The sequence below is a fragment of the Sphingopyxis sp. LC81 genome (assembly GCF_000756375.1).
Classification (GTDB): Bacteria; Pseudomonadota; Alphaproteobacteria; order Sphingomonadales; family Sphingomonadaceae; genus Sphingopyxis.
Map to the genome: position 1 here is coordinate 1 of NZ_JNFD01000023.1, position 48,682 is coordinate 48,682.

General features: G+C 63.7%; 52 protein-coding genes and 1 pseudogene. 31 read left to right on the top strand and 22 right to left on the bottom strand.

The annotated features are described in order from the left end of the window. The first annotated feature begins 235 nt into the window (after positions 1–235). Positions 236–1,504 (top strand): site-specific integrase, encoded by a 1,269-nt coding sequence (locus tag FG91_RS12780; protein ID WP_037515527.1) that lies wholly within the window; start codon positions 236–238, stop codon positions 1,502–1,504. A gap of 45 nt (positions 1,505–1,549) precedes the next feature. Here FG91_RS12780 and FG91_RS22040 read toward each other — a convergent pair whose 3' ends face one another. Beyond that, a complete protein-coding gene (locus tag FG91_RS22040; protein ID WP_161785659.1) occupies positions 1,550–1,717 on the bottom strand; it encodes a hypothetical protein in 168 nt (55 codons plus the stop codon). 119 nt (positions 1,718–1,836) lie between these two features. On the opposite strand from FG91_RS22040, the gene FG91_RS12785 reads away from it, so the two are divergent. The 10 genes from FG91_RS12785 to FG91_RS12830 all read left to right on the top strand — a co-directional run bounded on the left by FG91_RS12785 (position 1,837) and on the right by FG91_RS12830 (position 8,277). Further along, positions 1,837–2,133 (top strand): BufA1 family periplasmic bufferin-type metallophore, encoded by a 297-nt coding sequence (locus FG91_RS12785; RefSeq protein ID WP_037515529.1) that lies wholly within the window; start codon positions 1,837–1,839, stop codon positions 2,131–2,133. Positions 2,134–2,187: 54 nt separating this feature from the next. Beyond that, on the top strand, positions 2,188–2,523 hold the full coding sequence (locus tag FG91_RS12790; protein ID WP_081940580.1) for a BufA1 family periplasmic bufferin-type metallophore: 336 nt from the start codon (positions 2,188–2,190) through the stop codon (positions 2,521–2,523). Then, a complete protein-coding gene (bufB, locus tag FG91_RS12795; RefSeq protein WP_235212032.1) occupies positions 2,495–3,457 on the top strand; it encodes an MNIO family bufferin maturase in 963 nt (320 codons plus the stop codon). Before FG91_RS12790 ends, bufB begins: the two co-directional genes overlap by 29 nt. Next, positions 3,444–4,190 (top strand): HvfC/BufC family peptide modification chaperone, encoded by a 747-nt coding sequence (locus FG91_RS12800; RefSeq protein ID WP_052187560.1) that lies wholly within the window; start codon positions 3,444–3,446, stop codon positions 4,188–4,190. The genes bufB and FG91_RS12800 overlap by 14 nt, the downstream gene beginning before the upstream one ends. A 3-nt stretch (positions 4,191–4,193) precedes the next feature. Next, positions 4,194–4,661, top strand: a complete 468-nt coding sequence (locus FG91_RS12805) for a DoxX family protein (RefSeq protein ID WP_037515531.1) — start codon at positions 4,194–4,196, stop codon at positions 4,659–4,661. Beyond that, the gene (locus FG91_RS12810) at positions 4,658–5,182 is read left to right on the top strand and encodes a sigma-70 family RNA polymerase sigma factor (RefSeq protein WP_037515533.1); all 525 of its coding nucleotides are present in this window, start codon (positions 4,658–4,660) and stop codon (positions 5,180–5,182) included. The genes FG91_RS12805 and FG91_RS12810 overlap by 4 nt, the downstream gene beginning before the upstream one ends. 5 nt (positions 5,183–5,187) lie before the next feature. After that, positions 5,188–5,832 carry an NrsF family protein gene (locus FG91_RS12815; RefSeq protein WP_037515581.1) on the top strand — a complete coding sequence of 215 codons (645 nt, stop codon included), beginning with the start codon at positions 5,188–5,190 and terminating at the stop codon, positions 5,830–5,832. 261 nt (positions 5,833–6,093) lie between these two features. Further along, entirely contained in the window at positions 6,094–6,552 is a 459-nt protein-coding gene (locus FG91_RS12820) for a DUF6789 family protein (RefSeq protein WP_037515535.1), read from the top strand. After that, positions 6,536–7,879 (top strand): bifunctional alpha/beta hydrolase/OsmC family protein, encoded by a 1,344-nt coding sequence (locus FG91_RS12825; protein ID WP_235212033.1) that lies wholly within the window; start codon positions 6,536–6,538, stop codon positions 7,877–7,879. Before FG91_RS12820 ends, FG91_RS12825 begins: the two co-directional genes overlap by 17 nt. Continuing rightward, positions 7,879–8,277: a hypothetical protein gene (locus FG91_RS12830; RefSeq protein WP_037515539.1), complete on the top strand. Its 399-nt coding sequence runs from the start codon at positions 7,879–7,881 to the stop codon at positions 8,275–8,277. The genes FG91_RS12825 and FG91_RS12830 overlap by 1 nt, the downstream gene beginning before the upstream one ends. Positions 8,278–8,476: 199 nt before the next feature. On the opposite strand, the gene FG91_RS12835 is transcribed toward FG91_RS12830, so the two are convergent. The 3 genes from FG91_RS12835 to FG91_RS12845 all read right to left on the bottom strand — a co-directional run bounded on the left by FG91_RS12835 (position 8,477) and on the right by FG91_RS12845 (position 10,491). Continuing rightward, positions 8,477–9,232: a YiiX/YebB-like N1pC/P60 family cysteine hydrolase gene (locus FG91_RS12835; RefSeq protein ID WP_037515541.1), complete on the bottom strand. Its 756-nt coding sequence runs from the start codon at positions 9,230–9,232 to the stop codon at positions 8,477–8,479. A gap of 3 nt (positions 9,233–9,235) precedes the next feature. Further along, positions 9,236–9,691 (bottom strand): CBS domain-containing protein, encoded by a 456-nt coding sequence (locus tag FG91_RS12840; protein ID WP_052187561.1) that lies wholly within the window; start codon positions 9,689–9,691, stop codon positions 9,236–9,238. A gap of 149 nt (positions 9,692–9,840) precedes the next feature. Then, positions 9,841–10,491, bottom strand: a complete 651-nt coding sequence (locus FG91_RS12845) for a DUF6969 family protein (protein ID WP_037515583.1) — start codon at positions 10,489–10,491, stop codon at positions 9,841–9,843. A 229-nt stretch (positions 10,492–10,720) separates the two neighbouring features. Here FG91_RS12845 and FG91_RS22045 point away from each other — a divergent pair, with 229 nt between their 5' ends. The 6 genes from FG91_RS22045 (at position 10,721) to FG91_RS12875 (ending at position 15,791) form a co-directional block, all read left to right on the top strand. After that, positions 10,721–11,263: a hypothetical protein gene (locus FG91_RS22045; protein WP_161785660.1), complete on the top strand. Its 543-nt coding sequence runs from the start codon at positions 10,721–10,723 to the stop codon at positions 11,261–11,263. Between the two features lie 262 nt (positions 11,264–11,525). Next, the gene (locus FG91_RS12855; RefSeq protein WP_037515545.1) at positions 11,526–12,230 is read left to right on the top strand and encodes a flavodoxin family protein; all 705 of its coding nucleotides are present in this window, start codon (positions 11,526–11,528) and stop codon (positions 12,228–12,230) included. Positions 12,231–12,759: 529 nt separating this feature from the next. Next, positions 12,760–13,341, top strand: coding sequence for a TetR/AcrR family transcriptional regulator (locus FG91_RS12860; RefSeq protein WP_037515546.1), 582 nt, complete (start codon positions 12,760–12,762; stop codon positions 13,339–13,341). Positions 13,342–13,477: 136 nt separating this feature from the next. Further along, positions 13,478–14,053 carry a carboxymuconolactone decarboxylase family protein gene (locus tag FG91_RS12865; RefSeq protein WP_037515548.1) on the top strand — a complete coding sequence of 192 codons (576 nt, stop codon included), beginning with the start codon at positions 13,478–13,480 and terminating at the stop codon, positions 14,051–14,053. A gap of 359 nt (positions 14,054–14,412) precedes the next feature. Further along, on the top strand, positions 14,413–14,805 hold the full coding sequence (locus FG91_RS12870; protein WP_037515549.1) for a hypothetical protein: 393 nt from the start codon (positions 14,413–14,415) through the stop codon (positions 14,803–14,805). Positions 14,806–14,807: 2 nt separating this feature from the next. Beyond that, positions 14,808–15,791 carry an MlaA family lipoprotein gene (locus tag FG91_RS12875; protein WP_161785661.1) on the top strand — a complete coding sequence of 328 codons (984 nt, stop codon included), beginning with the start codon at positions 14,808–14,810 and terminating at the stop codon, positions 15,789–15,791. A gap of 14 nt (positions 15,792–15,805) precedes the next feature. On the opposite strand, the gene FG91_RS12880 is transcribed toward FG91_RS12875, so the two are convergent. Genes FG91_RS12880 through FG91_RS12895 form a run of 4 tightly spaced genes read right to left on the bottom strand, consistent with a single transcriptional unit; the run spans position 15,806 to position 21,354 of the window. Beyond that, on the bottom strand, positions 15,806–16,411 hold the full coding sequence (locus tag FG91_RS12880; protein WP_037515551.1) for a carboxymuconolactone decarboxylase family protein: 606 nt from the start codon (positions 16,409–16,411) through the stop codon (positions 15,806–15,808). A gap of 1 nt (position 16,412) precedes the next feature. Next, positions 16,413–17,033: a CDP-alcohol phosphatidyltransferase family protein gene (locus tag FG91_RS12885; protein WP_037515553.1), complete on the bottom strand. Its 621-nt coding sequence runs from the start codon at positions 17,031–17,033 to the stop codon at positions 16,413–16,415. A 4-nt stretch (positions 17,034–17,037) separates the two neighbouring features. Beyond that, positions 17,038–18,303: a NupC/NupG family nucleoside CNT transporter gene (locus FG91_RS12890; protein WP_037515555.1), complete on the bottom strand. Its 1,266-nt coding sequence runs from the start codon at positions 18,301–18,303 to the stop codon at positions 17,038–17,040. Between the two features lie 15 nt (positions 18,304–18,318). After that, positions 18,319–21,354, bottom strand: a complete 3,036-nt coding sequence (locus FG91_RS12895; RefSeq protein ID WP_052187563.1) for a TonB-dependent receptor — start codon at positions 21,352–21,354, stop codon at positions 18,319–18,321. Between the two features lie 162 nt (positions 21,355–21,516). On the opposite strand from FG91_RS12895, the gene FG91_RS21030 reads away from it, so the two are divergent. After that, positions 21,517–21,903: a TlpA family protein disulfide reductase gene (locus FG91_RS21030; RefSeq protein WP_052187564.1), complete on the top strand. Its 387-nt coding sequence runs from the start codon at positions 21,517–21,519 to the stop codon at positions 21,901–21,903. On the opposite strand, the gene FG91_RS12905 is transcribed toward FG91_RS21030, so the two are convergent. The 6 genes from FG91_RS12905 to FG91_RS12930 form a co-directional block, all read right to left on the bottom strand. Continuing rightward, positions 21,900–22,325 (bottom strand): hypothetical protein, encoded by a 426-nt coding sequence (locus FG91_RS12905; RefSeq protein ID WP_037515557.1) that lies wholly within the window; start codon positions 22,323–22,325, stop codon positions 21,900–21,902. The genes FG91_RS21030 and FG91_RS12905 overlap by 4 nt on opposite strands. Before the next feature lie 614 nt (positions 22,326–22,939). Beyond that, positions 22,940–25,093: an FAD-dependent oxidoreductase gene (locus tag FG91_RS12910; protein WP_037515558.1), complete on the bottom strand. Its 2,154-nt coding sequence runs from the start codon at positions 25,091–25,093 to the stop codon at positions 22,940–22,942. A 57-nt stretch (positions 25,094–25,150) separates the two neighbouring features. Then, a complete protein-coding gene (locus tag FG91_RS12915; RefSeq protein ID WP_052187565.1) occupies positions 25,151–25,345 on the bottom strand; it encodes a hypothetical protein in 195 nt (64 codons plus the stop codon). Beyond that, positions 25,342–25,947 carry a sigma-70 family RNA polymerase sigma factor gene (locus FG91_RS12920; protein WP_037515559.1) on the bottom strand — a complete coding sequence of 202 codons (606 nt, stop codon included), beginning with the start codon at positions 25,945–25,947 and terminating at the stop codon, positions 25,342–25,344. Before FG91_RS12920 ends, FG91_RS12915 begins: the two co-directional genes overlap by 4 nt. Then, a complete protein-coding gene (nrtS, locus tag FG91_RS12925; protein WP_200878446.1) occupies positions 25,948–26,145 on the bottom strand; it encodes a nitrate/nitrite transporter NrtS in 198 nt (65 codons plus the stop codon). 26 nt (positions 26,146–26,171) lie between these two features. Further along, positions 26,172–27,296, bottom strand: a complete 1,125-nt coding sequence (locus FG91_RS12930) for an FAD-dependent oxidoreductase (RefSeq protein ID WP_037515561.1) — start codon at positions 27,294–27,296, stop codon at positions 26,172–26,174. A 596-nt stretch (positions 27,297–27,892) separates the two neighbouring features. Here FG91_RS12930 and FG91_RS12935 point away from each other — a divergent pair. Further along, complete coding sequence (locus FG91_RS12935) at positions 27,893–28,513, top strand: DUF1499 domain-containing protein (protein WP_081940583.1); 621 nt, start codon at positions 27,893–27,895, stop codon at positions 28,511–28,513. On the opposite strand, the gene FG91_RS12940 is transcribed toward FG91_RS12935, so the two are convergent. Further along, a complete protein-coding gene (locus tag FG91_RS12940) occupies positions 28,510–29,085 on the bottom strand; it encodes a TetR/AcrR family transcriptional regulator (RefSeq protein WP_037515562.1) in 576 nt (191 codons plus the stop codon). The genes FG91_RS12935 and FG91_RS12940 overlap by 4 nt on opposite strands. Positions 29,086–29,284: 199 nt before the next feature. On the opposite strand from FG91_RS12940, the gene FG91_RS12945 reads away from it, so the two are divergent. The 5 genes from FG91_RS12945 (at position 29,285) to FG91_RS12965 (ending at position 32,831) form a co-directional block, all read left to right on the top strand. Further along, positions 29,285–30,061, top strand: a complete 777-nt coding sequence (locus FG91_RS12945) for a cysteine hydrolase (RefSeq protein WP_052187567.1) — start codon at positions 29,285–29,287, stop codon at positions 30,059–30,061. Positions 30,062–30,123: 62 nt separating this feature from the next. After that, the gene (locus FG91_RS12950) at positions 30,124–30,588 is read left to right on the top strand and encodes a nuclear transport factor 2 family protein (RefSeq protein WP_037515592.1); all 465 of its coding nucleotides are present in this window, start codon (positions 30,124–30,126) and stop codon (positions 30,586–30,588) included. Positions 30,589–30,615: 27 nt separating this feature from the next. Next, positions 30,616–31,326 carry a crotonase/enoyl-CoA hydratase family protein gene (locus FG91_RS12955; protein ID WP_037515563.1) on the top strand — a complete coding sequence of 237 codons (711 nt, stop codon included), beginning with the start codon at positions 30,616–30,618 and terminating at the stop codon, positions 31,324–31,326. 57 nt (positions 31,327–31,383) lie between these two features. Beyond that, entirely contained in the window at positions 31,384–32,151 is a 768-nt protein-coding gene (locus FG91_RS12960; RefSeq protein ID WP_037515564.1) for an SDR family NAD(P)-dependent oxidoreductase, read from the top strand. A 5-nt stretch (positions 32,152–32,156) separates the two neighbouring features. Next, the gene (locus tag FG91_RS12965) at positions 32,157–32,831 is read left to right on the top strand and encodes a cupin domain-containing protein (protein WP_037515565.1); all 675 of its coding nucleotides are present in this window, start codon (positions 32,157–32,159) and stop codon (positions 32,829–32,831) included. Positions 32,832–32,861: 30 nt separating this feature from the next. Here the strand turns inward: FG91_RS12965 and FG91_RS12970 are convergent, their stop codons facing one another. Continuing rightward, entirely contained in the window at positions 32,862–33,443 is a 582-nt protein-coding gene (locus FG91_RS12970; RefSeq protein ID WP_037515566.1) for a TetR/AcrR family transcriptional regulator, read from the bottom strand. Positions 33,444–33,563: 120 nt separating this feature from the next. On the opposite strand from FG91_RS12970, the gene FG91_RS12975 reads away from it, so the two are divergent. The 6 genes from FG91_RS12975 (at position 33,564) to FG91_RS21040 (ending at position 39,919) form a co-directional block, all read left to right on the top strand. Next, entirely contained in the window at positions 33,564–33,941 is a 378-nt protein-coding gene (locus tag FG91_RS12975) for a DsrE family protein (protein ID WP_037515567.1), read from the top strand. A gap of 69 nt (positions 33,942–34,010) precedes the next feature. Beyond that, entirely contained in the window at positions 34,011–34,622 is a 612-nt protein-coding gene (locus tag FG91_RS12980; RefSeq protein WP_037515568.1) for a pyridoxamine 5'-phosphate oxidase family protein, read from the top strand. Between the two features lie 197 nt (positions 34,623–34,819). After that, on the top strand, positions 34,820–35,230 hold the full coding sequence (locus tag FG91_RS21475; protein ID WP_037515569.1) for a GntR family transcriptional regulator: 411 nt from the start codon (positions 34,820–34,822) through the stop codon (positions 35,228–35,230). Next, entirely contained in the window at positions 35,230–36,150 is a 921-nt protein-coding gene (locus tag FG91_RS12990; protein ID WP_052187571.1) for an ABC transporter ATP-binding protein, read from the top strand. Before FG91_RS21475 ends, FG91_RS12990 begins: the two co-directional genes overlap by 1 nt. Continuing rightward, the gene (locus FG91_RS12995) at positions 36,147–37,919 is read left to right on the top strand and encodes a hypothetical protein (RefSeq protein ID WP_037515570.1); all 1,773 of its coding nucleotides are present in this window, start codon (positions 36,147–36,149) and stop codon (positions 37,917–37,919) included. The genes FG91_RS12990 and FG91_RS12995 overlap by 4 nt, the downstream gene beginning before the upstream one ends. Beyond that, positions 37,913–39,919 (top strand): S9 family peptidase, encoded by a 2,007-nt coding sequence (locus FG91_RS21040; protein ID WP_052187569.1) that lies wholly within the window; start codon positions 37,913–37,915, stop codon positions 39,917–39,919. The genes FG91_RS12995 and FG91_RS21040 overlap by 7 nt, the downstream gene beginning before the upstream one ends. A 15-nt stretch (positions 39,920–39,934) precedes the next feature. Here the strand turns inward: FG91_RS21040 and FG91_RS13005 are convergent, their stop codons facing one another. The 6 genes and pseudogenes from FG91_RS13005 to FG91_RS13030 all read right to left on the bottom strand — a co-directional run bounded on the left by FG91_RS13005 (position 39,935) and on the right by FG91_RS13030 (position 47,875). After that, positions 39,935–40,156, bottom strand: coding sequence for a DUF2274 domain-containing protein (locus tag FG91_RS13005; protein WP_037515572.1), 222 nt, complete (start codon positions 40,154–40,156; stop codon positions 39,935–39,937). Then, positions 40,156–41,379: a TrbI/VirB10 family protein gene (locus FG91_RS13010; RefSeq protein ID WP_037515573.1), complete on the bottom strand. Its 1,224-nt coding sequence runs from the start codon at positions 41,377–41,379 to the stop codon at positions 40,156–40,158. The genes FG91_RS13005 and FG91_RS13010 overlap by 1 nt, the downstream gene beginning before the upstream one ends. Beyond that, positions 41,376–41,843 (bottom strand): annotated as a pseudogene (locus FG91_RS13015) (TrbG/VirB9 family P-type conjugative transfer protein); the annotation flags it as partial. The gene FG91_RS13010 and the pseudogene FG91_RS13015, both read right to left, overlap by 4 nt. Before the next feature lie 311 nt (positions 41,844–42,154). Next, a complete protein-coding gene (locus tag FG91_RS13020; protein ID WP_037515574.1) occupies positions 42,155–45,364 on the bottom strand; it encodes an error-prone DNA polymerase in 3,210 nt (1,069 codons plus the stop codon). Beyond that, positions 45,361–47,181, bottom strand: a complete 1,821-nt coding sequence (locus tag FG91_RS13025; RefSeq protein ID WP_081940582.1) for a DUF6504 family protein — start codon at positions 47,179–47,181, stop codon at positions 45,361–45,363. Before FG91_RS13025 ends, FG91_RS13020 begins: the two co-directional genes overlap by 4 nt. Continuing rightward, positions 47,090–47,875 (bottom strand): ImuA family protein, encoded by a 786-nt coding sequence (locus FG91_RS13030; RefSeq protein ID WP_200878448.1) that lies wholly within the window; start codon positions 47,873–47,875, stop codon positions 47,090–47,092. The genes FG91_RS13025 and FG91_RS13030 overlap by 92 nt, the downstream gene beginning before the upstream one ends. A 131-nt stretch (positions 47,876–48,006) precedes the next feature. On the opposite strand from FG91_RS13030, the gene FG91_RS13035 reads away from it, so the two are divergent. Beyond that, positions 48,007–48,600, top strand: a complete 594-nt coding sequence (locus FG91_RS13035; RefSeq protein ID WP_052187570.1) for a retropepsin-like aspartic protease family protein — start codon at positions 48,007–48,009, stop codon at positions 48,598–48,600. Positions 48,601–48,682: the final 82 nt, after the last annotated feature.

The window sequence follows — 48,682 nt, forward strand, 5'->3', positions numbered from 1 at the left end:
GCTTGTTGGGAAGCTGCGGCTCAATAATTGACCACTCGAAATCTGTCAGTTCAAAACGGCGATGCATTGCAAGGCTCCTTTCACGAGCCTTGAATCAACCAGTACCGCTTCGCGCAACTAAATTTATTAGTTTACCGCCTAATGTATCCTGCGGCCGTCCCCTTTTTCCGCGAATTTGGAGACACATTGGAGACACGGACGATTTCCGAGGCTGTGTCTCCAACAGGAGGTGCGCATGCCGATAGTGAAGTTGACCAAGCGGGCCATAGACGCCCTCGTTCCGCCAAAAGCGAAACAAGTCATTCTGTGGGATACCGAGGTGAAGGGCTTCGGTCTTCGGATCATGGCATCGGGTATCAAGACCTTTGTCGTCCAGTATCGAAATGCCGAGGGCATCAAGCGTCGTATGAACCTCGGACGATTTGGTGTGCTGACTGTCGACCGGGCTCGCGATCTCGCGAAACTGAAACTGGCTGAGGTCATTGTCGGAGAAGACCCCGCTGACAAGGTCCGCCAGGTTCGCAAGGGCATGACGGTTTCCGAGATGTGCAGCTGGTATCTTGAAGAGGCTCGGGCCGGGAACATACTCGGCCGGAAGAACGTCCCCATCAAAACATCGTCGCTCGATCTGGATGAGAGCCGCATCCGCACGCATATCGGTCCCCTAATCGGCAACCGGATCGTCAAGCATCTGACGATTGCGATCGTCGAGCAGATGCAGACCGATGTGAAGAACGGTAAGACTGCAAAGCCCCGGACGGGAGGCCGTGGCGGAAAGGCGACCGGTGGCCCCGGCGTGGCGGGTCGCTGCGTCGGCACGCTCCAGGCGATCCTCGGCCACGCCAAGCATAAGGGACTTCTCGAAACCCATCCGACGCTTGGGGCCAAGAAACTCGCCGGAAAGAAAAGGACCCGGCGCCTCAGCGCCGCTGAGATCGAGTTGCTCGGAAAGGCAATCGCTTATGCCGAGGCCGGCGGGGAAAACCCGGTCGCCCTTGGCGTGGTGCGCACATTGCTCCTGACCGGCTATCGCCGTCAGGAAGGCCAAGCGATGCAACGCAGCTGGCTGCACCCCGATCGCGGCTATGTCATGTTTCCCGATACCAAGGGCGGCGCGCAAATCCGCGCAATCGGGCCCGCCGCAATCCGTGTGCTCGAAGCGCAGGCGGAAATTGCCGGCAACCCCCATCTGTTTCCCTCGGCGGTAGGGGAAGGCCCGTTCACCGCGGTCAGCGATTGCCTGAAGCGGGTGTGCGGCCTGGCAGGGATCAAAGGCGTCACGCCTCACACGCTTCGTCATACCTTCGGAAGCGTCGCCGGTGACCTCGGATTTTCGGAACTCACAATTCGCGCTATGCTTGGCCATGCTTCCCAGAATGTGACGCAGGATTATGTCCATATCGATGAAGCGCTGAAGCTTGCCGTCCGGCGCACATCCGACGAGATTGAACGATTGCTGCTGAAGGGCGCTGCACAGCAGCGGCTGATGCAGTTAGCGGCCTAGACCTCTGCCATCCGGCCAGCCGGTAAGATCAAACGCTAGCGGTAGTCAATGCGGATGCAGACCGCCCAGAAGGGCTGAATTGCGACAGCGGTGTTCTGGCTCTTTCTCATTGCTGACGACAGTCGTTGCCATAACCATGAAATCCTGTGCGAAATTCTGACTTTCAGCCAGGGCTTGCATCGCATGGCTTTTTGATAGCAGGCCGATCTCCAAGCGATTGCCGCCGCGACTTGCCGGGGCGCTGGTTCCAAGCTTGTAACCAAATGACGGGACGCACCGAACATAATGGTGCGGGGCAAGAAGCGCCTCGCGATGGCATGGAAAGAACTATCATGAAAACACCCGCGAAATTTGCTGCCGCTGCGGCATCGCTCGCCGCCGCGGCCCTCCTGGCCACCTCGCCCGCCAGTGCTCAGGCGCAAGCCGGAGCGAAAGAAAAATGCTATGGCGTGTCGCTGAAAGGCAAGAATGACTGCGCCGCCGGACCGGGCACCAGCTGTGCCGGGACGTCGACCGTCGATTATCAGGGCAATGCCTGGAAATATGTCGCCAAGGGCGCCTGCATCAAAATGGGCGGCACGCTCGAAGCGCATGCAGGAAATGCCCGTCCGGCTCCAAAGCGGAGCTGATCGCCGACTGACAGTTTCTCATCGCCTCTCGCGCCAATTCTTGGAGGATTCGTCATGATGATGGCACACCGAAGCCCTGAAGCCAGGTTCGTTACGATACTTGCTAGCGCCGCGTTGCTCGCCGCGTGCGGGCCAAACGTCAGCAACGGCAAAAGCGATGCGAATGCATCGGATGCTGCCAAAGTGGCCGAGCGCGACAAATGTTTTGGCGTTGCGTTGAAGGGCCAGAATGACTGCAAGGCAGGGCCCGGAACGACATGCGCGGGCACCTCGACCGTCGACTACCAAGGCAATGCCTGGAAATATGTCGAGGCTGAACGATGCGAAACGCTGGGCGGCTCTCTGGTAGAGCGTTCCGGCAATGCGGCACCTGTCGCCCAGAGCGGCTGAAGCCCTCGGGTCGCAAAGGATGCTGGCTGATATGAAATTTCTCACCGATTTGCCCCCTTCGGTAGGAATTGGACTGAAACCCGAACACTACTCCCGAGTGATCGAGTCCGCGTCGGCCAGCATCCACACCGCAATCCCACGCGCGATAGACCTGCCCGGCTGGGTCGAAGTGCACCCGCAGAATTATTACAGCGCTGGCGGGCCGTCGCACCGTTGGCTGTCGGCGATTGCCGAGAAAATCCCGCTCAGCTTCCATTCGGTCGGGCTTTCGCTGGGAAGCGCGCAGGGGCACGACCGAGACGAGCTCGATCAGCTGGCATCCCTCTGTGACCGTTACGATCCCGCGTCGGTGTCCGACCATTTGAGCTGGAGCGGAAGCGCGAACAACCGATATCCCGACCTGCTCCCGCTTCCCTATACGGAGGACGCGCTCCACCATTTTACGGGTCAGGTCTCGATCGTTCAGGACCGTCTGAAACGGCCGATCCTGATCGAAAATCCGTCGCGCTACCTTGCCTTCGCCGAGGATGAAATGAACGAAGCGGAATTCCTGCATCGCCTGTGCCGCGAGACAGGCTGCGGGGTCCTGCTCGACATCAATAATATCGAGGTCTCCGCAACCAATTTGGGTCTCGATCCTCGCGCCATGATCGACGCGATTGACCCGGGCCTCGTCGGCGAGGTGCATCTTGCGGGCCATGCGCGCGAAGAGCATGAGCTTGGCGTCTTGCTGATCGACGACCATGGGTCAGAGGTTTCCGATCTGACCTGGACATTGTTCGCCCATTTTGTCGGGAGGGCCGGTCGGAGACCCGTTCTCATCGAATGGGATACGAACATTCCCGATTATGACATACTGATCGGTGAAGCGAAAAAGGCCGAGACGATCATGCGAGAGCAGACCGCCGGGAGCCGTGCCGATGCTGTCGTTTGAGAAAGTCCAAGCCGAGATAATGTCGGCGCTCGATCACGGTCCGGCACATCTTCCGGAGGGATTGTTCCGCGGCGAGCGAGCGCGGGCGCTGCTGGGCATGAAGGTCCACGCCAACACCATCTCCCACGCCCGCCTGGTGGCGCTGGAAGACACATTTCCGCGCACGCGGTCCCGCCTGGGAACCGAGGCATTCAACAAATTGTCCCGGATGTATCTGGATTGGCCCGGTGTCCTTGGTCATCCGCTTGCACTTATCGGAGCAGATTTTGCAGCATTCCTGCGCGCGGGCGGGGAAACGCTGGCCGAAGCCGATCTCGCCGCCTTCGAATGGGCGTGGCTGGCATCTTATCATGCCGCCGAAGCGCCCACCCTCGGGCTGGCTGATCTTGCCGGCATCGCCGAAGCCGTTCTGCTTGAAATCGTCCTGGAGCGCCATCCGGCCGCGCAGCTGCTCTGTCTGAATCGGCTGGTCCACCAGATCATAGGCGAAGAAGTGCCGGGTCTCGGCGACGCGCCCGCCATCCTGCTCACGCGCCCGCATGCACAAGTGCTGGTCGCACCGGCGACTACGGCGATGTCGGCCGTTTTCGCACAAGCCAGCACGCCGGTCCGCATCTGTAACCTTTTCGGGGAAGGCGCCGAACCTGAAGGTGAACATCAACTGCCTCCTGACGACATCATGAATGCGCTCATTGCGCTGATGGAGTCAGGGGCATTGCAACGGGCGGGTTAGGCAATGGGCGTTTTTAGGCTTTATGATCGGGCGGTCGAGTGGGTCGCGGGTCGGGTTCAGGAAGGCTTTGCCCTGTTCTTTTTGCGGCTGGTGTTGGCTGGAATCTTCTGGCGATCCGGTCAGACGAAGATTGCCGAGGGCACCTGGTTTACGATCAGTGAAAATACCTTCTTCCTTTTCCAGGAGGAATATAGCGGCGTTCCCTTGCCAAGCCATCTGGCCGCCATAATGGCTACGGTCTCCGAGCATCTGTTTCCGATTCTGCTGGTGCTCGGATTGTTCACGCGGCTGTCGGCCTTCGCCCTGTTGGGCATGGCGATGGTCATTCAGCTCTTCGTTTACCCCGATGCCTGGTGGCAGGTGCATGCGCTTTGGGTCGCGATGGCGCTGGTGCTCATCGTTCGCGGAGGCGGGTGGCTGTCACTGGATGCCGTGCTGGCGCGCCAGCAGGGCCGTCAGGCCACGTCGTGAAGTCCGACGAACCTTCGCTTGCACGCCTCATGGCGATGGCACAGCAGGGGGACCGGCTGGCGTATCACACATTGCTGATGGAATGCCGGGTCTGGCTGAAACGATATTTTGCGAGGAGGGTGGCGCCAAACCATCTGGAAGATCTGGTCCAGGAAACATTGCTGGCGCTGCACCGCAAGCTGGCAACCTATGATCCCTCACGCGCCTTCTTGCCGTGGCTTGCCGCCATCGCTCGTTACCGCTGGGTCGATCAGCTGCGCCGCGTCTATCGTACGTCGGAAATTGAGCTTGAGGACGAGTTTATTGGCAGCAGTGACGAACCGGCGATCGTCGCACGCATCAGCCTCGAACGGCTTTTCGCGCAGCTTCCATCGGCTCAGGCTCAAGCGATTGAGCTGGTCAAGATCGAAGGATTATCGGTCGCCGAGGCGTCCCGCGCCTGCGGCCAAAGCGAATCCCTGATAAAGGTCAACATTCATCGCGGCTTGAAGAAATTGACCGCGATGATCGAGAGAGCGTGAACAGCATGTCCCGTGATAGCAATTCCCTGATTACCGAACTTGTCGGTGGGCTCAAGCCGGTCCGACCGCTGCGTCTTTCGGGCGGGCTTTCCTTCGCGCTCGCCGGGCTCGGCGTCACACTGGCGGCCGTCGCATTGTTATTCGGATTTCGAGCTGACGTGCTGGCGGGCAATTTCGACCCGGTATTTCTGTTGGCAACCGGATTGTTTTTCCTGCTTGGCCTTGCCGCCTCGGCGACGGTCATCGTCATGAGCCGGCCCCATGTCGGCAGCGATCACAGCGGCTGGCGATGGGCGGCTGCCATGGCCGCGCTTCTGCCGATCGCAGCGATCATAACCGGTTTGAAGCGAGGGCCTGCCGCCATGTCGGCCGCCGGAGCCGGACACGGCCTGGATTGCCTCATTGCCGGGAGCGCGCTCGGCTTGCTGGTCGCAGCGGCGCTTGTGTGGTGGTTGCGTCGCGGGGCGCCGACGTCGCCTGAGCGTGCGGGCCTGCTCACCGGGATCGCTGCCGGAAGCTTTGGCATATTCGCTTTCTCCTTTCACTGCCAATATAATGACATCGTCCATATCGGGCTGTGGCACGGTTTGGCGGTCGCTGTGAGCGCAGGACTTGGCAGGCTTTTCGTTCCGCGCCTGATCCGCTGGTAGAAACTGCGGCGGCAACGCGTTGCGAGCCACGCCTGCATTTCCGCCAAAAAGACGCGATGTAAGAAACCAGCCCGGCCGCGCGACAAATAAGCAGGTCGCCGGAATGGCGACCCGACGCGCAAGGATATGTGCCGCGGTTGCCCGAGCAATTCCGGACCGTCTGCGCTCGCCGGGTCGGCCCGTCGACTCTTGGCTATCCGACGGACACGAGCAAGATTTCGCCCTCGTGCGCCGTCAGGATATTGAGCAAGGGAAAGAGCCATGAATAACTATATGCGTTCAATGATCGCCGGCTTCGTAGCGACTGTGGTGCTGTCGGGGCTCATGCTTGTGAAGACCATGATGGGACTGATGCCGCAACTCGATGTGATCGCCATGTTAGGCGAGATGTCCGGGGACATGATGGGGGTCGGCGGCGCCGGCATCGCCTGGCTGCTGCACTTCATGATCGGCACCGTCGCTTGGGGGCTTCTCTTCGCGTTCCTTTACAAAATTCTGCCTGGACACGGCGCAGTGCCCAAGGGCGTGTCCTTCGGCATACTCGCCTGGCTCTTGATGATGGTCCTCCCCATGCCGATGGCCGGTGCTGGTCTGTTCGGCATGAAACTCGGCATGATGGCGCCCGTGATGACGCTTGTCCTGCATATCGTCTTCGGAGCGGTGATGGGTCTGGTGTTCGCCAAGCTGTCGCCTTCCCCGGTCGATGGAGCGCCGGCCTGAGCGAGCCCAAATCCGGCGAAGACGGGCGCGCCGTGCTGCTGCATCGGCGCGACCTCTCGCGAGACAGGAAGCAAGAGGATTGTCTATGACCTCAATCGCCCAGAAGCTCGAGTTCGCCGGCCATTCCGGGGCGAGGCTGGCCGCCCGCCTCGACTTGCCCGATGGTCCGGCGCGCGCCTATGCCTTGTTCGCCCACTGCTTCACTTGCTCTAAGGATCTCGGCGCCGTTCGCCGCATCGCAGCGGAGCTGGCGCGTGAAGGGATCGCCGTCCTGCGTTTCGACTTCACGGGGTTGGGATCGAGCGACGGCGAGTTCGCCTCGACCAATTTCTCCTCCAATGTTGCCGATCTTATTCTCGCGGCCGCGCATTTGCGCGATCATTTCCAAGCGCCTTCGGTGCTGATCGGCCATTCGCTGGGGGGCGCAGCGGTGCTGGCGGTGGCAAAGGACATTCCCGAGGTGCGGGCCGTCGTCACGATCGGCGCGCCGGCCGATGCCGCGCACGTCCTCAAGAATCTCGGGGGACGGCTCGAAGACATCGAGCGCGACGGCGTGGCGGAGGTCAATCTTGCCGGGCGGACGTTCCACATACAGAAACAGTTCGTCGACGATATCCGCAGCCAGCAAATGCACGCGGCCGTCGCCGGTCTCAAGAAGCCGCTGCTGGTCCTTCACGCACCGCGCGACGAGATCGTCGGGATCGAGAATGCGACCGAGATTTTCCAGGCAGCCAAACATCCCAAGAGTTTCGTATCGCTCGATACGGCCGACCATTTGCTGACCGATCCGCAAGATGCGGCTTTTGCCGGCCGGGTGATCGCCGGATGGCTCAGCAATTATGTCGCACAGGACCGGCCGCAGGGCGAGGCGCCTGTCGAGCATATCCGCATCGCCGAAACCGGGGCCGGCAAGTTCCAGAATAGCATACGCGCCGGTCGCCACCGGCTTTTCGCGGACGAGCCCCAAGCCGTCGGCGGACTCGATTCCGGCCCGTCGCCTTATGACTTCCTGTCGATTGCGCTCGGCGCCTGCACTTCCATGACCCTGCGGATGTATGCCGAACGCAAGAAGCTCGGCCTCGGCCGGATCGCGGTCGACGTCAGCCATGCCAAGATCCATGTCGACGATTGCGCCGATTGCAGTGTCGAGGAACGTGCGAGCGACCGGCGTATCGATCGTTTCGAGCGGCGCATAACCGTGGAGGGGGACCTCCCGGATGAATTGCGTGAAAAGCTTCACGAGATTGCGGATAAATGTCCTGTCCATCGCACGCTGGAGGCGGGCGCGAAGGTGAAGACCATTATTGATACAGACGGACACAGCTGATGTGGGAGAGGATCGCGCGGCTCACCGATCAGAATGTCCGCGGTGCGATTGGCTTGCGCTTCGAAGCCTTTGTCGACGAGGCGTTTCAGTTGGTGCGCTGGTCTGCCATTGTGGGGTTCGCCCAATTTCTGGCCACCCGTTATCCAATACCGCTCTTTAATCTGCTCCATTGGGGTTTGGCGATTTTGCTCTTCGGCTACATTGCATCGCGTTTTTTGCTGCGCCCCGAAGTTCGACTATTTGCCGACACTGCTCCGCGCTGGCAGAAGATCGTGCAAAGCGCCGTCAATTTTCTACTCTGCATCGTCGTATTTCTGGCCCTGCTTTGGGCAATAGCGGCGGTCACGAACGGTATTGCGGAATATCGGCTCGCTCAACAGGGCGAAATGACGATTTGATAGCTTGTCGGCCGGCTATCCCGCGCCTCTCCGGATGACCGAAATGCCGCCAAGCGATGGGTGCGGTATCGACCTTGGGACTTCGCCGCATCGGCGTCGTTTTCGTCGAACCCGTCGCAAGAGTCGGAGAGCGTCGGATCGCACCGATAAAGCGGCGCCCCTTGTCGCGACGCGCGGCATCTGGCGGGTCACCGCATTGCTACGCAGAAGCCAAGGCCCAAGAGAGACTGTGATGGTCGAAGCCTTGAGCGAGCGTTGGCTTGACGATCTCGAAATAGGGAGAAACGTCGAAGTCGCGGGGCGTGAACAGGCTATGATGGCGGATATGGAGGATATCGCGCAGGCAATCGCGGCAATCGGGATCGTCGATCAATTCCTGCGTTATTGCAGGCAGGATCGGATAGCGTATCGACTGGAAAGCCTGAGCGATCAGGGTCGAGCAGATGGCCTTGGTGGGTTCGCCGCTGCCGAGCGCGATCATCCGGCGGCGCCAGCTTGAAGGCACAGGCGGCGTTGGGCAGAGAAAGCGGGCGAGATCGACGACATTGGCAAGGTCATAGGCGTCGCCGATATGGTCGCGGGCAAACCGGGTGACCGCGCCGATCTCAATCTCGCTTAGTCCCACCGGGCGGCATATTCGGCTGTGCAAACCGACAAATTCCTCGCTGGTGACCAGCCGAACCCCCTCGACCGCATCCGCTTCGATGAATGAAGGTCGGCGAACGGGAGACTGGCCGGACGCTTCGACACACAGCGCCGCGTGCGACCATGTCGATTGGGTAAGATATTTGATAGCGGTGCTGACGCGCTGACGGCCATCGACCAGGAGCACATCGCCGGCCCGGATCGTAGCCGCAAGTGCCGCTTCGTCGGTCGGAACATTGGCATAGGGCGCTCTCGACGGACCGGTCAGATATCCGGCCAGTAGCCGCCCAATGCCAAGCAGAAGGCCCACGACCTATCCCGGCATCGCGAGCAAGCGCGAACGTGCGAGATCGCGCAGGACGCCGGCTTCGAGTTGCGCCTCCTCCAACAAGGCTGCGACAAGATCCCCAAGCGACACGAGCCCGGCTACGCCCCCTGCGACATTCCAGACAACCGCATGACGGCACCGCTCGCGGGTCATGGAGCGCATCACCTCGGCCGCATCATCTTCACATCGGCAGGAGAGAACAGGTTTGCGCATGAAGCCAACCACCGGCCAGCACAATGCGTCGGCGCCATGCAGCGCGACCGCCGAGGTCAGCTCCTGCTGCGAAACGAGTCCGGAGATGGACGCAGCATTCCCTTTCACCACGCCGACCGACCCGATCGCCTTGCGATGCATCACATCAGCGGCCTCTGACAGGGGTGCCATTTCATCGACGGTTTCGAACTGGCGTCCCTTGCGGGAGACGATGGCGGCAATCTTCATGTCGGGTACCTCCGTTCAATCGCCCCTATGCTGGATTCGGAGAAATTGCGGCGCCGGTTACAAAGATGAAGCGCGCGCGCGAATGAAGATGAGCGATGCTCTGCGCAAATATCGGGCAAGAACCGCGAACGGGCGCAGAGCGCCATTCGTCAATTCAGACCCAGGGCCTCGAGCTTGGCGTCGAGGTCGATCGCGCAGGTCGCCAAGACATCATGTCCCGCCTCATAAGCGGCCGCCCCGTCGGCCTTGACCAATTTGGCCAGGCCAGCATCCCGGGCGCGCAGCAGTTCGGCCAACTCGACCCGGTAAAGCGCGACCATGGCGGTCAGCAACCGATTCACATGATGATCTTCTGAGGTGTTATCCACATTATAGCGGTCAAGATGGGCAATCACCGTTTCGGCCGGATAGAGAAATTCATCGGTGACCCAGCGGTTTGTCGCGAACCAGCCGCGCGGAACGCCATCATGATCGACCGACAGACCCGCAATGTGCGTGACATGGGCTGGCGCAGCCTCGCCTTCTGCTGGTGCTGCCAGTGGGCGCTCTGCAATGTCGAGCTGGGTTCGGTGCAGGAAGAGATGGAAATGCCCATGCTCGGCCGGATCGCGGGTGCCCGGGGGATGCACATGATAATACCAGCGCGAGCGCGTCTTTTCATCGCGCGCATCGTCGTCGGGATAGTGCGACCACCAATGAACGTCGGCGTCCGGCAGCACGCGCTGCATGAGCGGACGCGCCTCGCCCGCCATCTGCACGATCGTATCGATCACGACGGCTGCGGCGTCGATCGGCTCCATGATCATCCCCAAGATATTTCCAGAATATGCGTTCGTGGCGCGACCGGCAAGCGAAGCGCGATCACGCCGCGCAGTCTGGACATGCATCAACCACGCCCTCAGCACTCGAGGCGAAACCGGCGATGACCCGCCATTGCGTTCGCGGCGTCCCAAATGCCGCTCCCCGACGGACAAGTCGCGAGCCGCGTTCGCGCGAGTCCGCCGGGGAGCGAGAGGCAGCTATTATTTCTTGGCCGCGCAGGGTTTGGCGGCACAAGGCTTCGCGCCGCATTCCTTTGCCGCGCAGGGCTTCGCGGAACAGTCCTTGGCAGCGCATGGGCCCGCAGCACAAGGTTTCGCACCGCATTCCTTTGCGGCGCAGGACGCGGCCGTACAATCGGCCGCGACGCTGCCGTCGTCGGCCAGTTCGGCGGTTGCAGCGGCGCTATCCTGTTCGACCGGTTCGCTACCCGAACAGGCGGACGTCGCCATGGCGAGGCCACCGGCCACGGCCAACATCGACGCGAATTTCATTCTCTTCATCTGTTTTGCTCCCAATAATGTACGGGCTGAAAAGCCGGTTGCGGCAGCGCCCCTTCGCCGCATCCGAAACGTCCGACCATGGGGCCGGGCGAATGGCCCTGTCGTTGCCGGCTTGCTCCTCGCGCTAGCCAGGCTCGACATCAGCGAGCGGCGGAACGCGATAGCGGCGGCATATCCTATGTCTGCTCAGGTTCGCGGGCGAACGGCTCCCGGTTACAGCAAGCGGGATTTTTTCTGGCGGTGCGGATGAGCCGCATAGGCCGCGTCACCTGGGAGAAGGGTGAAAGGTGACGCGGCGCGGCCGAAATGGGACTATTCGGCCTCACTCCCGGTTCGCGTGGGACATCGAATTGGTTACACCTCAGCAAACTGCGTGGCATTTTGCACGCCACGGTTGTCGGCCAAGGGGGTGGGCAACCGATCTGCACGGCGGCGCGTAGAGACAGGACCACCGACGCGGGGCCGTGCCCGCCAAACCGGAATTTCCGGTCAACACCCGAGGAAGGATCACCATGACCGACCCGCTCGTGCCGCTCCGCGCGATCTTCATCAACTGTACGCTCACGCCGTCGCCGGGAACCTCGCACACCCAACACCTAATGGATAATGCGGTTGCGATCATGGAGGCCAATGCGGTGGCGGTCGAGACGATCCGCGCGGTCGACTGGAATATCGCCCCCGGCGTGCAGCCCGATATGACCGCGCATGGCTGGCCGGAGGACGATTGGCCAGGCATCCAGGACAAGGTCATGGCGGCCGATATCCTGGTGCTGGGAACACCGATCTGGCTCGGCGACAAATCCTCTGTCTGCACGCGGGTGGTCGAGCGCCTCTATTCCTATTCAGGAAAGCTGAACGACAAGGGGCAATATGCCTATTATGGCCGCGTCGCCGGCTGCGTCGTGACCGGTAACGAGGATGGGATCAAGCATTGCGCGATGAACATGCTCTACTCACTTCAGCATCTCGGATACACGATCCCGCCGCAGTCGGACGCGGGTTGGATCGGCGAGGCCGGACCCGGTCCGTCCTACGGCGACAACGGTACGGGGCTCGACAATGATTTCACCCGGCGCAACACGGCCTTCATGGCATGGAACCTCATGCATCTCGCGCGGCTGCTAAAGGCGGCGGGCGGCATCCCCGCGCATGGCAACCAGCGGACGGCTTGGGACGGCGGCGCGCGGTTCGACCATCCCAATCCGGAATATCGCTGATCGACACCCGGCGTCTCCACTGTGTTGACCGACTATACTGTTCGAAAGGATCGCCTCACGCGCCGGCTGGCGATCGGCGCTCGCCCGACTTGGCGGAACGCGCATGGCCGAATATGCACTGGTCCAGACACGGGCCGATATCGCCGCCGCCCATGTCTTGCTACAACCCCCCTCGGCTGCACGGGACCCAATCGAGACGGCCGTTAAGGCGGTTGCGCATCCCGCCGGCGCGGGTGCTTCGGACAATCGCGCCGGGCTGTTCGGATTCCGGCGCCTTATTACAGACGAGGCCAGATTGTCCCACCATTGCGGCGTCGTCGTCGATCGGTCCAAGCGCGGAGGCTACGGCCAGGCGTTGGTGAACGGCGTCCCGGCCAAGCGATCACGGCTGGACTGCGGTGCCTCCCGCTCGCGGCGCGTGGCGCCCAAAAAACTCCAGCGATCCGGCGCCTTGAACCGCCTTGCACCTTCAGCATCGCTCCCCTCAAAATAGTATTGACCGATCGTTCCAAACAATCCAGACTTGGTTATGCCTTGGGAAAAGCGATTCGATGTCGGCGAGACACTGACGCGTGCGATGCATGCGTTCTGGACGCGCGGCTATGAAGCGACCTCAATGCAGGACCTCGTCGCCGCAACGGGGGTCAACCGCGCGAGCCTTTACGCGACCTATGGAGACAAGCGCGCGCTGTTCCTCGCGGCCCTGCGGAAGTATGACGGCGAAGTGCGCGGTCACACGCTTCAGGAACTCGCGCGCGCTCGTGCACCCGCCGAGGCGATTGGCGCGCTGTTTGATAAGTTCATTGGCCAGACCGAGGTCCCCGGTAACAATTGGGGCTGCTTCATCATCAACACGGCGCTCGAGCTTGCGGCGCACGACGCTGAGATTGCCGACGTCGTCAACGCTGCGCAGGACGAAATCGAAGCATTTTTTCTTGCCATGATCCGCAAGGGCCAGGCGATCGGAGAGTTCGACCCGAACCGCAACGCGGGGCTGCTGGCCCACCAGGCGCTCGCTTCCTTGCTCGGACTGCTGGTGATGATTCGGAGTCGCCCGGAGCGCGATTACCTCGATGGTGTTCGCGACGGCGTGCTTCGATCGCTTCGCTAGGATTTTTTTTGCGCGGTTTGGAACGATTGTTCCATATTTAGAGAGAACAGGCGGAGGCCAATCACTAACCCTGCCGCCAGAGCTCACTGCCATCGCCCCACGGAGGGTGGACTTCGACTCAAGAAAGGAAACAGATATGACCGAGACATTCCGAACGACATTGCCGCTGCGCCGTGCCGACGACGGCGACCCCGCTGTCAGTACGCCGCTACAGGCGGCGCAGAAAGCGATGGGCATGGTGCCCAATATGTACGCCGCCATGGCCAATCTGCCTGGATTGCTCGAAGCGTATAATTTCGCTTACTCGAAATTTCGGGCCGAAGCGGGCTTCACTGCGATCGAACAGGAAGTCGTCCTGCTGACGATCAGCCGGATCAACGAATGCCATTATTGCGTTGCCGCGCATAGTTTCGTCGCCGACGCGATGTCAAAGGTGCCGGCCGAGGTGACCGACGCGATCAGGGCCGACCAGCCGATCAGCGACAGGAAGCTCGAGGCGCTTCGCCGCTTTGTCGCAACCATGACTGAAAGCCGTGGCAACCCCTCGCCAGCCGAGGCCGAGGCATTCCTCGCCGCCGGATATCAGGAAACCCACATCCTTGGCATCATCCTTGCCCTGAGTGCCAAGGTCATCTCGAATTACAGCAACCATATCTTCCACACCGAGGTCGATCCTGCCTTCGCGGGCCGCGCCTGGACGCCGCCTGCCTGAGACCGATCGCCTGCATTCCGGTACCGGCCGGTTCGCGAAGTCCCCCAAAGGCACGCGGACCGGCTCCAACGCCGGAGGAGTCCCATCGCCGCCGGGTCGCAACAGCGGCGATGGGACTCTCAAAAAAAAGCGCGCGCGGGTCGAGCGGCCGGCATGCTAGAATTGCGGTTCCGTTTCCTGACGCAGAATATCGCGCCGATTTGGGTGTTGGACGGCCCCTGATTGTAACCAGATCCAGGTGATGCCCGAATGTAAAAGGGCAGGCACAAAATCCTTTTGAGCCAATCTTATCCAGAAGCCGCGATGCGCGCCTTGAATTGCCAAAGGCAGCAGATCGGGCGATCGGGAAGGCGCGCCAGATGAACGAAGCAAGCTCGGACGTGATCCAGCCAGCCAGCTCTGGCATCCTCTGCCTGACCGCGGAACAGGAAGGCGCCATTTTGGTGGGCCAACTTGACTGCCCGTCGCGCAACAATAACGCTCTCGCTCGCTGGGGTCACCGGTTGCGGTCGTTACTACACAGGCGACCGTCGTGGATTCATCGTGGCTTGGCGAACTCAAAGCTCGAAGCGCTGCGGATCTGGATTTGCCTGCAAAATTACCCCGACGCGGCGCTTGAAGACATTGTGCGCCGCGAGCTGAAAACCGAGTTTTCACCCGAGCAACTGGAACAGCTTGCCGCGAACGCGCGCCAGTTACGATATGGCGCCCCAGCCATCAATGAACCGCCGCAGATTTCCCGGCTCTTATGAGCGTGTCAGCTCTTGCCGCGCTCCTTCTTTCGTCGGCGGCGGCGAACACGATCATCGATCCAATGGCAGACGGCGGAGCCATCGCTAGCTGCGAGCAGCGGGCGGACAGCGGTCCTGCCGCCGGATCTGAAACGCCCGGCGCGAGCCAGCAAAGTCTCGAGGTAGCGCCACCAGCAGCGCCGGATTCCAACGAGACGCTGGAAGCGGAGCAGGCCGCAAGCGAGATCGTCGTTACCGCACGCGGCGATCCGCCACCAGGCGATCCGCTGCAAGAAATCAATATCCAATCCTTCCAGCTTGCCCAGTCGGTCGACCGGAGATTTGTCGGACCTATTGCCCGCGGTTATCAGGAAGGCGTGCCTGAACCGCTGCGCGACGGCGTGGGGAACGCGCTGCGGAACGTCGGCGAGCCGGTGAATTTCCTGAACTTCCTACTCCAGCTCAAGATCGGCAAGGCGGCGGAAACGGTTGGGCGCTTCGCTCTTAATTCGACGATCGGCGTGGCGGGGGTTTTCGACGTCGCGAAGAAGAAGCCGTTCAACCTTCCCTATCGACCAAATGGATTTGCCAATACGCTCGGCGTCTACGGGCTAAAGCCGGGGGCCTATATGTACCTGCCGCTGATCGGTCCGACCACATTGCGTGACATGGTGGGCGACGGGGTCGATCTCCTGGTCCTGCCCGCCGCTTTCGGTAAACCATTCAATCGCTCCGCCTATGCGATTCCAACAACGACGATCACCAAACTCAACGACCGGGTCGATCGCGACGCGGATATACGCCGCCTGCAGCTCGAAAGCAGCGACCCCTATGTGGAGACCCGCACCCTCTATCTCGAGATGCGTCGGCGCGACATCGACGCGCTGAGGGGCAAGAGCCAATCTGAAGCCGAGCCGTCAGTTCCTGCGTCGACCGATAAATCCGGGATTACGGGACGATCCTGTCTGGGGAAGAGGGAAGCGTCACCGGGCGGTGGTCGCGAATAAGCGGGAGCGGCAGCTCAATCCTTGCGCCCCGGCTCGATGCCCCATCGCGCGGCAAGGCGCGCATAGATAGGTTCGCCGCGATGCGGATCACTGGTCGCTCCCCCCATACGCTCCATGCGGGCCTCGATTTCCGCGCGGTCTGCGGCGAGCGGATTGCCCTTGATCCCTGCGCCTTCGACGATGCGGTTCATGAAGTTGAACAGCGCACAGATGCTGATCGCGTCGAATAGCGCTTCCTCGTTCCAGCCTGCCGCGTAAACCGGCACGGCGTCGGCGTCGCACATCTGGCTGGGATTGCGCGTGAGCTTTGCGACATAGGCCAACAAGGGTTTCAGTTGTTCGTCGATCTTGCTCGACGCAGCGTCGGCCATCAGATCCTCGAAAATTTCTGAGTCGATGCCAAAGGCGCGCGCCGCGACCACATGCGCGCCGTGGCAATAGGTGCAGGCGTTGAGACCCGATACATAGGCAGCGATCAGCTCGCGTTCCGCGACCGTCAGCGGCGAGGGGTCGCGCAGCACCCTGTCATGATATTCGAGCAAAGGCAGGACCGCGTGCGGAAAGCGGCGAAAGAGCTTGTCGAGCGCTGGCTCGCCTTCGATCGATGGAAAGACCGGCATGCTATTTCTCCTTGTCAGTCGAACCAAAAACCTGCCGCGCTATCCAGGTTCGTTGTATGACGGTCAGGAGGCACAAAGCGGCAAAACCCCAGGCGAGCGGTACGAAATAGGAGGGGAAAATGGCCATGAGGATGAAGCACAGGATCGTCTCGCTGCCTTCGGCCAGGCCGCTGTTGTAGAAGAAGCTTTTCCGGCCGTGGGCCTGGGTTTCAAGGCCCTGTTTTGCGGCAAGCGTCGCATAAGCAAGAAAGCTGGTCCCGGTGACGGCAAAAGCCGCGACTAGCACGAGCGCCGGCAAGAGATTGTCGGGGTCGGCGATTGCGAAGCCCACCGGGACTGCGACATAGAAAATGAAATCGCCCACGATATCGAGAAAGCCGCCAAAGTCGGTCAGCCGCGTCGCCCTTGCGACCGCGCCGTCGAGGCCATCAAGGAGGCGATTGGCGAGGATCAGCGCGAGGCCTGCATGATAGTCGGCAAGCGCAATCGCTGCCGCGGCCGCAAGGCCAAGCATGATACCCATGAGACTTATCGCGTCGGCGCCGATACCGCGACGCGCAAGCCATCGGCCCATCGCATTGAGCGGTGGGTCGATCAGCGGACGAAGACGGGCATCGAACATCGGTCTAGGCCCAGGTCACGAGGCCGATGACCGCCCCGGTCATCGCTGATGCCATATTGCCTGCCACCCAGCTCTTCATCCCGAGCTCCGCGACATCGCGGCGGCGCGCCGGCGCCAGCGTCGCGACGGTCGAGACCAGGAGGCCGACGCTGGCGAGATTGGCGACCCCGCTCAGCGCGTAGGTTGTGATCAGCAGGCTGCGCGGATCGAGCGTTCCCGCGGGCATGGCGGCGAGACCGAGATAGGCGACATATTCGTTGAGGATCGCCTTGGTCCCCATCAGCCCGCCCGCAGCGGGCGCCTGGTCCCAGGGGATGCCGATCGCCCACATCAGCGGCGCGAACAGCCAGCCGAACAGGCGCTGGAGCGTCAGCGGCGCCCCATTGGCCGGCGGCAGCAGCGCGAGCAGCTGGTCGGCGAGGTTGACGAGCGCGAAGACGACGATGATGATACCGATCACCGCGAGGACGAGCTGAACGCCCTCCATCGTGCCGCGGATGACCGCGTCCATGCTGCTCTCGTAGGCAAGGTCGGGCTCGGCGGCATCAGCGCCCGGCGATCCGTCGCCCGGCACCATGATCCGGGCGACCAGCACCGCGGCGGGAAGCGAAATCAGTGACGCGACGATCATGTGGCCGACCGCGTTCGGCACCGTCTTCGCCAGGGTTGTCGCATAGAGGATGAGGATCGCGCCCGAGATCGTCGCCATGATCATCACCATGATCATGAACAGTTCGGCGCGGCTCATCCGGTCGAACCAGGCGCGCAGAACAAGCGGCGATTCGACGACGCCGAGGAAGATGGTGGCGCCGCCGCCAAGGCCGACGACCCCGCTGACCCCAAGCGTCTTGCGCAGCGCCCACGACAGCCCGCGAACCAGCGCGCGCAGCACGCCCCAGTGCCAGAGCAACGCCGAGATTGCCGAAAAAACGATGATCAGCGGCAGGATTTGGAAGGCGATCACGACCGGCGCCTCGGCGCCGGGCTTGAGCAGGAACGGAATCGGGGCGCCGCCGGTGTAGCCGAACATATAGCTCGACCCGACGAGCGTCGCTTTCTCGATCGCCGCCACCGCGCCATTGGCAAAACCGACAAGGGTCCAGACGAAGGGGATGCGGGTCACCGCGAAGGCGATGGCGAGCTGGAGGAGCAGCGCGCCGCCGATCCAGCGCCAACCGGGCCGGGCGCGGCGATCCTCGGAGAGGAGCCAGGCCAGCAGCAGGATCGCCGTCAGGCCGACAAGTCCCTGCAGGTTTGCGAGCCACGCCATCCGCCTATTCCTCCCCTAGAATTTCCATGCCGCGCCGAACTGGAACTGGCGCGGCGGCCCGGCATTGCGCTGCACGAAGGGTGCCCCGCCTCCGAACTGCACCTGATTGGACGTTGTCGCGGCATTCGCAAAGCCCGATTCATTGTTGGCGTTGAAGAGGTTGAAGACATCGGCGCTGAGTTCGATCCGGCCGTCAAAGGCCGGGACCGCATAGCGAGCCCCGACATCGACCGTCGCCGACCAGGGCAAGCGCGCCGAATTGCGCGCGGCGCCGGGATAGCGGTCCGAGTTGCCGACAAAATTCTCGCCGAACGAGGCGCCGTCGCCGTTGAGATCCTGCGTCCCGAAGATCCGCGCGTCGGGGACGAGGTTCACCGGCTGGCCGGACTGGAAAAGGCCGGCGACGCTCAATGTCAGACCCTCAAGCGGATAGAGATAGCCAACCGCCGAAATGACGTGGCGGCGGTCGTTGGCCGACGGTCCCCATTCGGCCGAGAAGTCATTCGAATTGGAGGCCCGGAAGTTGATGTCGTCGGTATCGTTGCTGAGCTTCGACAAGGTATAAGATAAGCGGAACGCGAAGGCATCGCTGCCGCGTGCCTTGGCGAGTTGCAGGATCAGCGCCTTATATTCGGACTCGCCCGCCGTTTCCGACACGGTGATTTGGCGCGCCCCGCCAGGCACGAGCGCCACCGGCCGCGTCGCGTCGGCGGTCGCCTGCGAGCGAACAAGACCGAGCGCCTCGGCGAGCGCGAACCGCGCCGCATTGTCAGCCTGCGCCCGCAGCAACGCGATATTGGCGTCGGTCAGATTGGCGAGATTGGGCGTGAAGGGCGCGGGCGCGTTGAGGTCGCGGAGCCGGGCGAGATTGTGCGTGCGGCTATAGATGACGTCGGCGCTCAGGGTCAGCGTGTCGTTCGCCTGATATTGATAGCCGCCGCTCAGCTGGAGACTCCACGGGCTGCGATAACCGGTCGGGCTGAGGATGCGCGCTTCGCCAAGGGTCGCGGTCCCGCGCAACGCCTGAACCTCCGCGGGGGTAGGGCAGGCCGAGACCGTCGCACAGGGCGGGGACACGCCAAGATTGCCGTCGAAGGTCAATGCGGACAGATTGGTACCCGCCGGAATCAAGCCTTGCGCCTGCAGTGACCCCAGCTGGGTCAGGAAGCCCGCCGAGGTTGTATTGCGCTGGAGCGCGTCCGAAATCACGGCATAGGAGAGCTTGCCGGTGAAGATGCCCGCGCCGAAGCGCAATGTCGAGCGTGCATCGGGCCGGTAGTTGAGCGCAAAGCGCGGCGCGACATTGTCATAATCGCCGCCGCCGCTGCCCTTGGCGGTCAGGCTGTCATAGTCCCAGCGCACGCCAAGGGTCGCGGTGAGACGCGGCGACAATTGCCACTCATCCTCGACATAGAAGGCGATTTGGGTCTGACCGGTGCCGAAAGACTGCGGCCTGAGCTCGACCGAATAATTGGCGACAGCGGGATCGAGCGCGAGGACATCGTCCGCCGAAAGCGCGAGCCCCTGTCCACTCGCTGCAAGTGCGGCAAGCTGGGCAGCGGTGAGATCGACGGTATAGTTGCCGTCGGGATTGCCGCCCCCGAGCAGCGAAAAATTGGATTGGATGAGGTCCGCGCCGAAGCGCAAGCGATGGTTGCCGAGCCGCCGCTGCAAGCGGTGCGTCGTCTGCCAGCTCTCCTCGACATCGTCGAAGACAAACCCCGGGTGGCCGACGACGCCGACCGTAAGCCCGCTCGGATCGCGGATGGCGACCTGCGCTCCCGCGGGTCCTTTCGGCTTGCCGTAATTCCAGCGAAAGCGGCTGAACTGGAGCGCGCCGTCATAGCTCCAGACATCGCCCGAATAGCTCGCGGTTGCCGCAACCAGGGTCGAGAAGCGGTCCTGGTCCGACCCCGCCGACGGAAAGGTGACATTGCCGCCGCCGAGCGCCCCGCCGGGGCGGTCGATGGTAACGCGGCCGACATTGGCGCGCAGCCCGATCGTCCAGTCGTCGGTCAGGCGGTGATCGAGACGCAACGATCCGAGGTAGAATTGGTTGTTGCCGGTCACATTGGCGACGGTGCCGAGCGCCGGAGCATCGACAATCTGGACATTGCGATCGCGCGTATATTCGAAATTGGCGTAAAAGAAGGTACGATCGCGCGCGATCGGACCGCCAAGGCTCGCACCGGCCTGATAGCGCTCGAAGCTCTCACCGACCGCGTTGCCCGAAAGGTCGCGCCGCGGAAAGGGCGAGCGGGCATCGAACGGACGCCCCGGCCGTACCAGCGCATAGACTTCGCCATGATAATCATTGGTGCCCGATGGCGTCGTATAGTTGACAATGCCGTTGGCGGTGCGGCCATAGGCCGCCGAATAGCTGTTCGCGAGTACGGTCACTTCGCGCGTGAAGCCGAGCGGCACCGGGAACTTGATCCCACCGAGGAAATTTTCGTTATTGTCGAGCCCGTCGATCAGATAATTGGTGTCGAGGCCGTTCGAGCCGTTGATCGAGATCGACGGCGCTTCGGGGAAGAAGCCGGTTGACGGTACGACGCCCGGGAGCCGGACCAGGGCGCCGAGCACGTCGCGCCCCTCGATCGGCAGCGCGGCAAGCTCCTCTTCGCCGAGCGATGCCGACACCTCGGCGTTGACGCTGTTGAGCGCGGTGATGCCGCGCTTGCCGGTGACGACGATCGCGGTCCCGGCGGGGGCAAGCCGCAACGTCACGCTGCTCGAAAAATTGGCACGCAACGAAAGGCGCGCGGGCTCCCCTGACTCAAAGCGCTCGTTTGCCAGCGCCGACACGCGATATTCGCCGGCGGTGGTCAGCCCTTCGATCCGCGCCAGTCCCTGTGCATCGCTCCGCACAATGCGGCGGAAGCCGATGCCCGGGTTCTCGACCAGCACGTCGATATCCGCCAGTGGGCGCCCGTCGTCGGCGACCACGGCAATCTGGATGCCGGCCTGCTGTGCGGCGGCAGGCAGCGCAAAGCCGATTGCAAGGAGCGATGCGGTTGCACCGGCCGTGAGACGCGGGAAAAGGGTCAAGCTTCACTCCATGGACAAGGCGCCGTTGCGCTTTTTTCTGATTGTTCGCCTCTTGGTCGCCGTGCGGCGCCATTCCTTACAGTCGCTGCAATGCCGATCTGGGGCGACGTCCTGTAACCGGCGCGCGGCCCAGGGCGTATTGATGACGAAGGAGATGCGTATATGGCGCCCATCTGGCCCGCGCTTGGAATTCTGCTCGCCGCAACCCCGGGCGCCGTGAGCGCGGCTTCCGCAAGCCCCATGGCCTTTGACGCGGTCCGATTCACCGAGGCGCAACGCGAAGGACGAACCATCGTCGTCGAAACCTATGCGCCCTGGTGCCTGCCATGCCGCGTGCGCGGCCCCGTCCTGTCAAGGCTGCTGCAGCGCGAACGGTACCGCGACACCCTCTTCTTGCGCATTAGCGAAAAGACGGCCGATGCCGACTGGAAGCGGATCGGCGCGAAGCGCTATGGCATGCTCCACATCTACAAAGGCTCGCTGCGGGTCGCGGCAAGTGCCGCGACGCGCGAGGACGAGATTGTGGCGATGCTCGAACGCGCCCGCTAGCCGCGCCGCGCCAGCATGCGATCGAGCGCAATCCGGTCTTCGTCGCGAAAAGCGAGCAGCACGAGGGTCGCGCCGGCGACCGCGAGGGAGGGAAAGAAAAGGACTTGGCTGCTGTCACGATCGAGGAGCCAGAGACCGAGGGGGTCGAGCAGATATTTCCATATCGACAGCGCCCCCGTCACCAGAATGACCGCTTGCGCTGTATAGGCGAACCGGCGGAACAGCCCGAGGATCGTGAGCAATCCGACGACCAGCAGGATCGCGCCCCAGACGAGCTGGATCGTATCGCTGGCGCCGAGCCCGGCGTAATATTTGACGCTGACACCCGCGCCCTTGTCGGGGCTGGCGAGGCGGATCATGCCCCACACGACGAGCAGCAATCCAGTTCCGATCCGGAGCAAGAGCAGCGATTGGGCTTTCATCGGTCGTCCTTCTTTTCAGAATTGAGCGCGCGCCTTCGCGCGCTTGGGCGGGGGCCGGATAGCCGGCCCCCGCCCGCCTAGCGTATTAGCAGCACGGCAAACCGCAGCACGCGGCAAGCGCGCAGCAAGCCTGGACAACGGCCGCGGGAGCCGCCGCATAAGCGGTCCCCGAAGACAGAAGCGCCGTAGCGGCGAGAAGTTTTGCAGCAAATTTCATGTCAATTCTCCTGATATCGATTGGTTGAAGTCGGATATCGCGAAGCCGCGCGGCGGGGGAACGGGTGGATTTCGCGTCAAGGAGTTCAAGCGAACCGCCGCATGACGTTCGGTGAAAGCGAGTGGCGCCGGCGCGTCCGGTTGTGGGTTTGCGGGGAGAACCGCGGCCGAACAGGCGCGCTTGCACGCCATCGAGGCTTGCTCACAGCCGTCAGGCAGAGGGCAGCCGCTTTCGCAGCATCGCGCGCTGGATACGGCATCAAAACCGCTCGCGGGCATCACCGTGGCGGTCACGCCTGCAAACAGGATCAGCAAAAGGAAAAACAGGCCGCGCATCTTTGCAGGTTCGAAGACTTTTCCCGCACGGTTACACCGCTGCGACAATTTCCCGTCACGCCTCATCCGCGCCGCCAGTCGTGATAGCGCCCGACCAGCTTGAGGAGGCGCTCGGGCGCATGCGCCCGCTTCCACTCGCCCGCGGCATATTTGTTCGCCTCGGCCATCGTCGGATAGGTGTGGATGGTCCCGAGAATCTTTCCGAGGCCCAGACCATGCTTCATGGCGAGCACATATTCGGCGAGCAGTTCGCCGGCATGTTCGCCAACGATCGTGACCCCTAAGATGCGGTCCTTGCCCGGCGGGGTCAGGACCTTGACGAAGCCCGTGGTCGCCGAGTCCGCGATCGCACGGTCGAGTTCGTGGAGCGGGTAGCGCGTGACCTCGACCGCGACGCCCTTTTCGATCGCCTCGGCCTCGCTGAGCCCGACGCGAGCGACTTCGGGGTCGATGAAAGTCGTCCACGGGATGACGCGATAATCAGCCTTGAAGCGCCGGAACTGCCCGAAGAGCGCGTTAACGCTGGCGTACCAGGCCTGGTGCGCCGCGCTGTGCGTGAACTGATAGGGCCCAGCGACGTCGCCCGCGGCATAGATGTTGGGAAAAACGGTCGCGAGATATTCGTCGGTAACGACGGTGCGCTGCGTTTCGATGCCGAGATCCTCGAGCCCATAGCCCGACATTCGTGCCTTGCGCCCGACCGCGACGATCAGCGCGTCGAATGCGATCGCGCGTTCGCCGCCGGCATGGCCCACGATCAGGTGCCGAGCGCCCTCGGTCCCTTCTACGCGCAAGGCTTCATGCCCGGTCAGGACCTCGACGCCGGCGCCTTCGAGCGCATCGCGCGCCAGCTCGGACACCTCCTCGTCCTCGCGCGGCAGCAATCGAGCGCCACGTTCGACCTGCGAGACGTCGGCACCGAGCCGCGCGAAAGCCTGCGAGAGCTCCGAGCCGATCGGCCCGCCGCCCAAGATGATGATCCGCTGCGGCATGATGTCGCGCGCAGCAAATTCCTCCCACAGCGTATCGCTGGTCAGATACCCCGAATCGGCAAGCCCAGGCAGATCGGGGACGACCGGCTCGGCGCCCGCTGCGATGACGATCGCCCGCGTCGTGAGTCGCTGGATTTCGCCGTCATTGCGCGCGATTTCGACCGTCCAGGGGTCGATGATCCGGGCATAGCCTTGCACCACATCGACCCCAAGCTCAGTGTAGCGTTCGACGCTGTCGTGCGGCTCGATCGTTGCGATGATGTCGTGGATGCGCTGCATCACCGAGCGGAAACCGATCTGCGGCGACGCCGACACAAGTCCGTAACGGTCCGCATGCCGCATCTGCTCGGCAATGCGCGCCGACTTGATCAGCGCCTTCGACGGCACGCAGCCATAGTTGAGGCAATCGCCGCCCATTTTTGACGCCTCGACGAGCGTCACCTTCGCCTTCACCGTCGCCGCGATATAGGAGGAGACCAGTCCCGCCGCGCCGGCGCCGATCACGACGAGATTGCGATCGAAGCGGCGCGGGCGGTTGAAGCGCGCATATATGCGGCGACGCTTGATCGTCGCCATGATCCACTTGCCGATCCAGGGCAGCAGGCCGAGCGCGGCGAAAGAAGCGAGCAGGCCCGGCGAGGCGATGTCGGACAGCGCATCGATGCGCGCGAGCTGGGTGCCTGCATTCACATAGATGATGGTCCCGAGGAACATGCCGAGCTGGCTGACCCAGAAATAGGTGACGGTGCGGATCGGCGTCAGCCCCATCAGCAGATTGACCGCGAAGAAAGGAAAGACCGGCACGAGCCGCAGCGAGAACAGATAGAAGGCGCCGTCGCGGGCGATGCCCTCATTGACGCGCCGTAGCCGGTCGCCGAAGCGGGCCTGGACGGCGTCGCGGAACAGATAGCGCGAGGCGAGAAACGCGAACGTCGCGCCGATCGTCGAGGCAAAGGAGACGATCAGCGTCCCCCAATAGAGACCGAAGATCGCCCCTGCGGCGAGCGTCAATATCGCCGCGCCGGGGACCGAAAGCGCGGTCAGCACGACATAGACAAGAAAGAATAGCCCCGCCACGAGCAGCGGGTTGGCGCGAAAATAGCCGTCGATCGCCGCCTGCTGCGATTTCAGGGCTTCGAGCGTCAGCCAGTCGCCGAGGTCGAAGTGCACCCATGCGGCAAGCGCCAGCACGAGCAGCAGCAGCAGGACGAAACGCTTGTTCATGATCTTCCTTCCGGCGGGAGGCCTTTGGCGAGATTGGTCGCACGAGACGGGCAATGCTTACACACCATGATCATCCTCTTGCGCCGCGAGGCGTTTCGCGGCCTCGCCAAGGAGCGGGAGCTGCCGTTCGAAATTGGCGCAGTGGCGACACATGCCCGCGTGCAGCCGCAGCTTCATGCGCTCCGAAAAGCTGAGATCGCGCTCGCGGCGCTGCGACATCAGGAATGTCGTATCGTGGCAATTGAGCATCATCGCACTTCCTCCGCAAACCAGTGATGCTGCAGACAGGCGCGCAGCGCGAGCCGCGCGCGGTGCAGGATGACATGGATATTCCCGCTGGTGAGCCCGAGCTCGTCGCAAATTTCGTCGGTGGCAAGTTCGACCACCTCGCGCATCATGAAAACCTGCCCCTGCTGGGCCGGCAGGCGATTGAGGCAGGCGTCGAAGATGGCGAGGAACTGGTCGCTGTGCAGCCCGGCCTCGGGATCTTCCCATGCCGCGGGACGTGCTGCTTCGCGCCACATGCCGCGCTCATCGAACAGCGCCGGCAGCGCGCCGCCTTCCTCCTCGGACGCCATCTGGCTTGCGCCGAGCGGCCGGCGTCGGCGCTGGCGCAAGAGGTCCGCGATCTTGTTCTTCAGGATCGCGATTACCCAGGTCTTGAGCGCCGCCTCGCCGCGAAATTGATCACCGTTGCGCAGCGCCGCGGCGAGTGCTTCCTGTACGGCATCCTCGGCCTCGTCGTCGCTGCCGAGCTGGAGACGCGCGAAGCGAAGCAGGTCGCCGCGCACGCGCGCAACAAACGCCGGATCGATCGGCGTTGACGATGGACGCGGTTGCGGCGGGCGCCTCATTCAGCCCTCCATCGCCTGGCAAACGCGCGCCGCACTGTAACTGGCGACGAGGAACGGCACCGCATAGTTGAGCGCAAGACGCGGCCAATCGATGCCGACGCCAGTCCAGATCGCAGAGCCCTGGTTGATGGCATTGAGGATGGTGCCGACGACGGCGGACACGCGCAGGGCATTGGCGATCACGGGGCGCGTGATCATATGTTGAAGCAAAGCCGCCACCCCCTTCATGAGCGAAACTGCCCGAACCCGGCGTAGCGCTCGACGAAGCGGCGGTCGATCCAATCCTTGAGCCGCCAGACCAGATGTCCCCCGGCGGTCAGTTTTCCCCATGACAGGATGGCGCGCTTGTCGCCGGTTGCCAGCAGATAAAGCGTTCGACGCCGCGGGATATAGTCGTGCATCGGCGTGCCGGCGAGCGCCGCTTTCAAATTGGCCGCGATCACCGGACCGGCCTTCACCGCATGGACCCCCGAGCGCTCGACGCGGCGGTCACTTCGCGAAACAATGTCGCCCGCCGCAAAGATGTCAGGGTGCGACACGCTCCGAAGGTCCGAACCGACCGCAACAAATCCGCCCTCGCGCACCGCGAGACCGGTTTCGGCGATCCAGTCGGGGGGGCGGCTTCCGGTCGCCGCGATGACCGCGTCGCAAGCCAGCATCGTCCCGTCGGGCAGCATCAGGCCGTTGGGCGCGCCTGCCGCATGTCCCTCATGGAAAGCAATACCGCGAGCGCGAAGGACGTCGCCTGCCCGGCGGCGGACCGCCTCGCTGTGGTCGGCAAGCAAAGCGTCGCGCGGCGCCACCAATATCACTTTGGTCGTTCCGCCGATCTGGCGGCGCAGCGACCGTTCGGCGGCGAGCGAAAGTTCGACCCCCGCGGCGCCGCCGCCAACCACCGCGACGCGCGTCAGCGTGCGCCCTTGTCGTCCCGCCACAAAGGCTTCCCAACGGGCCATGAAAGGCAGGACGGGACGGACCGGCAGCAGGCGATCACCAAGCGCCGCCAGATGCGAAACATCGCTTTCGCCGCCGGTGGCAAGCGACAGCAGATCGAAGCCGAGGCGCACTCCGGTCGAAAGCTCGAGGAGATGCCGTTCGGGATCGAGACCGACGACGTCGGCGATCACCAGCCGCGCACCGGCCAGCCGCGCGAGCGGTTCAAGATCGATCGTCAGCGCCTCTGCTGGGTAATCCCCGGCGATCCAGCCGGGGAGCATGCCCGAATAAGCCGTCTGGCGATGCGACGTCACGAGCCAGCGCTCGGTGCCCTCGGGCGGCGCACCGATCCAGTCGGCGAGCACCGCAAGATGGGCATGACCACCACCTGCGAGGACTATCCTTATTGTCATTCCGCTTGCCGCCCCTTGCCTTCATTTCCTCGTCACATGCCTTGGTCGCGGCGCACAGCGATATCTTACACGGGAGGCCAAAGATTCTTGCCCGCACCCCAAGCGCGGGTCGCGCGGCTTGGATGCTGGCAGTCATATCCCGGACGGTGGACGGGAGACGTCGCGGGGCGCGGCGACCGGCAGGGGGGATGGGACCGGCTACGCTGCAAATGTCTGCCAGCATCCGCGGCGACCCAGGGCTCCCCTGGGGGTGACGGCTGCCGGATGCGAGGGCTTCGAATGACCCATTTGGAACCTACGGGCGGCAGTCAGTTTGGCCGTTCGCACGCAGGCTGCTCCCGGCACATGCTGATATCCTATTCGCCCCCGGGACGGCGCCGGTTACAATCACCCGTCATTTAATTGGCGTCGAGGCGCCAGGGCTGGCATGGAAATCGGCGTTTGACGGCGCGAGGCCGCAATTCGGGGAGGAATGGACCGTGGCGGGATCGAAATGGGCGAATCGGATCGGCCGGTTTTCGCTGGCGCTTGCCGCCGCATCGCTGCTCATCGCGGCGACCGGTCTGACGCTGGCGCGTCACGATCTGATTGCGAAAATGCCCGGCTTTCTCTCGCTGCTCGCCGGCGCCGCGCTCGCGCTCGCGGCCGCCGTTGCGGCGCTTGCCGCGTTGCTGTTGGCATGGCGACAGCCGTCAGCAAGTCGCCGCGCCGCCTCTGCGGCCCTGCTGCTTGCACTGCCCTTCGTTCTGTTTATCGCCTCGCGGCCCCTCGTGGCACGCGATCTCCCGCCGATCCACGATGTAACGACCGATCTCGCGGAGCCGCCGCAGTTCCGGAGCTTGCCGCTGCGCCCCGACAATCTCGCCGGGACAGGCAGCCTCGCCGCATGGCGCCGCATCCACGCCGCCGGCTATCCCGACATCCAGCCGGTCACGATCCCGCGTCCCGCTGGCGATGTCTTGTCTGATGCCCGCAAACTCGCGGCCGCACGCGGCTGGGACATCGCGCGCTTTGATGTCACGGCCGGCGCGCTCGAAGCGACCGCCAGCACCTCATATATCCGATTCAAGGACGATGTGGTCGTGCGCGTCCGGCCAAGCGCCGACGGCACGCAAAGCATTGTGGACATGCGGTCGGTGAGCCGGGTCGGGATCAGCGACTTCGGCGTCAATGCGAAGCGCATTCGCGAATTTCTGGGCGATCTCGCCGCCCGCTAGCCGGAACTCTCCGTCGCGGCTGCTGCGAGAAGCTGGATTGCGATTGCCTTTGCTTCGCGGGCGGGGCGCCGGTCGTGGACCATTGTCGCCAGTGCGACCGCCCCCTCCTTGAGCAAGGCGAGTTGCCGTCCGATCGCGTCGGGGTCGCGCAAGCCTGCGCGCGCCGCAATCGCCGAAAAATGATCGGAAAGGCGCACGACATGATCGCTTGCCTCGCGATTGATCGGGTGTTTGGCGTCCTGATATTCCGAACTCGCTTTGGCGAACATGCAGCCCTGGAAACCGGGTTCGTGGAACCATTCGTCCAACGCGTCGAAGATCGCGACCAGTTGATCGCGTGGATCGGAAGCCAGCTCCTCGATCCGCCGGAATAGCCAGCCGCGAATATGGGCGTCGCGCAACTGTAGCGTCGCGACAATCAGATCCTCCTTGGTCCGGAAATGCTTGTAGATCGACGTCTTCGAGACGCCGGTTTCGGCGACGAGGCGGTCCATTCCGGTCGCCTGGAAGCCGTGGCGGTAGAAGGCATCTGTCGCTTTTTCGACCAGTTCGTCGCGTTTCGTCGGTCGCATTCCATTCGCTCCGTTCACAGGCCGCACCGGGCGCCGTATTTTTTTGGTCGCCCAAACAAGGCGTTGCCTCTTCGCAACCAATCCATCCCCAAGTCATCGCTTGACAGGGTTTACCGATCGGTACAGGTAACATGTACCGATCGGTAAACCTTGTACCTGTTCGCTGGTGCAATGCCAAGCTTTGAAAGGATTTTCCCAAATGATCTCTCGCATTCCGCGACGACTCGGACACGCATTTCTGATCGGGGCCGCGGCGCTGACCGCCGCGCTGCCTGCGACTGTGCCCGCCCACGCAGACGGGCTGCCCGATCCGGGATTCACCATTGTCGCCGGCGCGACGGCGCTGGTCGTCACCGACCCCCAGAATGATTTTCTAAGTCCCGCGGGTGTGGCTTGGGGCGTCGTCGGCAAAAATGTCGAAGCGAACGGAACGGTAGGCCATATCGACCGCTTGTTCGCCGCGGCCAAGGCCAGCGGCGTGCCGGTGTTCGTCTCCCCGCATTATTATTATCCGCACGACCATGGCTGGCGCTTCGAGGGCGCGCTTGAGGCCTTGATGCACAAGATCGGGATGTTCGACCGCAAGGGGCCGCTTGTCACCGCGGCTTTCGAAGGATCGGGCGCCGATTGGCTGGCCCAGTACAAGCCCTACATCGAGGACGGGCATACGGTGGTCACCAGTCCGCACAAGGTTTTCGGGCCTGAGACCAACGATCTTGTCCTCCAGCTTCGCAAGCGCGGCGTCAGCAAGGTCATTCTCGCTGGCATGTCAGCCAATCTGTGCACCGAATCCCACATGCGTGAGCTTGTCGAGCAGGGCTTCGAGGTCATGGTAGTGTCCGACGCCACTGCAGCGGCGCAGCTTCCAGGCCTCGACGGCTACGCGGCCGCGCTCGCCAATTTCCGCATGATCGCCAGCCACGTCGCTGACACCGATACGACGGTCGCCGCAATCCAGGCTGCCGCCGTCCAATGAGCCACCCCCGGGCGGGCGGTTTCCCGATGGGTGCCGCCGCCCGCCCGCCCAGGAAAATGATCATGACCGAGACGACCGCGTTCCAATTCACGCGCGAGAGCGCAATCGCGAAAGTTCGGGCGGCCGAGGATGCGTGGAACGGTCAGAACCCGGAAAAGATCGCACTGGCCTATTCGCCGGACAGCATCTGGCGCAACCGCTCCGAGTTCCTTTGCGGACGTGAGGCGATCATCGCCTTTCTGCGTCGCAAATGGGCGCGCGAGCTGGACTATCGCTTGATCAAGGAGATCTGGGCGTTTGAAGCGGACCGCATTGCGGTCCGCTTCGCCTATGAATGGCACGACGCGGCGGGCGCCTGGTTCCGTTCCTATGGCAATGAGAATTGGGAATTCGGCGCCGATGGGCTGATGCGGCGCCGCATCGCCAGCATCAATGATTTGCCGATCCGCGATCCCGACCGGCTTTTCCACTGGCCGTCGGGTGCTCGTCCGATCGGTAACCCAAGCCTGTCCGAGCTCGAACTCTAGTCGATCAACAACAGAAGGACGGCACCGATGCAGCAGGCGGTACAGTATGAGCTTAACGATTCCATCGCGGTAATCACAATTGACGATGGCAAGCGAAACGCGATGGGGCCTGCAGTGCTGCGGTCGCTTGCCGCCGCAGTTGCGCTCGCCGAGGCCGACGCCGCGGCCATGATCATCAGGGGCCGCGACGGCGTTTTCTCGGTGGGCTTCGACCTGCAGGTCTTCGCTCGCAGCAATCCCGACGAGATCCATGAAATGGTGCATCTCGGTGCCGAATTGGCGCTGTCGCTGTTCACCTCCCCGATCCCGCTCGTGACGGCCTGCACAGGTCACGCCTATCCTATGGGCGCATTCCTGTTGTTGGCCTCGGATCTGGTGGTCGCGGCCGACGGCCCCTACCAGATCGGACTCAACGAAGTCGCGATCGGCCTGACCCTGCCCGGCTTTGCCGTCGAATTGGCGCGCGCCACGCTGTCGCCGCCCTATTTCCAACGTGTCATTACCGGTGAGATGCTCGCGCCGAGCGAAGCAAGCCGGGCCGGCTATATCGACCATGTCGTCGCTGCGGGCGAACTCGAAGGTGCCGTCCGCGCCGCCGCGGACGCGCTCATCCGTGTCGATGTCGCGGCCTATCGCGCCACCAAGACCAAGGTGCGCGGCGAGGCGGCGGCGCGCATCCGCGCGGCGATCGACGAGGAAATTACGGTCGAAAAATACCGCATGCGGGCACGGCGCTGACTGCGCGGTGCCCGCGCCGTTTGCGGCGCCTCTCCCATTGACCAATAGGATCGTTCAATGCCCCGCAAGCTTTCTCTCATCATCGGCGGCTCTTCAGGGATCGGTCTCGCAACTGCAAAGCTGCTCGCCGCCCAACATCGCACGCTCGCCATCGTCGGACGCGACGACGACAAACTCGTCGACGTCGCCTGCGCCTTGTCCGCAGCCGGCGCCGAGCGCATCGAGACCCACCGCGTCGACCTTCTCGACGAAGCGTCGGTTTCCGATTTCCAACTTCAGCTGGAGAAGGAATCCCGTCATATTGATCAGCTCGTCAACGCCGCCGGAACATTTTTCCCCAAGCCGTTTCTCGATCACGACCATGACGACTACGACCGTTATCACCGCCTGAACCGCGCGACCTTTTTCCTGACCCAGCCGGTTGCGCGCAACATGGCGCGTCATGGCGGCGGCGCGATCGTGAATATCGGTTCGATGTGGGCGCATCAGGCCGTGAGGGCTACGCCGTCCTCGGCCTATTCGATGGCGAAGGCTGGCCTCCACGCGCTGACAAGGCAGCTCGCCGTCGAGCTTGCCGAACACCGTATCCGCGTCAATGCCGTGGCTCCAGCCGTGGTGGTGACGCCGATCTACGGCGCTTTTATCGCTCCCCACCAGATCGAGGAGACACTGGCTACCGGATTCGATGCGTTCCACCCTATCGGCCGTGTCGGCCGTGCGACCGACGTCGCGCACCATATTGAGTTCCTGCTCTCCGACCGCGCAGGCTGGACGACCGGGGCCGTCCATGATGTCGATGGCGGCGTGATGGCCGGGCGGAGCTGATCCCGATGGACCTCCTTCGCATCAACGCCGATTTCAATGCGCGCATCGTCCTTGCCGCTGACGAGCCAGGCTGGGTTCAATCCCCCATGCCCGGAGTCGAACGACGCATGCTCGACCGCGTTGGCGACGAAGCGGCGCGCGCGACGAGCGTGGTACGCTATGCTGCGGGCAGTCGGTTCTCCGCCCACGAGCATGATGGCGGCGAAGAATTTCTCGTTCTCGACGGCGTCTTTTCGGACGAACATGGCGATTATCCCGCCGGTACCTATGTGCGCAACCCGCCCGGGTCGCGCCATGCGCCGTTCAGCGAACAGGGGTGCACTATTTTTGTGAAGCTACGCCAGTTCGCGCCAGGCGATGACGAACACAAGGTGCTGCGCCCCACCGACCTGTTGTTCAGACCCGGGCTTGTCGATGGGCTCGAGGTCGTACCCTTGCACCAGTTCGGAGGCGAGCAAGCGGCGTTGGTACGCTGGCGTCCGGGAACGGCATTTCGCACGCATCGTCACTGGGGCGGCGAGGAAATCCTGGTCCTTGAGGGTGTTTTCGAGGACGAGAATGGAATCTATCCGGCGGGCAGCTGGATCCGCAGCCCGCACGGATCGGAGCATAATCCGTTCAGCCGCGCCGGATGTCTGCTCTATGTGAAAACAGGGCACCTGCCGCCCAAGGGCGGTTGAAGGTCCATGCCGCGATCCGGATCTTGGGCTTCAGGTCGCGGGCTCGGCGGTGCCCAGCAAGTCATCGGCAAGGTCCGTGATCAGCCGGCGAAACGGCGCCGCTGTCCCGAGGCCGCGGGCAAGAACGAGACTTCCCTGGATCAACGCCACCACCCGTTCGGCCCTCGCTCGGGCCTCATGCTTCTCAGCGCCTGCTTCTATGGCCACTTTGGCCAATGCGTCGATAAATGCCTCGAACAGCACGCGGATCGCGCTGCCGAACGTCCCGCTCGTGCCGATGGGTGCCGAGAGCATGTTGAGGAGACAGGATTTTCGGCCGCCATCATAAAATTGGTCGAGTTCTCGCGTCATGGACTGAAGGCGCTCGCGCGGCGACCCAGGTCCGGCCAGGGGGACGATGACATGTTCGCTAAGCCAGCGCCCGGCTTCGGCAAGCACCTCGGCGCCCATCTCTTCCTTGCCTCCCGGAAAGCGATGATAGAGGCTCGCCTTCTTCAAGCCGGTCGATTCTGACAGGAGCGCAAGCGACGCTCCTTCATATCCGACGTCTCGAAAGGTCGTGCCCAGCCGCGCCAACAATTCATTATCTTCGACCAGCGCTCTACGTGCCATCGCTCACATCTTTCATATTTACCGAATGATCGGTTTAATATCTTGACGAGCTCCTGTCGAGTCTCTAGCAGCGTGTTTACCGATCGTTCGGTAATAAATATATCTCGACAGGAGTTTTACATGACCAAGACCGCTATCATCATCTATGCCGACCCTAAAACGGGCACCGACGAGGCGCTCGGCCGCCTCTTCAATGCGCTCTTCCTCGCATATGAGCTCAAGGAAAAGCAGCAAGAGGTTGCGATCATTTTCCAGGGCGCGGGGACGCGCTGGCCCGCCGAACTGGTCAAGCCCGACCATCCGGCGCACGCGCTTTATGGTTCGGTGAGCGACCTGATCGCCGGCGTTTGCGGCGGCTGCGCCGACGTGTTCGGTGCCACCGAGGATGCACGAAAGACCGGGCTCAAACTGGATTATGAAAAAGCCATCCCCGGCACGCCGGGAATCCTCGATGTGTCGACCTATCTCGACCAGGGCTATGGCCTCGTGACTTTCTGACAGATTGCCCGGTGCCCGCCCATGCATATCCTGCGACGGGCGCCGGGCCACTTACAGGAGCGAAACCTTATGGATACCGCACGCCCGACAAGCGACATCGCCTTCACGGCGAAAGTGAAGGAATTTCAGGCGAAGAACGGTTCGCGCGAAGCCTATGCAAAAATGGAAGCGCGTGGCGGCTGGAATGACCGGATAACGCCGCAGCTTGCCGAGTTCATCGCGCAGCGCAACAGCTTCTACATCGCAACCGTGAACGCGGACGGCCACCCATACATTCAGCACCGCGGCGGTCCTCGCGGATTCTTGAAGCCTCTCGACGACCGGACCCTTGCAATGGCTGATTTCCGGGGCAATCGCCAGTTCATCTCTCAGGGCAACCTTGCCGAGAACAGTAAGGCCTTCATATTCCTGATGGACTATGGCAATCGCCGCCGGATCAAGATTTGGGGCGACGCGTGGATGGTGGAAGGCGACGCCGCACTGACCGAAGCGGTCATGCCTGCCGATTACGCCGCCGTTCCGGAACGTGTCCTGCTGTTCAAGATCGCGGCATGGGATCCCAATTGTCCGCAGCATATCCCTCGCAAGCTTGAGGCCGACGAGGTGGACGCCTTGCTGGCCGAGCGCGACGGCAAGATCGCTGCGCTGGAAGCACAACTGGAACGCTTGCTGGCGGGTTGAGCAGTTTGCCGCGCGCAGAACCTCGCCCGGCTGAACCTGGCTGTCATTTGCCGTCGGCACCCCGCTGTTCGAATAAAATTCGGGGGGGACAAAGGATTTTCAGACGTCCCTGCTCTGGCCCCGCAGCCCGGCGAAATGGCTTGCCAATCCATTCCTTGTGTACTATTACATATAGTACACTGTGAAAAGGATCTGTTATGCCGCGCGTCACCCCGCTCGCTATTTCGCTCAGCCCGGGCGACACCCGTCCGATCGGCCGACAACTCGCGGATCGTATTCGACTGGCGATAACAACCGGCGAATTGCCGGTAGGCGCGCGCCTGCCAAGCGTTCGGGCACTTGCTGCCCAATTGCTCGTGAATTCCAACACGGTTGCCAAAGTTTATTTGGAACTGAGCAGCGAAGGCTGGTTGCACGGGCACCATGGCCAAGGCGTTTTTGTCGCCGGGGAACAGGGTCGTTTGTCCGAGGCTGAAATGACGCGCCGGCTTGGAGCGGCGGTCGATGTTTTTGTCGCTGAAGTCATTGCGATCCATGCCGCGCTCCCTGCCGCCCGCGCGCATGTCAATGCAGCCCTCGACGACCTGATCGCGCGCAAGGTCGCGTGATGACGATGACGTCGTTTGCCGTCGAAACCCGCGGTCTCACCCATTGCTATGGATCATCGCGCGCGCTCGACGACCTGTCGTTGCAGATACCGACCGAAGGAATTCATGCCATCGTTGGCGCCAATGGTGCCGGAAAGTCCACGCTGTTCCGTATCCTGCTGGGTTTCCAGACAGCCGACGTGGGCGAGGCATGGCTGCTCGGCGTCCCGTCAATGGCCCTGTCACCACCGGATCGCGGCAGGATCGGCTATGTCAACGATGCGCACAGCCTGCCAGACTGGATGCGTCTTGATGCTATCTTGGCGATGCAGCCGCGACTATATCCCGGCTGGAATGTCGAGCTCCTCGACCAGGTGCTGGGCTATTTCGCCGTGTCGCGCGCCGCCCGTGTGCGTGAGTTGTCGCGCGGGGAGCGCGCTGGCTTGAACCTCGCAATCGCCCTTGCCCGCAAACCCGAACTGCTGATCCTTGATGAACCGACGCTCGGCCTCGATGTGGTTGCGAAGCGCGCTTTCATGGAGGCATTGATACACGCGAGCTACTCTGGTGACGCGACAATCCTCTATTGCTCGCACCAGATGGAGGAAATCGAGCGGCTCGCCGATACGCTGGTCATTCTCGATCGCGGACGCCTTGCGAATGCGTCGCCGCCGGAGGAATTTACGCGGCGGGTCACGCACTGGATCGCCGACATGCCCTTCAAGGGTCCTGATCCCGCCCGCGTTCCCGGACTACTCCAGATGCGCCGCCACGACGGGCTGTTCCATTATATGGTGGTCGACCAAGGCGAGGATTTTGCCGACTGGCTTCGTAGCGAAGGCGCACTCTCCCTGAGCTGCAAACCCGCCAATCTTGACCAGGCAGTGAGCGCCTTTCTTTCGGCCGGCCACGCGACCCCCAGCGCGGAAAGCAGAATATGATCGCCCTGTTCAATGCCGAATTGCTTCGCTTTCGCGTGTGGATCATTGGCGCCACTATCGGACATCTGGCTTGGTTGATATTCCTCGACCGTGTTGCCGATCCAATGCAGCAGCCGCTTCAGGTGGTGCAGATATACGCCGGGCTGCTCGCCGCCATCGGGGCGCTGTTTGGGGCATTTCAATTCTCCGCCTATGCGCGACAAGCGGCATGGATCGATCTTCTTCATCGCCCGCTGGCGCCGCGGCGGATCGGAGGCGCTTTGCTGTTGGCCGGGCTGGTTATTGCAGCGCTGGTCGTAGCGCTCCCTGCGGCGTTACTGCTGGCATTTCACCATCTGACTGGCGGCTCCGCTGTGGAAACTCGTCATTTGTTGTTGCCAGTCGCGGGCTGGACGATCACGGGAATCGGCTATTGCATCGGCGCCCATCTGCGCATCGGAGCTCCGCGCTTCGCCTGGGCATCGCTCCTGCTACTCGTCTGGATCCATCAGTCGCAGGCCTTTGGCCCTGGTGCCGTTCTCCTGCAACTTATTGCCCTGTCGACTGCCATGTTACTCGCACTGGGCGACGTTCGTCCCGACCGCGGGCGGCACGACTTCGTCTGGCACAGGTGGAGTGAGACGCTGCTTGCCGGATTCGCAATTGGCATCGCGGGAACCTTTGCCCTGCGCTTCTTGATGCAACTTGCGATGATGATGATCGGCACCCATCCGCTCAATGGCATCCCACCCCCCGGAGGGCTGGTTGAAGCAGTGCGATCCGATGGCCAGGAACTGATCGTTGCAGGGCTTGACCAAAGCGATCCGCAACAGCGATTCTGGGCCGAACAAGCAACATTGTCGGAGGTGGTCACCACCGGGCCGGACATCGGGGATCCTTCGCAGCGCTATAGTCTCGCCAACCCTGGCGACAATGTCATCGTCGACGGTCCAGCGCGTCTCGAATGGCATTTCGATCATGGCCGGATGCGCTATAGGGCGATGGACCAGCGCACCCGCAGGCCTGCGCACGAGGCGCCGCTCGCACCGCTTCTTCAGGTCCCTCCCGTGTCGGAAAGCGATGGCAAGCTGATCGTCGCGGGCAACCGTTTGCTGACATATGCCGAGGGTGAGCGACGCTTCTTCGACAGGATCGCTCTGCCGCCTGGTGAGCGTCTGATCGCAGCGCCCCAACCAGCCTGGGATCGGCTTGCGCTTCTCTCGAACAATGCACTGCGAATATATGATGCTCGCGTGATACAGCGCGGCGACCTGGCATTTCCCGTGATTGCAACCGTACCATTTCCGCATGCGCCTGCCGGACTGGCCCGTGTTGACATGCTCGAATTGCTCGACGGGTATCTCGTTTCCTTCACGTTCGGCAGCAAAGCCGTCGAAGGCTTCGGTCGCCCCGAACAGCAGATCTGGCTCGTCGAGGCGGATCGGCAAGTGCACGTAGCGACGCGTTCGCTCGGATACGATTATCCCGCCGCAATGCGCCATCTCGACTTGTGGTTTGCACCCGCCATCAATGTCGCCGGTCGCAGCGCGGCGCGCTGGCTGGCAGCATCGAATCCTTTGGCCGATCGGGGTCCTCGCTATGCCCCTGACTGGATTTACGCCTTGGGAATTGTAGTTCATTTTCTTTCCGCTTTAGCAGGTTGGTTACGGAGCTATCGCCTCGGACAAGCCCCTTCTGAACGGACAATCTGGGCGCTCGCTTGCATGCTGCTTGGACCCGCAATGCTGGCGGCACAGCTGCTTGCCTGCCGCCGCCGGCGCCCATGTTGATCCGCCCCATATTCGCATGGTTGGCTGGCGCGGCGGGGCTAGCGCTTGTTCTGGGCGGTATCCTCACCTCACCGATCGGCGAACCGCCGATATCGGAAGCCTCGACGGTAGATTGGGGCGCGGAGGCTGCCGAAACGCCCATCGATTTCGTGCGCGCGATAGCACTCGGTCCCGATGGTCGGCGTGTCGCGTGGATCGAGGCACGGTCCGACGGCGCAAGCCTTTGGTTAGATGAGGGGAACGGCCAACGTCGGCGCTTGCTGCGGAATACCGAAGCCACTGAAATCGTCTGGTCCAAAAGCGGCGATTGGCTCTTCCTGCCGTCCGGCCACAGTCTTGTCCTCATGACGACAAGCAATCAGGCTGGGTCGGGCATCCTCACGCGACTGGGCGGCGACACCGGTCGACGCTTTCTCGCGACAGATGCATGGCAAACCGCCGCGCTGGTGGCCGAAGATCGGGATCAGGACGGCGACGGCCGCGACGACAGCTTTGCCTTGCTGCGTATTCGCTTGGGTGGCGAAGCCGAACCGCTGTGGACCGGATCGAACCGTATTGCCGACGTCGCCGCAGGCCCGGACGGAACCGTCTGGATGCGGCTGGTGGGACGTGACCTCGTAACCGTCGCGCGGCTCGATGCGCATGGGCCGCAGGCCGTATATCGCTGCCGCCCGTTGGAACGATGCGATATCGTTTCCGTCGATCAGCAGGGCACGCCATATTTGATGACGAGTGCGGGGGGCGACCTTGATGCATTGCATCGGCTCGCTGCCGACGGCACGACCACGCTAGTCGCCTCGGATCCGCTGGCGATTGGTGACGGCGAAAACGCCGCGCTTGATGCCGTTTCGAACGTGCCGGTAGCCTTCTCCGTTCCCTATGCCGGAGGTCGAATGGTCGGCGCGAGCCCAGCCGGGCGCAATCTCGTTGCCGCGATCGCGCGGCGTTTCCCAAGAGCAAGCGAGGTGCGCTTCGTGACGCGCGCGCAGAGTCGCTGGCTGGTTGGCGTGCGCGATGGGCAGCACGCGGAAGCAGCTTGGTACTTGGCCGACGACCGCGGTGCGCGCTGGATTCCTCTCGCCAGTCGTCATAACCGCACAGATCAGAACCTGCCTCTGCGCCGTTTCGAGAGTTTCCAGGCCCAGGACGGCGCCCGAGTGTTCGCCTATGTCACGCGGCCGGCTGCTGCTCCCCGGCCAAGACCACTTGTCGTGCTGGTACACGGCGGTCCCTGGAGCACGTCGCCCCCGGGCTATAACGCGACCGCGGCCCGCCTTGCGCAAAACGGATATCTTGTGGTTGAACCGCAATTTAGGGGTAGCCGCGGCTATGGACGCCGCTATCTCACCGCTACCGGCGATGACTTCGGCGACGGAACCGCATTGCACGACATTCGGGACAGCGCGGATTGGCTGGTTTCTCGAGGGGAGGCCGACCCGGCGCGAATAGCGGTCATGGGTGCATCCTTTGGGGGCTATGCTGCACTTCTTGCTACGACATTGTGGCCCGAGCGGTTCCAAGGCGCGATCGCAGCGGTCCCGCCGCCCGATCTGGCATGGACATCACGCTACCAGGCGCAAAGGATTGACGGCGACGCAGCGTCGTTGAGCCTGAAGACGTCACTCGCCCATCTTGGCCTGGATATCGACGACGCCAATTCGATGGCGCGGCTGACGCGCGAGTCGCCCATGGGCGTCGCATCTCGGCTGAAGCGACCGGTGCTGATCCTCGCGGGCGAGCACGACGAGCAAGTTCCCATCCGCAGCGTTAATACCTACGCAGCCAAGTTATGTGGACTTGGCAAGCAAGTTGAATATTGGGTCGCAAAAGATCAGGGTCATAGGCTTGATGGCGATAATACAACACGGGCGGTGCAGAGATTGACCGACGATTTCCTATCTACCTTATTCAATAAAGGACAAGACCGGCCAGTCGTTCCGACAAGGATGTCCGGGTTAGTCGAACGAACCTGCGCGGGGCGGGGGCACGGCGCGAGGTAATGCCGCCGAGACTCCCTAAACCTTCCGCCGTTCTGATGCGAAGCCCCGATCGGTCGCTATAAAGCGCTCGATCATCGGGACGGCAATCTTTTCAGGAGCTAGGGGCTCAGCGAGGCCCGTGGCCTTCGCATGCACATCGGCATAGGCCACGAGTTCGCGATGAAGTGCGCCCGGCAATTCAATCGCTAGCTTTACGGGCTTGTCGTCGGCGATTGGACCGAGTCTAAGCTTGCTCATCACGCGCCTCCTTCGGGCTCAAGGATCAGATCGCGCGTCACCAGGACGCGCAGCGCGAAGCCGGGACGAATTGTCAGGGTCGGCGCGATGTTCATCTGGCGCTCGACGAGCCGCCGTCCCGACTGGTTGATCGTATCTTGCGACCCGTCCCGAAGCGCGCGCACGATCGCGTCATCGCCGTCCGAGCCAAGCTCGGCACCAACCCCGAGCAAGGTTGAGACGAGCGCCGCGCGCAGCATCGACCCCCAATGATGGTCGGTCCGATCGGCGAGGCCTGCCATGCCACGCGCATCTGTGCCGGGCTGGCGATCGAGCCGGATCGACCGGCCGCCGGGCAGAATCAGCCGGTCCCAGGCAAGCAGGACGCGTTCCTGCCCCGCGGCGATTTCGCTGTCATAGTCGCCGACGAGCCGCGCGCCTTGCGGAATGAGCAGGATCCGGCCGGTCGGACTGTCATAGACATTTTGCGTCACCTGCGCGGTGACCTGCGCGGGCAAGTCGGAGCGGATGCCGGTGATCAGCGCCGCCGGGATGACGCTCCCGCTCTGGAGGATGTAGGGCGAGCTGGGTCCGCCAATGCGTTCGGGGCTTTCGTTCGGTTTGCCGGCGCCGCCTTCGAGAAAGGCTAGGCGCGCCGCGTCCGGACTCCGCTCACCGGCGACCGGCACCGGTGCGGCCGCGGCAGGCTCGATCGATCCGCGCAGCGCCTCGGCCACGCCTGCACCCGCGGACCCGCCGCCAAGAAAGAGACGACTGGTGGTGGCGGCTTCGCGCTCCTGCCGCGCCCGGTCGCGCGCCTCGTCGGCCGGTGAGCGCGCCCCAGCTGGCGAACTGCCCATCGGCGGCACCGGGACGATTTCGCCATCGCGCTGCGCCGCGACGATCGGCCGGCCGAGGTCGCCGGGCAGCGGCGGTCCCAGCTTCGGCACCTTGCCATAATCGGCGGGCGCGCCCGTCACGACCTCGGCGCGGTTCGCCGCGTCGGCAGAATAGAGATTATCGGACGACTTAGGCGCTGAGGGTTGCAGCGCCCAGAGCAAGGCGCCGCCGATCGCGATTCCCCCAGCCGCCCCGATGCTCGCCAGCGTCTTGCGCGACAGGCGCATGACCCGCGGCGGTTCCCCGCGCAGACGGAAGGCGTCGACGGCTGGCGGCTGCGCGGCGCGATTTTCATCGCCCGGCTCCTCGGCTGGCGCCACGGCCTGGTCCTCGCGCTCGGTCATGACCGGCCCCGGCGGCGCGGCGCCTCGCGCTCGATCCGGACGGTCCGCGCCTGTTTCCCGGCCCCCAAGCGCAATTCGCCGCGCTCGAACAGGCGGTCGACGATCATATAGCGGCCCTGCACCCGGTAGTTGACGAGTTCGGCCTCGCCCCTGCTGCCGACGACGAACAGCGGCGGCATATCGCTCGTGACGACGTCCGCGCCAAACTCGATGAAAAGCTGGCGCGTGTCGTCGAAGGCGCGCACCGGTCGCCAATCGACCTTGTCGCCCTCAATCCGGTACCGGAAATTGAGCGCCGCCAGATCGATCGCCCCGGCCACCGGCGCCGCGCGCGCTGCCTCGGCTTCGGCGACTTGCAAGGCGATGAGCTCATCGGCGGGATAGGTCCAGGAGACCGACGCCATATAGGATGCGGCGGTCGCGCGCAGTTCGACATGATAGGTGCGCCGGTCGGTGTTGATGACGGGTTCGCTGTCCTTCACTTTGCGACCGTTCGGGACGATCGCGATCGGCGCGGTGACCATGAGGGTCGCGAGCGTACCTTCGAAGCTGCCGTCATCCTTGACGGTGAGATTTGCGATGCTGGCCATTTGAAGTCTCCTTGCTTGCTCGGGGACCGTCCCCGATGGCGCCAGAAGGAGGGCCCGCGAGCCGCCGTCACCGAGCGCATGCGAGGGCGAACCCCCGCAGGGGGTTGACGGCACGAGGCGAGCCGAGGCCCGCAATCAGGCAGCCAAGGAGGGAGAGGTTCAACGAGCCAGGAGACCCATGGCTATCAGTGAAAATCATGGCTCCGGATGCGTAGCGGCGCGTCGCGGGAGTCCGGTCCGCCTCCGTTCCGCGCCCCATCCCCGCGTCCAGGCGCAATGGAGACGTCGCCCTGCGCGATCGAGCGCAACATCGCGTCATGATCGGTAATCCGGTCGCAGATGATGTGAATGACCTCGCCTTCCTTCTGAAGCCGACCGCGCATTGCGATCATCGAGGCCGACATGACCTGCCGCCGGTAGATATCGAACCGGTCGGGCCACAGGATGCCGTTGGAGATCCCCGTCTCGTCCTCGATCGTGACGAATAGCACCCCCTTCGCCGAGCCGGGCCGCTGTCGGACGAGAATGACGCCGGCGACCTCGATGTTGCGCCCGTCGCGGATCTGTCCGAGATCGGCGCAGCGCACGATACCCATCGTATCAAGCTCATCCCGCAAGAAACTCAGCGGATGCGCGCGCAGCGACAGCTGCAGCGTGCGATAATCCTCCACCACCTCGCGCCCCTCGGTCATTGGCCGAAGCGAGGTCGCGGGTTCGAGCCCCTCGGGCGAGAAACTGGACTCGCGAGCGTCTGCCGCCGCGAACAGCGGCAGCGGCGCCTCGCCGAGACCCCGCACCTTCCACAAGCCCTGCCGCCGGTCCTCGGCGAGGCAGGCGAAGCCATCGGCCTCGGCAATGCGCTCGATCGCGGCGCGCGGCACGCCAGCGCGCCGCCACACATCTTCGACGCAATCATAAGGCACGTCGCCGCGCGCGCCGACGATCGCGGCGCCATGGACATTGGCGAGGCTGCGCACCTGCCGGAAACCGAGACGGACCGCGAGATAGTGTCCGTCGGCTTCTTCGAGCGTGCAGTCCCAATGGCTGTCGTTGATCGAGACGGGCCGCACCTCGACGCCATGGTTCCGCGCGTCGCGCACGATCTGTGCCGGCGCGTAAAAGCCCATCGGCTGCGCGTTAAGCAGCGCGGCGCAGAAAACGTCGGGATGATGATGCTTCATCCAGCAGGAGGCATAAGCGATTTTCGCGAAGCTCGCGGCATGGCTCTCGGGAAACCCGTAGGAGCCGAAGCCCTCGATCTGCTTGAAGGTCGGCTCGGCGAAATCCTTCGGATAGCCGCGCTCGACCATGCCGCCGACGAGCTTGTCGTAGAAATGCGACACACCGCCCGTGAGCTTGAAGGTGGCCATCGCACGGCGGAGCTGGTCGGCCTCGGCCGGCGTGAAGCCCGCACCGACAATCGCGACCTTCATCGCCTGTTCCTGGAAAAGCGGGACGCCCAGCGTCTTCTCGAGCACCGCGCGAAGCTCGGGCTTGGGATATTCGGGCTTCTCCTTGCCTTCGCGTCGGCGCAGATAGGGGTGGACCATGTCGCCCTGGATGGGGCCCGGACGCACGATCGCAACTTCGATCACCAGGTCATAGAAACATTTGGGTTTTATCCGCGGCAGCATCGACATCTGCGCCCGGCTCTCGATCTGGAAGACGCCGAGCGTATCGGCCTTCTGGATCATGCTGTAGACCGCAGGATCATCGTCCTGGAGGTCTGCCATACCGATATCGACGCCCTTATGCTCGCGCAGCAGGTTGAAGGCGCGGTTCATGCAGCCGAGCATGCCCAAGCCAAGGACATCGACCTTCATGAACTTCAGGACGTCGATATCGTCCTTGTCCCATTCGATGATCTGCCGATCTTCCATCCGCGCCGGCTCGATCGGCACCAGGTCGTCCAGTCTTTCCTCGGTGAGGACGAAGCCGCCGGGATGCTGCGACAGGTGCCGCGGCGTGCCGATCAGCTGGCGCGCGAGGTCGAGCGTCAGGCGGAGCCGGTGGTCGGATGCGTTCAGATTGAGCTCGGCGATCCGCTCCTCGGGAATGCCGTCGATCGACCAGCCCCAGACGAGGCCGGTGAGCATTTTGGTGAGGTCGCGCGGCAGGCCGAGCGCCTTCCCCACCTCGGCGACCGCGCCGCGCGTGCGATAGCGGGTGACCACGGCGGTCAGCGCGGAGCGATGCCGTCCGTAGGTCTCGTATATCCACTGGATGATCTCCTCGCGCCGCTCATGTTCGAAATCGACGTCGATATCGGGCGGCTCCTTGCGTTCGCCCGACACGAAGCGCTCGAAGAGCAGCTCGTGCTTGATCGGGTCGATCGAGGTCACCCCGAGCAGGAAACACACGCAGCTGTTGGCAGCCGACCCCCGCCCCTGGCACAATATCCCGCGGCGTCGGCTCTCGGCGACGATCGAATTTACCGTCAGAAAATAGGGCGCGTAATTCAATTCTCCGATCAAGCGCAGTTCATGGTCGATCTGCTTGCGATAGGCTGGCGGTACGCCGCCGGGAAACAGGCGCGCGGCGCCGTCCTCGGTGAGCGCGGCGAGCGCATCCTGCGCACTGCGCCCCGCCATCACCTCCTCATAGGGATATTGGTAGCGGATCTCGCCAAGATCGAAGCGGCACGCCGACGCGATGTCGGCGGTGGCCTGGATCGCATCCGGGAAGAGCGCAAAGCGCCGTTCCATTTCCGCCGGCGACTTCAGAGCCCGATCCATGAAACGCTCGCGTTTGAAGCCGAGCGCATCAACAGTCGTTTTCTCGCGGATCGCGGTCAGCACATCCTGCAGCGGGCGGCGCTCGGGGGCGTGATAGAGGATGTCGCCCATCGCCACGCAGCGCACGCCCACGCTGCGGCCCAGCGCGTCGAGCGCGCGCAGCCGCGCGAAATCACCGGGCCGACGGCGCAGCGACAGTGCGAGATAGGCGTTGCGGCCGAACGTCTCCCACAGCTCACCAAGGTCGATGCGGGTGCGGTCGTCGGCGGCGTCGGGCAGGAAGACCGCGACCAGCCCCTCCGACCATGCCACGACATCGGGCCAGTCGAGCCAGCAATTGCCTTTCCCGCCGCGCCCCTTGCCGAGCGACAGGAGCCGGGTCAGCCGCGACCAAGCGGCGCGGTCCTTGGGGTAAAGCAGCAGCGATCGGCCATCGCGAAGATCGACGCGCGAGCCGGGGATCAGGCGCACGCCAGTCGCCTCCTGCCCCGACAGCCCCCGCACCATGCCCGCGACGCTGCCGCGATCGCAGAGGCCGAGGGCCGAGTGGCCCAGCAGCGCGGCGGACGCGAACAGTTCCTCGGGCGCCGACGCGCCGCGCAGGAAGGAGAAGTGGCTCGTCACATGAAGTTCGACATAGGTCGTGCCGGGGGCGATCATCCGAAGACGCCGTGCATATACCAGCTCAAATCGCCGGTGCGGTCTTCGATTGCATCGCCGCGGCGGAACAACCAGAAACGCTCGCCAGTCTCCGCCTCGACGCGAAAATAATCGCGCACCGCCCACATTTCGCGGGTCGTTCGCCACCATTCGCCATGGATGCGCTCGGGTCCGTCGCCCGCGACAACGCGGTAGGACCGTCCGCGCCACGCAAAGCGGCGCGGCGGATGGTCGGGAAGCAGCGCGACCACACTCGACAGGGCTTCGGGCCGCGCGAGCATGCGGATCGGCCGCGGCCAAGCCGGCCAGCCGGAAGGCTGGGCGAGCGGGCCGGTACGACCGATCGCGCGCTCGGGCACATCGCTTTCGCGGCCCTCGAGGCGGAACAACGCGCCCTCTCCGGCGCGCCCCGCGAGTTGATCGACGAGCGGCGCAAGATCGGGCGCACGCGGTCCGCTATCGAACCCCGCGCCGATCGCCTCGGCGCCAAGGGGTTCGACCTGCGGCGCGGCAAGGGCCATCGCCTCGATCCCGAGCCCCGGCTCGATCCGGTCGATGCGCAGCCTGAAGAGGCGCACGAGATGCTTCGCGTCGCGCGTCGCGCGCGCGGTGCCGACCGTGACGAGCTGCTCGCGCGCATCGACACGCTCGCAGCGGAGCACCGCGGCGCGAAGGCCGAGCCCGCGCTCCCGAAGGTCGGCGACAAGATCGGCGACGAGATCCGAAATGACCTGTTCAATCGCCTCGGCGGTGGCGATCGGTTCGAGAAGCCGGCGCTCGGCGCACGGCATTTCGAAAGGGACGACGGGCACGATCGGCTCGGGCAGAAAGCCCCGCGCCTGGTCGAGCCGCTCGACCGCGCCGCGCCCGAGACGCCGGGCGAGCGGCCCGCGCGGCATCGGATAAAGATCGGCGATCCGCTCGATTCCGAAGCGCGCCGCCGACGCGAGCGCTTCGGGCGCGAGCCGGAGCGCGCGAAGCGGCAGCTCGGCTAACGCCTCCCCCTCCCGCCCTTCCGGCAAGACCAAAATCGCCGCGCCGCCAAAGCGCGCGAGCGCGTGAGCGGCGCCGGGCGTGCCGGCGATCGCGACGCACGCGGTGAAACCGAGACGCCGAACGAAGGACACAAGCCGCGCGGCGAAGCGCGCCTCGCCGCCGAAGAGGTGCGTCGTGCCGGTGAGATCGAGCCACAGCCCGTCGCTCCCCGACACGGCGGCAGTCGGCGTCCAGTGACGCACGGCATGCAACGCCAGCCGATCCAGCCACGCCCGATCGGCCTCGGGCGCAGCGTCGTACGCATCGAGATCGGTGACCAGCGCGCGTGCATGCGCCGCGGCCATGCCGGGCGCGAGTCCAAGATCGAGTGCGAGCGGACAGGCCGCGGTCACGACATCGCGCTGGCCCGTGCGCGCCATAAGGATGGTCGGGCGAGCGCCCCACAGCGGCAGCGGTGGCGGTGCGATGGACGTGCCGGGCACCGGGCATCCATCATCCGCCCGCGATAACCGAAAGACAGGCGCGGCCGCCTCGCTGCGCCGCCCCAGCTCACGCATGGTCGGTCGCTGGTGCGCCGGACGCGCGTCGACAGAGTCGCGGTTCGGCGCGGCCGAACCCGTGTCCCGCGCCCAACTCGCACCCGGGCGCCAGCCGCCACCGCGCGGCACCGAGCAGGTGCCCGGATTGTCGTCGATGGGTTCAGGAAGGCGCGGGCCGAGCCGCGCGGGTTCAGGCGGCGTGCCCGAGCGCGAGATCGGCGCTGCCCGTCGCAACCGCTCGATCGCGAGTTGCGGCAGGAAGAGCGAGGCGACCCTGGTCATCGCACGCCTCCAGTTCGAGGGAGAAAGGCGGCCCGCCGCGCTGGCGCACAAGCTCGACCGACCATCGCCCGCGCCCGACGCCGGGCATCGACAGCGGGGTCGAAGCGAGGCTGCCGATCCGCCAGCGCGTGCAGGCCAGCGACAAGTCGGTGAGCGGACATTGGCCGTAGCGGCGGTAGCGGCGGTAGAGCAGCATCGGGGTGCCCCCTTCGGAGGCGGCGAGCTGAAGCCGGCGTGTTGCGGTCTGGTCGGCCGCTTTCACCTCGGCGACCACGCAGGCAAGCGACCCGTCGCGCAGCGCGTCCTCGCACAGGGCAAGCAACTCGCGGTCATTCTTGCCTTGCGCATAGAGGACGCGCTCCGGGCCGAGCCCGGCCTGCTCGAGTCCCGGGGCATAAAGGTCGAACCGTGTCAGCGCCCATAAGGCAGACACCCCCGGCGACGCCGCGAAGCGTGTGGCGATCCCCGCCGCGAACAGCGTTGCCGCTGCATCGTCGCTCCAGCTTGCCGAGGCAGCGGCGACCTCGTGCAGGCCGGCGCCATCGAGTCCGCCGGCGCTCAGCAGATGATCGACCGGTCCGACGCCGAACGGCAGCACCGGTCCGCGCGCCACAGTGACGCGCGCCACGGTCTCGCGAAGCGCTTGAAGCTCCTCGGCGCTCGGCCGGGGCGGTGAAAAAGGCGGTGCGGTCATGATGGTCATCGACTCAGATGTTCTCTATATGTTCCACCCGGAATGAACGTGCGTCAAGCGGTCCGCGTTCCCTTGCTGTGGATCATTCACTGGCGCGTCACCTTCACGCCTGTAAAAGCGCACTAAATAATATGCCGCTCACCACCGACCTGCCCTGGACCCAGCTTGCGATCTACGCCGTCGGCGCGGCGCTGATCCTGATGTTGCTGTTCAAGATTCCCTATGTCGGACGGGTCATTCGCGCGCTCTTCTCCTTCGCGCTGCTCGCCTTCGGCATCTTCCTCATTCTCCAGCAGGCCCCCTTCGATCCCACTCTGTCGCGGATCACCGCGAGCCTCGGCCTCGACCGGCAAGAGGTGGTGGGCGAGGAGGTCCGCATTCCGATGGCCTGCGACGGACATTTCTGGGCGACGGTCCGCCTCAACGGCACCGAAAAGCGAATGCTCGTCGACAGTGGCGCGACCGTCACCGCGCTGTCCGAAGCCACGGCTCGGGCCGCAGGCGTCGAGGCTGACGCGACGCTCGTGCCCTTGCTCATGAAGACCGCGAACGGCACGGTTCGCGCCGACGCCGGAACGCTCGACCGGCTAGAGATTGGCGGCATTGAGGCGCGAAAGCTCAAAGTCGTGATCTCGCCCGGGCTTGGCGACACCGACGTCCTGGGCATGAATTTCCTCTCGGTGTCCGTCGTCAGAACATTTGGCACAACTCGCGGCGTAAATTAGCGGAGTGCGGGCCTCGTCCTGGGGTTAATGTTAGGCGGCGAGCTTGCGGTGTTGCAAGCGCCGATATTCGATGGTCTGTCGC

Bases quoted from the DNA above. Each gene is read 5' to 3' on its own strand.
- FG91_RS12780 (WP_037515527.1), top strand. From the start codon at position 236: ATGCCGATAGTGAAGTTGACCAAGCGGGCCATAGACGCCCTCGTTCCG.
- FG91_RS12785 (WP_037515529.1), top strand. From the start codon at position 1,837: ATGAAAACACCCGCGAAATTTGCTGCCGCTGCGGCATCGCTCGCCGCC.
- FG91_RS12790 (WP_081940580.1), top strand. From the start codon at position 2,188: ATGATGATGGCACACCGAAGCCCTGAAGCCAGGTTCGTTACGATACTT.
- bufB (WP_235212032.1), top strand. From the start codon at position 2,495: ATGCGGCACCTGTCGCCCAGAGCGGCTGAAGCCCTCGGGTCGCAAAGG.
- FG91_RS12800 (WP_052187560.1), top strand. From the start codon at position 3,444: ATGCTGTCGTTTGAGAAAGTCCAAGCCGAGATAATGTCGGCGCTCGAT.
- FG91_RS12805 (WP_037515531.1), top strand. From the start codon at position 4,194: ATGGGCGTTTTTAGGCTTTATGATCGGGCGGTCGAGTGGGTCGCGGGT.
- FG91_RS12815 (WP_037515581.1), top strand. From the start codon at position 5,188: ATGTCCCGTGATAGCAATTCCCTGATTACCGAACTTGTCGGTGGGCTC.
- FG91_RS12820 (WP_037515535.1), top strand. From the start codon at position 6,094: ATGAATAACTATATGCGTTCAATGATCGCCGGCTTCGTAGCGACTGTG.
- FG91_RS12825 (WP_235212033.1), top strand. From the start codon at position 6,536: ATGGAGCGCCGGCCTGAGCGAGCCCAAATCCGGCGAAGACGGGCGCGC.
- FG91_RS12830 (WP_037515539.1), top strand. From the start codon at position 7,879: ATGTGGGAGAGGATCGCGCGGCTCACCGATCAGAATGTCCGCGGTGCG.
- FG91_RS12840 (WP_052187561.1), bottom strand. From the start codon at position 9,691: ATGAAGATTGCCGCCATCGTCTCCCGCAAGGGACGCCAGTTCGAAACC.
- FG91_RS12845 (WP_037515583.1), bottom strand. From the start codon at position 10,491: ATGGAGCCGATCGACGCCGCAGCCGTCGTGATCGATACGATCGTGCAG.
- FG91_RS12855 (WP_037515545.1), top strand. From the start codon at position 11,526: ATGACCGACCCGCTCGTGCCGCTCCGCGCGATCTTCATCAACTGTACG.
- FG91_RS12860 (WP_037515546.1), top strand. From the start codon at position 12,760: ATGCCTTGGGAAAAGCGATTCGATGTCGGCGAGACACTGACGCGTGCG.
- FG91_RS12865 (WP_037515548.1), top strand. From the start codon at position 13,478: ATGACCGAGACATTCCGAACGACATTGCCGCTGCGCCGTGCCGACGAC.
- FG91_RS12870 (WP_037515549.1), top strand. From the start codon at position 14,413: ATGAACGAAGCAAGCTCGGACGTGATCCAGCCAGCCAGCTCTGGCATC.
- FG91_RS12880 (WP_037515551.1), bottom strand. From the start codon at position 16,411: ATGCCGGTCTTTCCATCGATCGAAGGCGAGCCAGCGCTCGACAAGCTC.
- FG91_RS12885 (WP_037515553.1), bottom strand. From the start codon at position 17,033: ATGTTCGATGCCCGTCTTCGTCCGCTGATCGACCCACCGCTCAATGCG.
- FG91_RS12890 (WP_037515555.1), bottom strand. From the start codon at position 18,303: ATGGCGTGGCTCGCAAACCTGCAGGGACTTGTCGGCCTGACGGCGATC.
- FG91_RS21030 (WP_052187564.1), top strand. From the start codon at position 21,517: ATGGCGCCCATCTGGCCCGCGCTTGGAATTCTGCTCGCCGCAACCCCG.
- FG91_RS12905 (WP_037515557.1), bottom strand. From the start codon at position 22,325: ATGAAAGCCCAATCGCTGCTCTTGCTCCGGATCGGAACTGGATTGCTG.
- FG91_RS12910 (WP_037515558.1), bottom strand. From the start codon at position 25,093: ATGAACAAGCGTTTCGTCCTGCTGCTGCTGCTCGTGCTGGCGCTTGCC.
- FG91_RS12915 (WP_052187565.1), bottom strand. From the start codon at position 25,345: ATGATGCTCAATTGCCACGATACGACATTCCTGATGTCGCAGCGCCGC.
- FG91_RS12920 (WP_037515559.1), bottom strand. From the start codon at position 25,947: ATGAGGCGCCCGCCGCAACCGCGTCCATCGTCAACGCCGATCGATCCG.
- nrtS (WP_200878446.1), bottom strand. From the start codon at position 26,145: ATGATCACGCGCCCCGTGATCGCCAATGCCCTGCGCGTGTCCGCCGTC.
- FG91_RS12930 (WP_037515561.1), bottom strand. From the start codon at position 27,296: ATGACAATAAGGATAGTCCTCGCAGGTGGTGGTCATGCCCATCTTGCG.
- FG91_RS12935 (WP_081940583.1), top strand. From the start codon at position 27,893: ATGCCCGGCTTTCTCTCGCTGCTCGCCGGCGCCGCGCTCGCGCTCGCG.
- FG91_RS12940 (WP_037515562.1), bottom strand. From the start codon at position 29,085: ATGCGACCGACGAAACGCGACGAACTGGTCGAAAAAGCGACAGATGCC.
- FG91_RS12945 (WP_052187567.1), top strand. From the start codon at position 29,285: ATGATCTCTCGCATTCCGCGACGACTCGGACACGCATTTCTGATCGGG.
- FG91_RS12950 (WP_037515592.1), top strand. From the start codon at position 30,124: ATGACCGAGACGACCGCGTTCCAATTCACGCGCGAGAGCGCAATCGCG.
- FG91_RS12955 (WP_037515563.1), top strand. From the start codon at position 30,616: ATGCAGCAGGCGGTACAGTATGAGCTTAACGATTCCATCGCGGTAATC.
- FG91_RS12960 (WP_037515564.1), top strand. From the start codon at position 31,384: ATGCCCCGCAAGCTTTCTCTCATCATCGGCGGCTCTTCAGGGATCGGT.
- FG91_RS12965 (WP_037515565.1), top strand. From the start codon at position 32,157: ATGGACCTCCTTCGCATCAACGCCGATTTCAATGCGCGCATCGTCCTT.
- FG91_RS12970 (WP_037515566.1), bottom strand. From the start codon at position 33,443: ATGGCACGTAGAGCGCTGGTCGAAGATAATGAATTGTTGGCGCGGCTG.
- FG91_RS12975 (WP_037515567.1), top strand. From the start codon at position 33,564: ATGACCAAGACCGCTATCATCATCTATGCCGACCCTAAAACGGGCACC.
- FG91_RS12980 (WP_037515568.1), top strand. From the start codon at position 34,011: ATGGATACCGCACGCCCGACAAGCGACATCGCCTTCACGGCGAAAGTG.
- FG91_RS21475 (WP_037515569.1), top strand. From the start codon at position 34,820: ATGCCGCGCGTCACCCCGCTCGCTATTTCGCTCAGCCCGGGCGACACC.
- FG91_RS12990 (WP_052187571.1), top strand. From the start codon at position 35,230: ATGACGATGACGTCGTTTGCCGTCGAAACCCGCGGTCTCACCCATTGC.
- FG91_RS12995 (WP_037515570.1), top strand. From the start codon at position 36,147: ATGATCGCCCTGTTCAATGCCGAATTGCTTCGCTTTCGCGTGTGGATC.
- FG91_RS21040 (WP_052187569.1), top strand. From the start codon at position 37,913: ATGTTGATCCGCCCCATATTCGCATGGTTGGCTGGCGCGGCGGGGCTA.
- FG91_RS13005 (WP_037515572.1), bottom strand. From the start codon at position 40,156: ATGAGCAAGCTTAGACTCGGTCCAATCGCCGACGACAAGCCCGTAAAG.
- FG91_RS13010 (WP_037515573.1), bottom strand. From the start codon at position 41,379: ATGACCGAGCGCGAGGACCAGGCCGTGGCGCCAGCCGAGGAGCCGGGC.
- FG91_RS13020 (WP_037515574.1), bottom strand. From the start codon at position 45,364: ATGATCGCCCCCGGCACGACCTATGTCGAACTTCATGTGACGAGCCAC.
- FG91_RS13025 (WP_081940582.1), bottom strand. From the start codon at position 47,181: ATGACCAGGGTCGCCTCGCTCTTCCTGCCGCAACTCGCGATCGAGCGG.
- FG91_RS13030 (WP_200878448.1), bottom strand. From the start codon at position 47,875: ATGACCGCACCGCCTTTTTCACCGCCCCGGCCGAGCGCCGAGGAGCTT.
- FG91_RS13035 (WP_052187570.1), top strand. From the start codon at position 48,007: ATGCCGCTCACCACCGACCTGCCCTGGACCCAGCTTGCGATCTACGCC.